This is a genomic window from Clostridium sp. 19966, assembly GCF_032335695.1.
Classification (GTDB): Bacteria; Bacillota; Clostridia; order Clostridiales; family Clostridiaceae; genus JACTOJ01.
Genome location: NZ_JACTOJ010000012.1, coordinates 57,672 through 113,874, shown reverse-complemented (window position 1 = coordinate 113,874; position 56,203 = coordinate 57,672). Strand labels below are relative to the sequence as shown.

The 56,203-nt window shown below is 32.7% G+C and carries 70 protein-coding genes and 1 pseudogene (2 of these 71 only partly in view); 45 read left to right on the top strand and 26 right to left on the bottom strand.

What is annotated here, in order from left to right:
- Both IAI10_RS13800 and IAI10_RS13795 read right to left on the bottom strand, forming a co-directional pair.
- Window positions 1–347: the beginning of a hypothetical protein gene (locus IAI10_RS13800; protein WP_315673865.1), read on the bottom strand. 490 nt of this gene lie to the left of the window's left edge; 347 of the gene's 837 nt are visible here — the first part of the coding sequence; it begins with the start codon at window positions 345–347; the stop codon falls past the left edge of the window.
- A gap of 76 nt (window positions 348–423) precedes the next feature.
- Window positions 424–882 carry a MarR family transcriptional regulator gene (locus IAI10_RS13795; protein WP_315673864.1) on the bottom strand — a complete coding sequence of 153 codons (459 nt, stop codon included), beginning with the start codon at window positions 880–882 and terminating at the stop codon, window positions 424–426.
- Window positions 883–1,095: 213 nt separating this feature from the next.
- On the opposite strand from IAI10_RS13795, the gene IAI10_RS13790 reads away from it, so the two are divergent.
- From IAI10_RS13790 to IAI10_RS13740, 11 genes are all read left to right on the top strand, one after another.
- Window positions 1,096–1,953, top strand: a complete 858-nt coding sequence (locus IAI10_RS13790) for a Spo0B domain-containing protein (protein WP_315673863.1) — start codon at window positions 1,096–1,098, stop codon at window positions 1,951–1,953.
- 93 nt (window positions 1,954–2,046) lie between these two features.
- Entirely contained in the window at window positions 2,047–2,547 is a 501-nt protein-coding gene (locus IAI10_RS13785; protein ID WP_315673862.1) for an NfeD family protein, read from the top strand.
- 36 nt (window positions 2,548–2,583) lie between these two features.
- The gene (locus IAI10_RS13780; protein ID WP_315673861.1) at window positions 2,584–3,096 is read left to right on the top strand and encodes a hypothetical protein; all 513 of its coding nucleotides are present in this window, start codon (window positions 2,584–2,586) and stop codon (window positions 3,094–3,096) included.
- A gap of 62 nt (window positions 3,097–3,158) precedes the next feature.
- Window positions 3,159–4,142 (top strand): flotillin-like protein FloA, encoded by a 984-nt coding sequence (gene floA / locus IAI10_RS13775; protein WP_315673860.1) that lies wholly within the window; start codon window positions 3,159–3,161, stop codon window positions 4,140–4,142.
- 25 nt (window positions 4,143–4,167) lie between these two features.
- Window positions 4,168–4,362 carry a hypothetical protein gene (locus IAI10_RS13770; protein ID WP_315673859.1) on the top strand — a complete coding sequence of 65 codons (195 nt, stop codon included), beginning with the start codon at window positions 4,168–4,170 and terminating at the stop codon, window positions 4,360–4,362.
- A gap of 17 nt (window positions 4,363–4,379) precedes the next feature.
- Window positions 4,380–5,123: a LytTR family DNA-binding domain-containing protein gene (locus IAI10_RS13765; RefSeq protein WP_315673858.1), complete on the top strand. Its 744-nt coding sequence runs from the start codon at window positions 4,380–4,382 to the stop codon at window positions 5,121–5,123.
- Window positions 5,124–5,407: 284 nt separating this feature from the next.
- Window positions 5,408–5,971: an alkyl hydroperoxide reductase subunit C gene (gene ahpC / locus IAI10_RS13760; protein WP_315673857.1), complete on the top strand. Its 564-nt coding sequence runs from the start codon at window positions 5,408–5,410 to the stop codon at window positions 5,969–5,971.
- 11 nt (window positions 5,972–5,982) lie between these two features.
- Window positions 5,983–7,512, top strand: a complete 1,530-nt coding sequence (gene ahpF, locus IAI10_RS13755) for an alkyl hydroperoxide reductase subunit F (RefSeq protein WP_315673856.1) — start codon at window positions 5,983–5,985, stop codon at window positions 7,510–7,512.
- A gap of 147 nt (window positions 7,513–7,659) precedes the next feature.
- Window positions 7,660–8,118, top strand: coding sequence for a MarR family transcriptional regulator (locus tag IAI10_RS13750; protein ID WP_315673855.1), 459 nt, complete (start codon window positions 7,660–7,662; stop codon window positions 8,116–8,118).
- Window positions 8,119–8,121: 3 nt separating this feature from the next.
- Window positions 8,122–8,817, top strand: a complete 696-nt coding sequence (locus IAI10_RS13745) for a DUF2461 domain-containing protein (protein WP_315673854.1) — start codon at window positions 8,122–8,124, stop codon at window positions 8,815–8,817.
- Window positions 8,818–8,837: 20 nt separating this feature from the next.
- The gene (locus IAI10_RS13740; protein WP_315673853.1) at window positions 8,838–9,263 is read left to right on the top strand and encodes a pyridoxamine 5'-phosphate oxidase family protein; all 426 of its coding nucleotides are present in this window, start codon (window positions 8,838–8,840) and stop codon (window positions 9,261–9,263) included.
- A 77-nt stretch (window positions 9,264–9,340) separates the two neighbouring features.
- On the opposite strand, the gene IAI10_RS13735 is transcribed toward IAI10_RS13740, so the two are convergent.
- Window positions 9,341–9,883, bottom strand: coding sequence for a cysteine hydrolase family protein (locus tag IAI10_RS13735; protein WP_315673852.1), 543 nt, complete (start codon window positions 9,881–9,883; stop codon window positions 9,341–9,343).
- Between the two features lie 131 nt (window positions 9,884–10,014).
- On the opposite strand from IAI10_RS13735, the gene IAI10_RS13730 reads away from it, so the two are divergent.
- A complete protein-coding gene (locus IAI10_RS13730) occupies window positions 10,015–10,866 on the top strand; it encodes a LysR family transcriptional regulator (RefSeq protein ID WP_315673851.1) in 852 nt (283 codons plus the stop codon).
- 70 nt (window positions 10,867–10,936) lie between these two features.
- Here IAI10_RS13730 and IAI10_RS13725 read toward each other — a convergent pair whose 3' ends face one another.
- The 9 genes from IAI10_RS13725 to IAI10_RS13685 all read right to left on the bottom strand — a co-directional run bounded on the left by IAI10_RS13725 (window position 10,937) and on the right by IAI10_RS13685 (window position 17,405).
- On the bottom strand, window positions 10,937–11,116 hold the full coding sequence (locus IAI10_RS13725) for a hypothetical protein (protein ID WP_315673850.1): 180 nt from the start codon (window positions 11,114–11,116) through the stop codon (window positions 10,937–10,939).
- Between the two features lie 309 nt (window positions 11,117–11,425).
- Window positions 11,426–11,992, bottom strand: a complete 567-nt coding sequence (locus IAI10_RS13720) for a TetR/AcrR family transcriptional regulator (RefSeq protein ID WP_315673849.1) — start codon at window positions 11,990–11,992, stop codon at window positions 11,426–11,428.
- 216 nt (window positions 11,993–12,208) lie between these two features.
- Entirely contained in the window at window positions 12,209–12,667 is a 459-nt protein-coding gene (locus IAI10_RS13715; protein WP_315673848.1) for a hypothetical protein, read from the bottom strand.
- Between the two features lie 13 nt (window positions 12,668–12,680).
- Window positions 12,681–14,297, bottom strand: a complete 1,617-nt coding sequence (locus IAI10_RS13710) for a thiamine pyrophosphate-binding protein (protein ID WP_315673847.1) — start codon at window positions 14,295–14,297, stop codon at window positions 12,681–12,683.
- Window positions 14,298–14,422: 125 nt separating this feature from the next.
- The gene (locus IAI10_RS13705) at window positions 14,423–14,818 is read right to left on the bottom strand and encodes a hypothetical protein (RefSeq protein ID WP_315673846.1); all 396 of its coding nucleotides are present in this window, start codon (window positions 14,816–14,818) and stop codon (window positions 14,423–14,425) included.
- A 460-nt stretch (window positions 14,819–15,278) separates the two neighbouring features.
- Window positions 15,279–15,887 carry a LysE family transporter gene (locus tag IAI10_RS13700; RefSeq protein ID WP_315673845.1) on the bottom strand — a complete coding sequence of 203 codons (609 nt, stop codon included), beginning with the start codon at window positions 15,885–15,887 and terminating at the stop codon, window positions 15,279–15,281.
- Between the two features lie 41 nt (window positions 15,888–15,928).
- Entirely contained in the window at window positions 15,929–16,408 is a 480-nt protein-coding gene (locus IAI10_RS13695) for a GNAT family N-acetyltransferase (RefSeq protein WP_315673844.1), read from the bottom strand.
- Window positions 16,409–16,570: 162 nt separating this feature from the next.
- Complete coding sequence (locus IAI10_RS13690; protein WP_315673843.1) at window positions 16,571–17,095, bottom strand: GNAT family N-acetyltransferase; 525 nt, start codon at window positions 17,093–17,095, stop codon at window positions 16,571–16,573.
- Between the two features lie 112 nt (window positions 17,096–17,207).
- Window positions 17,208–17,405, bottom strand: coding sequence for a hypothetical protein (locus IAI10_RS13685; protein WP_315673842.1), 198 nt, complete (start codon window positions 17,403–17,405; stop codon window positions 17,208–17,210).
- A 139-nt stretch (window positions 17,406–17,544) separates the two neighbouring features.
- Between IAI10_RS13685 and IAI10_RS13680 the strand changes: the two genes are divergently transcribed.
- Complete coding sequence (locus IAI10_RS13680; RefSeq protein ID WP_315673841.1) at window positions 17,545–17,913, top strand: VOC family protein; 369 nt, start codon at window positions 17,545–17,547, stop codon at window positions 17,911–17,913.
- Window positions 17,914–17,956: 43 nt separating this feature from the next.
- On the opposite strand, the gene IAI10_RS13675 is transcribed toward IAI10_RS13680, so the two are convergent.
- Window positions 17,957–18,538, bottom strand: coding sequence for a flavin reductase family protein (locus IAI10_RS13675; protein WP_315673840.1), 582 nt, complete (start codon window positions 18,536–18,538; stop codon window positions 17,957–17,959).
- Window positions 18,539–18,685: 147 nt separating this feature from the next.
- Between IAI10_RS13675 and IAI10_RS13670 the strand changes: the two genes are divergently transcribed.
- On the top strand, window positions 18,686–19,333 hold the full coding sequence (locus IAI10_RS13670) for a TetR/AcrR family transcriptional regulator (protein WP_315673839.1): 648 nt from the start codon (window positions 18,686–18,688) through the stop codon (window positions 19,331–19,333).
- Between the two features lie 15 nt (window positions 19,334–19,348).
- The gene (locus tag IAI10_RS13665) at window positions 19,349–20,539 is read left to right on the top strand and encodes an Acg family FMN-binding oxidoreductase (protein ID WP_315673838.1); all 1,191 of its coding nucleotides are present in this window, start codon (window positions 19,349–19,351) and stop codon (window positions 20,537–20,539) included.
- A gap of 105 nt (window positions 20,540–20,644) precedes the next feature.
- Here the strand turns inward: IAI10_RS13665 and IAI10_RS13660 are convergent, their stop codons facing one another.
- The 5 genes from IAI10_RS13660 to IAI10_RS13640 all read right to left on the bottom strand — a co-directional run bounded on the left by IAI10_RS13660 (window position 20,645) and on the right by IAI10_RS13640 (window position 23,996).
- Window positions 20,645–21,091, bottom strand: coding sequence for a GNAT family N-acetyltransferase (locus IAI10_RS13660; protein WP_315673837.1), 447 nt, complete (start codon window positions 21,089–21,091; stop codon window positions 20,645–20,647).
- 14 nt (window positions 21,092–21,105) lie between these two features.
- Window positions 21,106–21,588: an NUDIX hydrolase gene (locus IAI10_RS13655; RefSeq protein ID WP_315673836.1), complete on the bottom strand. Its 483-nt coding sequence runs from the start codon at window positions 21,586–21,588 to the stop codon at window positions 21,106–21,108.
- 20 nt (window positions 21,589–21,608) lie between these two features.
- Window positions 21,609–22,355 carry a WecB/TagA/CpsF family glycosyltransferase gene (locus IAI10_RS13650; RefSeq protein WP_315673835.1) on the bottom strand — a complete coding sequence of 249 codons (747 nt, stop codon included), beginning with the start codon at window positions 22,353–22,355 and terminating at the stop codon, window positions 21,609–21,611.
- A 100-nt stretch (window positions 22,356–22,455) separates the two neighbouring features.
- Entirely contained in the window at window positions 22,456–22,860 is a 405-nt protein-coding gene (locus IAI10_RS13645) for a GNAT family N-acetyltransferase (RefSeq protein ID WP_315673834.1), read from the bottom strand.
- Between the two features lie 479 nt (window positions 22,861–23,339).
- Window positions 23,340–23,996, bottom strand: coding sequence for a class I SAM-dependent methyltransferase (locus IAI10_RS13640; protein ID WP_315673833.1), 657 nt, complete (start codon window positions 23,994–23,996; stop codon window positions 23,340–23,342).
- A 543-nt stretch (window positions 23,997–24,539) separates the two neighbouring features.
- Between IAI10_RS13640 and IAI10_RS13635 the strand changes: the two genes are divergently transcribed.
- Entirely contained in the window at window positions 24,540–25,442 is a 903-nt protein-coding gene (locus IAI10_RS13635) for an ArsR family transcriptional regulator (protein ID WP_315673832.1), read from the top strand.
- A gap of 88 nt (window positions 25,443–25,530) precedes the next feature.
- On the opposite strand, the gene IAI10_RS13630 is transcribed toward IAI10_RS13635, so the two are convergent.
- The gene (locus tag IAI10_RS13630; protein ID WP_315673831.1) at window positions 25,531–25,806 is read right to left on the bottom strand and encodes a DUF6171 family protein; all 276 of its coding nucleotides are present in this window, start codon (window positions 25,804–25,806) and stop codon (window positions 25,531–25,533) included.
- A gap of 26 nt (window positions 25,807–25,832) precedes the next feature.
- Window positions 25,833–27,308 (bottom strand): alpha-N-arabinofuranosidase, encoded by a 1,476-nt coding sequence (locus IAI10_RS13625; protein WP_315673830.1) that lies wholly within the window; start codon window positions 27,306–27,308, stop codon window positions 25,833–25,835.
- Between the two features lie 255 nt (window positions 27,309–27,563).
- Here IAI10_RS13625 and IAI10_RS13620 point away from each other — a divergent pair, with 255 nt between their 5' ends.
- The 22 genes and pseudogenes from IAI10_RS13620 (at window position 27,564) to IAI10_RS13515 (ending at window position 46,212) form a co-directional block, all read left to right on the top strand.
- Window positions 27,564–28,637 carry an acyltransferase family protein gene (locus IAI10_RS13620; RefSeq protein WP_315673829.1) on the top strand — a complete coding sequence of 358 codons (1,074 nt, stop codon included), beginning with the start codon at window positions 27,564–27,566 and terminating at the stop codon, window positions 28,635–28,637.
- 23 nt (window positions 28,638–28,660) lie between these two features.
- The gene (locus IAI10_RS13615; RefSeq protein WP_315673828.1) at window positions 28,661–29,650 is read left to right on the top strand and encodes an alpha/beta hydrolase; all 990 of its coding nucleotides are present in this window, start codon (window positions 28,661–28,663) and stop codon (window positions 29,648–29,650) included.
- Between the two features lie 90 nt (window positions 29,651–29,740).
- Window positions 29,741–30,082, top strand: a complete 342-nt coding sequence (locus IAI10_RS13610; protein ID WP_315673827.1) for a DUF6054 family protein — start codon at window positions 29,741–29,743, stop codon at window positions 30,080–30,082.
- Between the two features lie 66 nt (window positions 30,083–30,148).
- Window positions 30,149–30,757 (top strand): hypothetical protein, encoded by a 609-nt coding sequence (locus tag IAI10_RS13605; protein ID WP_315673826.1) that lies wholly within the window; start codon window positions 30,149–30,151, stop codon window positions 30,755–30,757.
- 56 nt (window positions 30,758–30,813) lie between these two features.
- A complete protein-coding gene (locus tag IAI10_RS13600) occupies window positions 30,814–31,602 on the top strand; it encodes a sugar phosphate isomerase/epimerase family protein (protein ID WP_315673825.1) in 789 nt (262 codons plus the stop codon).
- A gap of 185 nt (window positions 31,603–31,787) precedes the next feature.
- Window positions 31,788–33,356, top strand: coding sequence for an amidohydrolase (locus IAI10_RS13595; protein WP_315673824.1), 1,569 nt, complete (start codon window positions 31,788–31,790; stop codon window positions 33,354–33,356).
- An 83-nt stretch (window positions 33,357–33,439) separates the two neighbouring features.
- The gene (locus tag IAI10_RS13590) at window positions 33,440–33,604 is read left to right on the top strand and encodes a hypothetical protein (protein WP_315673823.1); all 165 of its coding nucleotides are present in this window, start codon (window positions 33,440–33,442) and stop codon (window positions 33,602–33,604) included.
- Between the two features lies 1 nt (window position 33,605).
- Window positions 33,606–34,161: pseudogene (locus IAI10_RS13585) on the top strand (ATPase).
- Between the two features lie 245 nt (window positions 34,162–34,406).
- Window positions 34,407–34,889 (top strand): GNAT family N-acetyltransferase, encoded by a 483-nt coding sequence (locus IAI10_RS13580; RefSeq protein WP_315673822.1) that lies wholly within the window; start codon window positions 34,407–34,409, stop codon window positions 34,887–34,889.
- A gap of 1 nt (window position 34,890) precedes the next feature.
- Window positions 34,891–35,145, top strand: a complete 255-nt coding sequence (locus tag IAI10_RS13575) for a TIGR04076 family protein (protein ID WP_315673821.1) — start codon at window positions 34,891–34,893, stop codon at window positions 35,143–35,145.
- Window positions 35,146–35,164: 19 nt separating this feature from the next.
- Window positions 35,165–36,109, top strand: a complete 945-nt coding sequence (locus IAI10_RS13570; protein WP_315673820.1) for an aminoglycoside phosphotransferase family protein — start codon at window positions 35,165–35,167, stop codon at window positions 36,107–36,109.
- Window positions 36,110–36,157: 48 nt separating this feature from the next.
- The gene (locus IAI10_RS13565) at window positions 36,158–36,598 is read left to right on the top strand and encodes a J domain-containing protein (protein WP_315673819.1); all 441 of its coding nucleotides are present in this window, start codon (window positions 36,158–36,160) and stop codon (window positions 36,596–36,598) included.
- Window positions 36,599–36,731: 133 nt separating this feature from the next.
- Window positions 36,732–38,279 carry a spore germination protein gene (locus IAI10_RS13560; protein WP_315673818.1) on the top strand — a complete coding sequence of 516 codons (1,548 nt, stop codon included), beginning with the start codon at window positions 36,732–36,734 and terminating at the stop codon, window positions 38,277–38,279.
- A 53-nt stretch (window positions 38,280–38,332) separates the two neighbouring features.
- The gene (locus IAI10_RS13555; RefSeq protein WP_315673817.1) at window positions 38,333–39,481 is read left to right on the top strand and encodes a Ger(x)C family spore germination protein; all 1,149 of its coding nucleotides are present in this window, start codon (window positions 38,333–38,335) and stop codon (window positions 39,479–39,481) included.
- A 34-nt stretch (window positions 39,482–39,515) separates the two neighbouring features.
- The gene (locus tag IAI10_RS13550; RefSeq protein WP_315673816.1) at window positions 39,516–40,616 is read left to right on the top strand and encodes a GerAB/ArcD/ProY family transporter; all 1,101 of its coding nucleotides are present in this window, start codon (window positions 39,516–39,518) and stop codon (window positions 40,614–40,616) included.
- Window positions 40,617–40,912: 296 nt separating this feature from the next.
- On the top strand, window positions 40,913–41,668 hold the full coding sequence (locus IAI10_RS13545) for a hypothetical protein (RefSeq protein WP_315673815.1): 756 nt from the start codon (window positions 40,913–40,915) through the stop codon (window positions 41,666–41,668).
- A 47-nt stretch (window positions 41,669–41,715) separates the two neighbouring features.
- Window positions 41,716–42,438, top strand: coding sequence for a TIM barrel protein (locus IAI10_RS13540; protein ID WP_315673814.1), 723 nt, complete (start codon window positions 41,716–41,718; stop codon window positions 42,436–42,438).
- A gap of 295 nt (window positions 42,439–42,733) precedes the next feature.
- Window positions 42,734–43,069 (top strand): hypothetical protein, encoded by a 336-nt coding sequence (locus IAI10_RS13535; protein ID WP_396334392.1) that lies wholly within the window; start codon window positions 42,734–42,736, stop codon window positions 43,067–43,069.
- An 82-nt stretch (window positions 43,070–43,151) separates the two neighbouring features.
- Window positions 43,152–44,099 carry a hypothetical protein gene (locus IAI10_RS13530; RefSeq protein WP_315673813.1) on the top strand — a complete coding sequence of 316 codons (948 nt, stop codon included), beginning with the start codon at window positions 43,152–43,154 and terminating at the stop codon, window positions 44,097–44,099.
- Between the two features lie 34 nt (window positions 44,100–44,133).
- Complete coding sequence (locus IAI10_RS13525) at window positions 44,134–44,826, top strand: 5'-methylthioadenosine/adenosylhomocysteine nucleosidase (protein WP_315673812.1); 693 nt, start codon at window positions 44,134–44,136, stop codon at window positions 44,824–44,826.
- 392 nt (window positions 44,827–45,218) lie between these two features.
- Window positions 45,219–45,890 carry a hypothetical protein gene (locus IAI10_RS13520; protein ID WP_315673811.1) on the top strand — a complete coding sequence of 224 codons (672 nt, stop codon included), beginning with the start codon at window positions 45,219–45,221 and terminating at the stop codon, window positions 45,888–45,890.
- A complete protein-coding gene (locus tag IAI10_RS13515) occupies window positions 45,880–46,212 on the top strand; it encodes a hypothetical protein (protein ID WP_315673810.1) in 333 nt (110 codons plus the stop codon). Before IAI10_RS13520 ends, IAI10_RS13515 begins: the two co-directional genes overlap by 11 nt.
- Window positions 46,213–46,388: 176 nt before the next feature.
- On the opposite strand, the gene IAI10_RS13510 is transcribed toward IAI10_RS13515, so the two are convergent.
- On the bottom strand, window positions 46,389–46,718 hold the full coding sequence (locus tag IAI10_RS13510) for a hypothetical protein (protein ID WP_315673809.1): 330 nt from the start codon (window positions 46,716–46,718) through the stop codon (window positions 46,389–46,391).
- 256 nt (window positions 46,719–46,974) lie between these two features.
- On the opposite strand from IAI10_RS13510, the gene rpiA reads away from it, so the two are divergent.
- Window positions 46,975–47,649 carry a ribose-5-phosphate isomerase RpiA gene (gene rpiA, locus IAI10_RS13505; protein WP_315673808.1) on the top strand — a complete coding sequence of 225 codons (675 nt, stop codon included), beginning with the start codon at window positions 46,975–46,977 and terminating at the stop codon, window positions 47,647–47,649.
- A gap of 14 nt (window positions 47,650–47,663) precedes the next feature.
- Here rpiA and IAI10_RS13500 read toward each other — a convergent pair whose 3' ends face one another.
- Window positions 47,664–48,362 (bottom strand): hypothetical protein, encoded by a 699-nt coding sequence (locus tag IAI10_RS13500; RefSeq protein WP_315673807.1) that lies wholly within the window; start codon window positions 48,360–48,362, stop codon window positions 47,664–47,666.
- A gap of 32 nt (window positions 48,363–48,394) precedes the next feature.
- A complete protein-coding gene (locus IAI10_RS13495) occupies window positions 48,395–48,991 on the bottom strand; it encodes a hypothetical protein (protein ID WP_315673806.1) in 597 nt (198 codons plus the stop codon).
- A 242-nt stretch (window positions 48,992–49,233) separates the two neighbouring features.
- On the opposite strand from IAI10_RS13495, the gene IAI10_RS13490 reads away from it, so the two are divergent.
- Window positions 49,234–50,055 (top strand): nucleotidyltransferase domain-containing protein, encoded by an 822-nt coding sequence (locus IAI10_RS13490; protein ID WP_315673805.1) that lies wholly within the window; start codon window positions 49,234–49,236, stop codon window positions 50,053–50,055.
- Between the two features lie 93 nt (window positions 50,056–50,148).
- On the opposite strand, the gene IAI10_RS13485 is transcribed toward IAI10_RS13490, so the two are convergent.
- Complete coding sequence (locus IAI10_RS13485) at window positions 50,149–50,592, bottom strand: MarR family transcriptional regulator (RefSeq protein WP_315673804.1); 444 nt, start codon at window positions 50,590–50,592, stop codon at window positions 50,149–50,151.
- Between the two features lie 3 nt (window positions 50,593–50,595).
- Window positions 50,596–51,006, bottom strand: a complete 411-nt coding sequence (locus IAI10_RS13480; protein ID WP_315673803.1) for a polyketide cyclase — start codon at window positions 51,004–51,006, stop codon at window positions 50,596–50,598.
- Between the two features lie 209 nt (window positions 51,007–51,215).
- Here IAI10_RS13480 and IAI10_RS13475 point away from each other — a divergent pair, with 209 nt between their 5' ends.
- The 4 genes from IAI10_RS13475 (at window position 51,216) to IAI10_RS13460 (ending at window position 53,616) form a co-directional block, all read left to right on the top strand.
- A complete protein-coding gene (locus IAI10_RS13475) occupies window positions 51,216–51,770 on the top strand; it encodes a nitroreductase family protein (RefSeq protein ID WP_315673802.1) in 555 nt (184 codons plus the stop codon).
- Between the two features lie 77 nt (window positions 51,771–51,847).
- Window positions 51,848–52,348, top strand: coding sequence for a 2'-5' RNA ligase family protein (locus IAI10_RS13470; protein WP_315673801.1), 501 nt, complete (start codon window positions 51,848–51,850; stop codon window positions 52,346–52,348).
- A 26-nt stretch (window positions 52,349–52,374) separates the two neighbouring features.
- Window positions 52,375–53,163 (top strand): GNAT family N-acetyltransferase, encoded by a 789-nt coding sequence (locus tag IAI10_RS13465; RefSeq protein ID WP_315673800.1) that lies wholly within the window; start codon window positions 52,375–52,377, stop codon window positions 53,161–53,163.
- Between the two features lie 48 nt (window positions 53,164–53,211).
- Window positions 53,212–53,616 carry a VOC family protein gene (locus IAI10_RS13460; RefSeq protein WP_315673799.1) on the top strand — a complete coding sequence of 135 codons (405 nt, stop codon included), beginning with the start codon at window positions 53,212–53,214 and terminating at the stop codon, window positions 53,614–53,616.
- A gap of 103 nt (window positions 53,617–53,719) precedes the next feature.
- Here IAI10_RS13460 and IAI10_RS13455 read toward each other — a convergent pair whose 3' ends face one another.
- On the bottom strand, window positions 53,720–54,610 hold the full coding sequence (locus tag IAI10_RS13455) for an effector binding domain-containing protein (protein WP_315673798.1): 891 nt from the start codon (window positions 54,608–54,610) through the stop codon (window positions 53,720–53,722).
- A gap of 305 nt (window positions 54,611–54,915) precedes the next feature.
- Here IAI10_RS13455 and IAI10_RS13450 point away from each other — a divergent pair, with 305 nt between their 5' ends.
- On the top strand, window positions 54,916–56,203 hold the 5' end (the start) of the coding sequence (locus IAI10_RS13450; RefSeq protein ID WP_315673797.1) for a non-ribosomal peptide synthetase. Its footprint extends 9,599 nt past the window's final position; the window shows 1,288 of its 10,887 coding nt (coding positions 1–1,288); it begins with the start codon at window positions 54,916–54,918; its stop codon lies beyond the right edge, outside the window.

Here is a 56,203-nt window from a genome sequence, read left to right as displayed (position 1 = left end):
GATAATCCAAGTATTAAACAGTATACATGGAATAAAAAATTAAAGTGTAATGCAAAGCAATAAATAACATAGGAATAAATGTTAGTAAGCATGGTACCAATCCATATAATTTTGGCAGCTTTGCTTCCTTTAGAAGAGTAAAAAGCAGAAATTATAAGGATTGGGGATATAAAAAATAAATTGGAAATATCTTGTCCTACAGTTTGAGACAGCCAGTCTAAGGTCTCCTTGGAATAGATTCTTTCATGCCAGATTCCTATGCTGCTGCAAATTACTACAAGTATAACTATGGGGATTGTGAAAAGTAAATAGGTATTTTCATTCTTGAGTTTTAAATCGCTATTCATAAATTTCAATCCTCTCTTTTATTTATAGCTCTGTTTTAAATAAGTGTTGATTTTTACATTCTTTTAAAACAGAGCCTTATTTATTATCCATTTCATCAATGTTTGATAGAAGCTTTTCCATTACTCGTCTAGCAGCGGCTAAATCTTCTTTAGCTATATCTTTAAACAATTCTTTTGTGAAGGAATTGCCTTCTTTTCTGATATTATCCCAAAATTCGTAGGCATTTTCTGTAAGCTTAAGTCTAGTTGCACGAGCATCTTCTGAATCTTTTTCCAGAGAAAGCAAGCCCTTCTGTTCCAGTTTTAAAGCAATCTGCTTAACATTTTGATGGGAGCTGCCCATCTGCTTTGCCAGTTCTTTTATTGTAGGTGGCTTGTCAAATAAGTTATCAAGTATTATAGAGAGAAACCACTGCTTTGTTGTAATATCAAATTTTGCAAACTCTCTTTCCATAAGGGTATCTATCCTGTTAGAAGCTATAAAAAGAGCCCCAAATATATATTTCTTGTTTTTTAGTAGTTCTGCTTTTTTCATAATGCCTCCTTAAATAAGTAATGTATTACCTATATAGATAATATATTACCTTTTCGACAGAAGGTCAATGAATTTTACTGTTTTTTAACAAAGGCTATTTTTTCAGATAACTATTTATGCTTTATATATAAATAATTAATTGTTACAACAATTTAAAGAAAATGTATAATATGGTACAATATATTTTGAATCTATATGTGAGGTGAAATCTAAATGTCAATTAAGAAAAGAGAGTTTGACATATCTAAAATAGTGTTAGTATCCATAATATTAAATTTGGGTCAGCTGGTGTTTATGACTTTATTCATATATTACAAAAACAAAAATCCTCATATGATTCAATGGAATTATATTATTAATTTTGTTGCTATCAGCATAGCAATTAACGGTGTCATTACAGGAATTATGTTTTACAATCTTCTATTCAAAAAGGGCAGCAATAATTTAATAGATACCGTAAATTATCTTGAAGGCTTAAATAAAACCTTAAAAGCCCAAAGGCATGATTATTTGAATCATATTCAAGTTATTTATTCTTTGATGGAGCTGGAAGAATTTGAGGAGGCAAAAAAATATATAGAGCCTGTGTATAAGGATATAGTGAAAGTAAGCAAGGCACTAAAAACCTCAGAGCCAGCTGTTAATGCCCTTTTACAGGCAAAGCTGCAGGTAGCAGAGAAAAATAATATAGACATGGAATTGGAGATAAAAAGTGATTTAAAGAATCTTGCTATGGAACCCTGGGAATTTTGCAGGGTGCTGGGAAATATAATAGATAATGCCATATTTGTTTTGAGGTTTAAGACTGACAATAGGTATATGCTTGTGGAGCTTTCAGAGGATATGGAAAATATAAAAGTGAACATATCCAACAACGGGGCAAGGATACCTAAAGAAATGCTGCAAAACATATTTAAAGCTGGATTTACTACTAAGGGCGATAAGGGAGAAGGTATGGGGCTTGCTATAGTTAAAGAATTAGTTGATACTTTTTATGGTACAGTACATGTCACTTCAACGGAAGAAAAAACCTCTTTTGAAATATTAATACCGAAGGATAGTCATAAATGACATTTGAACCTTAAAAATGTATAGTTTAGAAGTTTTATATTACTGTCCTATAATATCGGTTATATTATATATACAAGGAAGGAGGTATAAAAAATGAGTGTATTTTTACCCAATATAACAATTCTGACCTTTACCCTTTTAATGATAGGTTTCGGGTTTGTGCTTTTAGAAATGCATATACCGGGCTTTGGTGTACCTGGAATTTTAGGAGCTATATGTTTAGTATTAGCGGTGGCACTTACAGCTCAAAACTTTGGTCAAGCATTGGTTATGGCATTAGGAATTTTAGCTGTACTGGGAATCATGCTAGGACTGGTGATGACCTTTTTTTCGAAGGGAAAGCTATTTAAACCATTGATACTTCCAGATGAGCAAAAAAAAGAGCATGGGTATATAAGCTCTTCAGATTTAGAATATCTTCTTGGAAAAAAAGGAATTGCAACTACAGATTTAAGACCATCTGGCTCTGTGGATATAGATGGGGTTAAATTTGATGTGATTTCTAATGGGGAGTATATTTCTAAAGGTACCGAAGTTCAGATATATGAAGTCACAGGAGTGAAATTATTAGTTAAGCCTTTAGTTGAGAAATAATTATTTGTATTGGGGATTTATTGGGAGGAAGCCGTTATGAAAAAAACAATAGTTTTTACGACAATATTATCAATTTTAATGCTTATGTTTACTGGGTGCAAAAATGATAATCTTGAGGGTGAAGCTGTCATAAAAAACTTTTTAACTGCGTATTACACTATAGACAAAAGTGCTTATGACTACTACAATAAAATGACCAAGGGCGCCACTGAGTCTGAGCTTAGTGAGAATAACGTGCTCTATGAAACAAATACTAATAAATTTCAGCAATATTTAACGGATAAGTCGTATCAAGCATTTTATACAAGCAGATTATCTTATACAAGAATAAGGAATTCTTTTCAGAATAACAATTTTCAAAAGATAAATAGTTTAAAGATTTCTAAATTTAATGAAGATAAGACTACCATAAGTTATAAATATGACATGCAACTTGAAGAAACAAACCAGGATACTAAAAAAACAACTTTAGCCAAGGAAAGCAGAACTCTTTCAGTTACGAAAGAAAATGGAAGCTGGAAGATAGCTGATATAATTTCAATGAATTAAAGGAATCATTTATTTAGATTCCTCTAAAATATATAATTAATGTATAAAAGGAGAGATTATTAATGGATGCTAGTTTACTCATAATTGTTATTGCGGTAGTTTGTTTTATTGCCTTGTTTCTTACGTTTATACCAGTAGGACTCTGGATATCATCCTTAGCAGCAAATGTTCAGGTAAGCATATTCAACTTAGTAGGTATGAGACTGAGAAGGGTTATACCATCAAGAATAGTACTTCCTCTCATAAAGTCCACAAAGGCTGGTATGGGACTTACAGTTAATCAACTGGAGGCTCACTACTTAGCTGGTGGTAATGTAGACAATGTTGTAAATGCTTTAATTGCAGCCCATAGAGCTCAAATAGATTTAAAATTTGAAAAGGCAGCTGCCATAGATCTAGCTGGAAGAGATGTTTTAGATGCAGTTAAAATGAGCGTTAACCCAAAGGTGATTGAAACACCTAATGTTTCAGCAGTGGCAAAGAACGGTATCGAGCTTTTAGTTAAGGCAAGAGTAACTGTTAGAGCTAACCTTGAAAGATTAGTTGGAGGTGCCGGTGAAGCAACAATTTTAGCAAGAGTTGGTGAAGGTATAGTAACCACTGTAGGTTCTTCTGACAGCCATAAGATAGTTCTTGAAAATCCGGATGCTATTTCCAAGACAGTGCTTAGCAAGGGCTTAGATGCAGGAACAGCTTTCGAAATTTTATCTATAGATATAGCTGATATAGATGTGGGAAGAAATATAGGAGCTCAGCTTCAAACTCTTCAGGCAGAGGCAGATAAGAATATAGCTCAGGCTAAGGCTGAAGAAAGAAGAGCTATGGCTGTAGCTAAAGAACAGGAAATGAGAGCTGCTGTTGTAGAATCTGAAGCAGAGGTTCCAAAAGCCATGGCTTATGCCCTTAGAGAAGGAAAGCTAGGAATAATGGATTATTATGATATGCAGAATGTCATTGCTGATACAAGTATGAGAAGCTCTATTTCAAATGCGGGAAATAAAAATCAAAGAACAATCAGCGGAAATAAAGAAACAGGAAATAAATAATAAGCTTCTTGGAGAGTGAAAAAATATGAAATATGTTTTGGATAATGTAGATAGCAATTCTGAAATCAGCCCACAGAAGACTTCAAAGAATAAGATGGGCATAATAGATTCTATCACAAAAGATTTAACTTCCGTGAGACTTCAGCAGGCCATCGTACTTTCAGAAATAGTAGGAAAGCCAAGAAGTAAAAATAGGAGAAGAAGAAGGAATATGCTTTAAAAGTGGGAGAATTTAAAATGAGTATAAAGGTGCTTATAGTTGATGATGAAAAGGGTATGAGAACAGTAATAAAAAAGATATTGGAAAGATCCGGAGGGTTTGAGGTCATTGGTGATACGGATAATGGAGAAGAGGCTATAAGCATATTTAGAGAGCATCGCCCTGAAGTGGTGTTCTTTGACATCGAAATGCCTGGAGGAAGCGGTATAGAATATGCAAAGGTATTAGCGGATATAGATCCTAAAACCATAATTATTTTTGCTACTGCGCACCAGGAATATATGTCAGATGCCTTTCAGCTGTACGCTTTTGATTATCTGGTGAAACCCTTCAAGGTGGAGAGAGTAATGCAGACTCTGGATAGGATAAAAAAGTTAAATAGACCTGCCTTTGGAGATGGCATAGATAAGATAATAAAGCAGGAAAAAGGCTTAGATAAACTTATGATAAAAAATAAGGAAGGGATAAGCTTTGTGGATACAAAGGAAATAGTTTTGGTGCAGAGAGAAGAAAGTTCAACTGTTATATATACAAAAACCGACAGCTTCATCACTTCTATTTCTTTATCAGATATAGAGGAAAAGTTAGATCCTTCTCAATTTTTCAGAAGCCATAAGTCCTATATAATAAATTTGTCCTTAATAACAAAAATATACCCATACGGAAGATGGACTTATATAGTTAAGCTTAAAAACACGGATAAGGATGCACTGCTTACTCATGAAAAATACGAAGAAATTAAAAAACTTTTCAGTATATAATAAAGAAAAATAATAGAGGGTAAAATAAAAGGTATCAATTTGGATATCTTTTATTTTTTGCTTTATTTTAAAACCTCTTTGATAATAGCTTAGAGCTTCAGAGCTATCAAAGCCTTTATTAACATTTTTCAGCATAGGCATTTCTTGCAAATATATTTAGAAAATTTATGTAAAACTAATTGACAAAGCATGCAATATGAGTATAATAATTATTAAACAATAATAATTATTGATTAGAAAACATAAAAATTAAATATAAAAGAATTTTAGGAGGTAATATAATTATGTCATTAGTAGGAACAGAAGTAAAACCATTTAAGGCATCCGCATTTAAAAACGGAGAATTTTTAGACGTTACAGAGGAAAGCTTCAAAGGAAAGTGGAGTGTAGTTTGCTTTTACCCAGCAGATTTCACATTCGTGTGTCCAACTGAATTAGAGGACTTACAAGATAATTATGAAGCATTAAAGGCTCTTGGAGTTGAAGTATATTCAGTTTCAACAGATACTCATTATACTCACAAGGCTTGGCATGACAGTTCAGAAACCATTAAGAAAATCACCTATACTATGATTGGAGACCCTTCACATACTTTATCCCGCAACTTCGATGTATTAATAGAAGCGGACGGTGTTGCTGATCGTGGCACCTTCATTATAGATCCAGACGGCATAATTCAAGCTTTGGAAATTAACGCTGGCGGAATAGGACGTGATGCAAGCGTTGTTGTAAACAAGATTAAGGCAGCACAATATGTTAGGAATAATCCTGGTGAAGTATGTCCAGCAAAATGGAAAGAAGGAGCTGAAACACTTAAGCCTAGCCTCGATCTAGTAGGAAAGATTTAAGTGGTAAGCCTATGATGCTAGATTCAGATATAAAGGCGCAATTATCCCAATACCTTCAACTGCTGGAGAGCGATATACTGATTAAAGTCAGTGCAGGCTCAGATGAAGCCTCCAGCAATATGGTGACTTTAGTGGAGGAATTAGCTTCAATGTCCTCCAGAATTAAGGTGGAGAAAGTACAATTGCCTAAAACGCCTAGCTTTAGTGTAAATCGTATTGGTGAGGATACTGGTATAACCTTTGCAGGTATTCCTTTGGGACATGAATTTAATTCTTTGGTGCTAGCTCTTCTGCAGGTAAGCGGAAGAGCACCAAAGGTGGATGAAAAAGTCATAGATAAGGTTAAAAGCCTTAAAGGTGAATATCATTTTGAAACCTATGTAAGCTTAACTTGTCATAACTGTCCAGAAGTAGTACAATCACTTAATCTTATGAGCCTTCTTAATCCTAATATTACTCATACCATGATTGATGGTGCTATGTTTAAAGAAGAGGTTGAAAGCAAAAACATAATGGCAGTACCAACAGTTTTTCTAAATGGTGAAGCTTTTAGCAGCGGTCGTATGACGGTGGAAGATTTCCTATCTAAGCTGGGAAGTACCTCGGATTTATCAGAATTTAATGATAAAGAGCCTTATGACATGCTTGTTGTAGGAGGAGGTCCGGCGGGAGCAAGTGCAGCGATTTATGCGGCACGTAAAGGCATACACACAGGTATTATTGCTGAACGCTTTGGAGGTCAGGTTCTAGACACTGTTGGTATTGAAAATTTCATAAGTGTGAAATACACAAAAGGTGCTAAGCTGGCAGCCAGCCTTGAGGAACATGTTAGGGAATATAATGTAGATGTGATAAGCTCACAGAGGGCTAAGAATTTAGAGAAAAAGGAATTTGTTGAGGTGGAGCTTGAAAACGGTGCTGTTTTAAGGAGCAAAGCTTTAATTATCTCAACGGGTGCTCGCTGGAGGAATGTGGGTGTACCAGGAGAAAAAGAGTTCAGAAACAAGGGAGTCACCTATTGCCCTCACTGTGATGGTCCTTTATTTAAAGGAAAGCATGTGGCGGTTATTGGCGGTGGTAATTCTGGTATTGAAGCAGCCATTGATCTTGCAGGTGTCGCAGCCCATGTAACTGTTATGGAGTTTATGCCTGAACTGAAAGCTGATGCTGTGCTTCAAAAGCGGCTTTACAGCTTAAGCAATGTAACAGTACTGAAGAATGTTCAAACCAAAGAGATTACTGGTACTGACAAGGTAGAAGGTATAAGCTATATTGAACGTGAAACTGGAGAAGTTAAGCATATTCAGCTTCAAGGAGTATTTGTTCAAATAGGACTTGTACCAAACACCGATTGGTTAGGGGAAGCAGTTGATCGTAATAAAATGGGAGAAATAATTGTTGATAGCCATGGTGCTACAAACATACCAGGAGTGTTTGCAGCAGGAGATTGCACTAATAGCCCATACAAGCAGATCATAATTTCTATGGGTTCAGGTGCAAATTCAGCCTTAGGTGCCTTTGATTATTTAATAAGAAATTAACTGAAAAGCCATTTTGCTAAGAGTTAGCAGGATGGCTTTTTTTGTGTTGACATTAACTGTATATACAACTATAATAAGCATATAAATTAGTTGCATATACAACTAGTTGAAAAACTGCATGCAGTGAATTAATTTAAGGAGAGGAATATGCCACAAAAAAGACAGGGAGGTTTCTTAATCTCTAAAATACATCAATTGGCGCAGCGGGTTTTTACTAAGAAGCTTAAGAGCTACGACCTTTACGAAATAAATTCAGCCCAGGGAAGAATAATTTTTGTTCTATGGCAAAATGATGGAATTTCCATACAGGAACTAGCAAGAAAAACTGCACTGGAGAAATCAACGCTTACTCGCATGCTTGAGAGACTTGAGAATCTAGGCTATGTACTAAGAATTCCATCAGAAGAAGACAAGCGGAAAACTATAATAAAGCTCACAGAGAAAAATGAAAAGTTAAAGGATGGCTATGAACAAGTTTCTAAGGATATGGTGGAGCTTTTTTATAGAGGTTTTTCTGAGGCCGAAATTGATGTGTTTGAGAGTTATCTAAAGAGAATCTATAACAACCTATATGAATTTGAAGATATCTTTAAGAAAGGAGAATAGCATATGAACAACGAGAAATCAAAATATTTCAAAGGTTTTTCAAAAGAAACAATAGAATTTTTGAGGGAGTTGAAGCAAAACAATAACAAAGCTTGGTTTGAGGAAAACAAGGATAATTATAAAAAGTTATTATTAACTCCACTGCAATATTTAGTTATGGATATGAGCCAGTACATATTATCTATTGATCCGCTTATGGAGGTAACCCCTTCAGCAGGTAAGACTATATCCAGAATATATCGTGACACAAGATTTTCAAAAGATAAATCCCCATATAAAGATACTATGTGGATTACCTTTAAAAGACCATCAAAGAATTGGAGCTCTAGTCCTGCTTTCTTCTTTGAAATATCACCTAATTCCTATAGATACGGCATGGGATTCTTCTCAGCCGATCCTCATACCATGGAATTGTTTAGAGGTAAAATTGACGCTTCCTTAGAAAAATTTAAAAAGGCAGTAAGTTTTTATTCCAAACAGAATACTTTTGTTCTTGAAGGCGATAGATATAAAAAGATTTTGGATAAAGGCAAGCCAGAGGATATATTGGATTGGTACCAAAGAAAAAGCTTGTATTTAGTAAATAACAAAAATATTGATGATACTTTGTTCAAGGAAGAACTAGTAACTGAATTGAAAACAAACTTTGCTTTATTAGCAGAATTTTATCATTATCTATATAGTATTAAAGAATTTTAAGATAATAGGGGTGTATTTAAATGAAAGAAGAAAATGTTATACTTAAAGCTTTAGAACTTGCAAATAGCTGTAAATTTGCTATGGTAGGCTCAAATGGAGAAGATGGATTTCCCAATATTAAATCTATGATAAAGATAGAAAATGAAGGCCTGGAAAAGGTTTGGTTTAGTACTAATACCTCAACCAAAAGGGTGGCTCAATTTAGAGAAAATCCAAAGGCATGTGTGTATTTTAGTGATTTTGATAATTGGTCAGGATTAATGCTGGTTGGAAATATAGAGGTTATAGAAGAGCCTAAAATAAAGGAAAGATTTTGGTCAGAAGGCTGCGAGGTATATTATCCTCTAGGAGTCACTGATCCAGATTATTGTATTTTATGCTTTACTCCTAAATGGGGAAATTATTATAAATCTTTGCATAATACAACCTTTGAAATTGGCTCTTAAAAGAGCCGATTTTTACCTAAACTCTTCACTCTTACTTAATAACAAATTCTAAATTTAAATGCTTAGTGTTGAAGCAGCTAAGCATTTTTTGTATCAAGTATATTAATTGCGTCTTCCATTGAGATCACATCGGCAAAGCGCTTGTGCCAAATGCTGTAATTATAAAATTCAAAAAGTTTTTCACCAGACAAATATTGATTATCGAAAGTAGAGTTTGTTTCTTTTGGCATAATTATTTTATATCCATAATCGAAAGCACTTTTACAGGTAGCATCAATGCAATATTCTGTTTGAAGTCCAACCAGCATAATGGAGTCTATTTGTTTACTCTCTAGGTAGTCTCTCAATGCTGTCTTATGAAAGGCGCTATTGTACTGCTTCTCAAAAATTGTTTCATTGTTTTTTGGTGCGATATCAGCATAAATCTGCCATCCATCTGTGCCATACTCTAGATCGCTGCCTTTTCCATCATCATGGCGTACATGTATAACTTCTTTATCATTAGCCCTTGCAGCAGAAATAAGTTTTTTAATGTTTTGAAGCACTTTCTGCTCATTATAAGGATGTTCTTGCATTAAAGCATTCTGCACATCTACCACTATTAAAGCTATATTACTCATGAAATTACTTCCCTTCTCAATATATGAGTATTTTTAAAACATAGTTTTATTATAAAAAATAATATATAATTTGTATAACAAATAATTTTGCTTAAATTAATCTATAGTATCGATAATAGGAGAAAGTGACTATGAATTATGATTTCTACAAGACCTTTGTTGTACTGGCAGAAACTAAAAACTTCTCGAAAACAGCTGAAAAGTTAAATATAGTTCAGTCCACTGTATCTAATAGAATACAGGAGCTTGAAAAATATCTTGGAGTTAATTTATTTTCAAGGAATAATAAATCTGTAGCATTGACTCAAGCTGGTACATATTTTATTAATTATGCAAAACGAATGGTAGCAATTGAAGAAGAGAGCATTACTATGCTAAACAGCTTAAGGTATAGAGATACTCTTAGAATAGGAACGGTACACTCTCTCTATTCAGGGTATATTAAAAAGGCTGCTAAGAAGTTTATGAAGCTTAATCCAGATGTATCGCTAGAAGTCATAATAAATCATACTCCTAATATATTAGAACTGCTTTCGGATAATCTCATAGATGTGGCTTTTGTGTTTACTCTTCCAAAATCAAATAAAATGACCTGTTACAAGGTATTAAAGGATGAAATTATTCTAGTTACTCAAAATTCAAAGGAGTGCAAAGACGAGATTTTTATAGAAGATTTAAAAGACATGACTCTTTTATATGCAGATACTGGAGAAAGTTTTATTAAATACGTTGAGGAACAAATTCACAACAGGCTTGACTTTCAGCTTAGCATAGATCAAATATCTGAAGTTGTGGAGTACTTATGCGAAGGCTTTGGATATTCCTTTGTGCTAAAATCAATGGTAGTAAGTTATATTGAAAGTGGAGTTTTAAAAGAAGTAAAAATAAAAAATGCTCCTATCTGGTCTGTGGAGGGATATATTGTATTTGAAAGCAGCAGCATAAAAAAGGTACTAATAGATACATTCATCAAATTACTGTAATGAAGATTTTTAAATTATAAGTAGGAAGCCGCTGCCAAATTCTTTTATAAATCATAAAACTTTTAATTTGTTACTTTTTTTTCATAAAAAGAATGATGGTTATAAGTGATAAAACTACTGAAATTATTGAAAGCTTAAAGTGAAAGTTTAAGTCGCTTCCTTCAGGATGAAATTTGATCCACAATCCGCAAATTATTGTGGATATAAGCAATACAATTGATGATATTCCCATAATTTTTAATAAGGTCATATTATTCTCTCCTTTCCTCAACCGTTAGTTACTTTTTATATGGATAACGAATTTGTGCTATTTGATTAACAAAAAGTACTAAAGCTAGGATTTTAATTAACCTATTCTTTTTGTATAATGTATAGTTGATAACTGTGGCGGCTGGGAAGTATATTCTTGAAAGTTGATCAAATATTAATCCTATTGAAATGAAAGAAAACATAGGTAGTAAACCATAACCGGGTAAATACCAATCAACTACAATTAAAGAGACTATTGCTATAAAAAAGGATAGTATTGACCAGGATCTTAATTTTTTTTGATTCATAATTAGTTTTCATCTCCTAAAAATAAATTAACCTGCATATCTATGAAGGCGTTACGCTGCTCTTCATCAAAAATATTTATACCGCTATATCTTAGAAAATCCTCTGAACGCAAAAATATCAATTGCATAAAAGAAATCATTTGATAAGCAATAATCCTGCAGTCGGCATCACTTTTTTTATCTCCAAAATGCTTTTTAATAATTGGAAGAACATCGAAAGGTTGAGTGATTTCAGCTTGAAGCAGAATGTAAGGAAGATTTATTTTTGTAAATTTACTGTAGGAAACTGTTAAATTACATAGGTCATAAAGCATTTTTCTTAATTGTTCTTTTGGAGAAAAATTTTCATAGCTCATGGACTTAAGGTTATTAGCTGAATCCGCAATAATTCTTTCTATTGCAATATTTATCAAAGTTTCTTTGGATTTAAAATGATAATTGATCATAGCTAAATTTGTGTTTGCCTCCGCAACTATTTGACGAGCAGTAATTTCAGTTACAGCTTCACTTTGGGATAAAAGCTTAACAGTTGCTAATATAAGGTTTTCCTTTGTATTATCTTTTTTCATAATATCCTCCTTAAAAATTAAACATGTTTAATACATGTTTAATTTTACTCTTGGGCATATTATATGTCAAGAAAAAATGCTTCTTTTTATAAACTGGCTATAAAGCAATAAATATAGGTAATACAATAAAAGCCTGGGAGCCAGTATTTGACTATCCATAAGCCTTTACAGATAATAAAAGCCCTGAGACTACACTCAGGGCTTTAAAACATGTATTTATTTGGTGAATTCTTCTACTGTTTTCAATATTTTTTCTTTGTAATGGTCAACTAAAGCCTGTATTTTATTTAAAACCTCTTTGTTTATTACATAGTAGGCTCCTATATAAGCGATATCTAAAAAACCTACCACTTTATTGTTTTCTATTACTGGGAACAAATATATGCTGTGTATATCTAAAACTTGAAATTCTTTTTGGGGAACTTCAAGCTTGTGAGTATTTTCTACTGCTACATATTTTTTATTCCGCACTAAATCTATAAGCACAGGAGATTTTTCTATTATAGTAGGGTAATCCTCTCTGTGGAATTTCTTCCATTCCTCAAAGCTAAATAGAGCTGAATCGCCTTTGTAAAAAGGAAAAGCTTGAACTTCATTTTTTACGGTAAGATAGGCAAGTTCATCTAATTTAATTATCTTTTTTAAATCTTCTTTTATCTCGTAAAATACTTCCATATGATACCTTCTCCTAATTAATTTTTTTTATTCTATCTGCGTCTATAAATATTTCTGTACCGTCAGTAACCACTTCTACAACTAGTGGAGAAGTCCTATTTATAAATAGATGCTTTATATTATCTATTTCATCAACAGAATTGATGGTTACTGCCTCAACCCCTATAGCTTCAGCTATAGAAGCGATATTGCTTCTTTCAAATTCTATTTTACCTTTACATAATCTTCCCATAAATACTTTTGAGCCGTTTCTAACAAGACCTAACATAGAATTGTTTATAATAAAGTATATTATAGGCATGTTGTATTCTTTGGCGGTAAATAGCTCAGAACCATTCATGTAGAAGCTTCCGTCTCCTGAAACCACTGCGCAGGGCCTATTTGTATCTGCTAGGTATGCTCCCATAACTCCAGCAATTCCTGTTCCCATGCAGGCGTAATTAATACTTGTTAAATAATCTATTCCATTAATTATAGGCATATACTTGAATATGTAATTAAAGAAATCTCCCATGTCCCCTATTATTCGAGTATCCTTTGGCAGCGCTTCTGGTAATCTTTCAAATAATAATCTTAAGGATAGTCCAGTGTGATTTTTTTCATAGGGTTTATTTGCTATAGGTTTGTTGAACTCATCTTCCTTTTCTTTCACATTTCCCTGAATAATAGGTAATGCCTTTTTTAAATCATAATATACAGATATATCTTCAGTAAATACTTTATTGAATTCTTGCTTGTCCCAGTCAATTCTTATAACTTTTTTATTTTTCACCAAACTATTATTGTAATCTCTTGTGGCTGTTTGTCCTAAGGAAGAGCCTAAAATTAATAGGCAATCTATTTCCTCTTTTTCTATATATTCCACAGCTCCATCAGTGGAACAGAAACCATAGTTTCCTATGTAGTAATGAAAATCGGAATTAATTACACCCTTTGCATTAGGAGTGGATATGATAGGCCATTTTAGCTTTGTACTCAAGCTTTTTATTTCTTCTCCCAAACCTCTAGAGCCTTTTCCAGCTAAAATAACACCATGCTTAGCTTTGTTTATTTCAATTATAGCTTCATCTAAAGCATGGACATCGCCTTCAATTGTGGAGAAAATTGTTTTTTCAGTTTTAAGTGTTCCATTAAATTCTTCAAGCTGTACATCAAAAGGTATTGATATTAATACAGGACCGCAAGGAGGAGTAGTAGCTATTTTAATGGCTTTTTCAATTTCGTATATGGCATCTTCTTCGTTCAATATATTCTTAGCATATTTTGTTATAGAGCTTACCATTTTTGCGTTATCTAATTCCTGCAAAGCTCCCTTACCTTGAAAAGCTCGTTTTACATCACCACATAATATAAGCATAGGAACCTTGTTCCTTTTAGCATCATTTATACCATTTATGGAGTTGCCCACTCCAACGCCGCCGGCTATAAGGCATACTCCTATTTTTTTAGATAAATCTGCGTACTTTGAGGCGGAGTATGAAGCTCCAGCTTCATTTTTAGTAATTATATATTCTATATCACTGTCATTTAAGGCATCGTTAATTCCTGCGAAGGTGCTTGCAGGTAAACCAAAGATATATTTAACATCATTAATTTCCAATAATTTTACTATTGCTTCAGATATTCTCAATATTTTCCTCCTTTATAACATGTTTTATATATATTTTTACTTAAACTTCTTTAAAACGACACAAAAGAACATTTTTTGCCCAAGAATAAAAAAGAATATCTCTAATTGAGATATCCTTTTTTATATTAATAACCTACAGATTTTAACCATGCATCTGCTTCTTTTTCATCTGTAAATGCATTAGGTGGTACAGGTGTATTTCTACCAGTTCTATTCATTTGCATTTTTACAATAGCACTTTCAACAATAAGAGCCGCATGAGCAAATCCATGCTCAATGCAATATTGAACATGAGCATTCATTTCATCTACATTGTTAGCTATTTGATAATCTCTCATATCACATAATTTAGCCCATTTGCTTCCCTTAAATGCAGGAATTACTTTTTCTTTATAGTCCTTGTCCATTCTTGCTAAAGCGTCGCTTGTGAACTGACCTTTAAAATGATTTTCGTAAACTATTTTTCTTTCAGCATCAACCTTTAATTCGTATAAGCCTTGAGGATCTTTAATTTCTAACATTTTTACAACCACCTTTATCTTTTAGTGTTGGTCATAAACTTGACCATGTCATAATTATACATTATTTTTTAAAAATTGACAATTAATAATGAAAATATCCATTTTTTTTGTATAATTTAATAAATGAATCAACACTAAATTAAAATAATGCAAAGGATATGTATAGTTTGCTTATATTAAGTCATAAATGGATGAATTATAATTAACATATAAAATCAAGTGCGTAAAAATAAATAGCAGATGGGTAATCCACCTGCTATCATTTAAAGTTCGTTTTTAAATATTTCTTTTATTTCATCTAAAATTTTAATTACAATATATCAAATAATTGAATATGATTAAATATTAACTGAATATTTTATAAAAAAGGGTATATAAATTAACAAAAAATACAATATTTTAGGAATGATTAAGAATATACCTTAATTAATATAAGAATTCATATTAAGAGGAGAGCATATCATAATAGTTTAATAAAGGAATAACCTAGCTTTAAACCATAGAATACTAATATAGCACCGCAAATTATGTTAATCCACTTTATTAGTTTATTGAATTTGCTTTTGAATATAGATATAAATGTAGCTAAGCTGTTAAACCATAGAAAAGAAGCTGTACATACTCCTATTATGAAATATTTGGACATTTCTTTAGGCAGTGAAGCATGGAAGCCTCCAAGCAGCAGTGAGCCGTCAATTATTGCTTGAGGATTAAGCCAAGTAACTGCAAAGCAGGAGAGAATTGTCTTGATAAGAGAACTGTCTATGTATTCACTTTCAGAGATTTCAGAAGAGGAGCGAAATAGTCCTATACCGATATAAGTGACAATAATTGCACCTAATAAAAGGATTGCTTCCTTTAGTATGAGAAATTTTTCAACTAAATAACCTATTCCAAAGAAGCAGGAAAGAGCGAGGGAAATGTCAAAGAAGACGGTTATAAGAGACACTTTGTAAGTCTCAAATTTGCTTTTTATTGCAGCGGTATTTATAACGTATAAGTTTTGAGTACCAATAGGTGCTACATATGCGAGTCCAAAAAGTAGCCCCTGTAGTAAATATTTAAACATGATTTATCACATCCTAGTAAACATTAACAATATATATATAACTATGAAAGACAGTAAACACTGACCAAGTAATCTTCTTCTGGAAAATCTCCAAGAAACTTAAAGCCTGCATTGGAGTAAAAATTTTTTAAGACTTTGTTTCCAGCCCAACAATCTAAATATAGTGATTTTTTAGAGGAATCAGAGATTCCTTTTGCATAAGCAATAGCGTCAAGTCCTATATTTTTTCCTTGATATTCAGGCAGCACAGCTATCCTGTAAAGATAAAAACCTTCTTCTTTAATGATAGAATTTAATGAAGAAATATCTATAGGCTTCAAAGAGAAAGTTCCAATTAATAGATTGCCAAAGGTAATAATATAGATATTTTCATCTTTTACATCTTTATTTATCTCCTCGGTATTCGAAGGGTATGTCCATTGATTTATATTTTTTTCATGTAAATGTAAAGTAACAGCATTAAGCAGTTCAACTAATCTATTTGTATCTTCTTCTTGTGCTAATTTAATGTTTATTTCCATGGTTAATACTCCTTTATTTTTTTTCAATTAAATAGCCTATATTATGCCTAAGCTTGTTATCCCACTTCCTGTATCTAAAACATTCATTATTTCAAGGTTAGCCATATGTGACAACAACTGAGACAAAATTGTTTTATGAGCTTATGGCATGCAAATACCTCCTTATTTTAAGTGTTTTATAAAATATAGAACTAAATCATCATCATTTCTGAATTCTCCATACTGCTCCAATTGTTTGTCATTATACCAAACGCCTGTGCCATCCGGGATGTAGCCGCGCTTTACATATATTTTTTGAGCGGAGCCATATCCATGATGAAGCCCCACGCCTAGAGATACAAATTCGCTTTTTTCTCTTGCAACAGCTTCTGCTGCATCCATAATTCTATTGCCTATGCCTCTTCTCTGATATTTAATGAGCACATTGAAATCAGCAATTTCAGGTATATTTTTATGAACAAAGGGTCCTGACTGAGCATGGGGAAGAATGGTAACATAGCCTGTCACATTATCATCCATCTCAGCAATAACTACAGATCTTTCATTATTCTCTTGCTGATGATAATATTCCATGAATAAATCATAGGGTTTGTTCCAATTTTGAAGTTGAAAACCATTGACCAGCTTTTCTATATCACTTTTTACCATAGAGCGTATAAGCAAATTTTCATTACTATAATAAATCATTTTATTACACCTTCTTAAGAATAATATTTGCTCGCTTTTTTATGTTTGCTAAAAGGGAAGGGTATGTTTTGCAGAGCAGGTAGTTTCAACAAAGTTATTTTTGTCATATAATTTAACCAATTTCTTTATCTACTTGCTGCTGCACTCTTCCAAAGGAAATATCCTTGTTTTCCCCGCCTGTAGTTAAAAAACCCTTTGCCAAATCTTCAACAGTAGCTTCTAATACATTCATAAATTGTCCATAGGCAAAATTAAATTTAGGATCCTTTTCATCTTGTCCAAAAACAGAATAAATGAGACCTTCAATCATTTGATCCACACCCCATAATTTTAAGTGATTAATACAGTATATTATACAATAAGTGCAAAGAAAATTGTTGATTTGATGTAAATTATTTCATTATGTTGTATAATAAAACCAATAAAGCTTCATTGGGAGGAGATAAAAAATGCTTCATCTTGGCTCTATATATTTAATTGTTAAGAATTTTGAAAAATCTATAGATTTTTATGAGAAACTATTAGAAATGAAGGCATCAACACAAAAAGCTGACAAGTTTGCTGAATTCATATTCGAAGGAAAATGTATTTCTATGATGAATGAAAAATATCTTAAGGGGCACAATTACAGGGATGGGGATTATAAATTTGTTATGAACTTTTGGATTGAGGATTTGAATGAAGAATATGAGAGAATAAGTGAGCTTAATATAGGTAAGATGACAGAAATTAAACAAGCTAATTCTACTTATTACTATTTTCAGCTAAGGGATCCTGACAATAACGTAATAGAGGTTACAGGAGAATATCACCTTTAATTAGCAGATAAAGTGATATTCTTCAAACTTCTTGAGACCTGATTTATGGTCTAGATTTTTTCTCATAATGATTCTGCCAATCTCCACAATTTCCAAGCTTTTTACCTAAACTAAAATAATTATAAGGAGCATAAAGTACAGGATCTAATTTTAATAAATCTATCATCTCTTTGTCCATATTCTTAAACTCTTCTGCAATTTGGATGTTTTTTATTTCGCTTACAAATATATGACTGTCGTTTAATTCAACAGTTTCGGCTACTTCACATTCGACAACCCATTTACTGCTAGCTAAAATGGGAACCTTAAGAGAACTACCATCTGTAAACTCATATTTTACTTTATCTTTTATTCCCTCATCTCCATGTGTACATCCAAAATAGTCTGCCAGCCAAAGCATGTCCGAACTTACTAGATTTGCAGAAAAAACCTTTGAGCGCTGAATGTTTTCTTTTGTTCTTTTTTTACCGCCTACACCAAGCATAATATGAGGACTGCCATTCCAATTAAAGCCTATCCAGGTTATTACGCCAAAGTTAGGGGTATAGTCCTCGTTATATGTGCCTATTACGTACATAGGCTGAGGACAAAATATCCGTTCAGGTTCAATATTAATCTTTTTCATCTTAAAACCGCCTTATAACACAATCTAAATCAATTGCTTTGTTAAAAATCCTTAATATCTATTTACTTAAGCCATTATTTGCACTACAATGTTATAAAGTAAACTAATAGTTTACAAGAATTGCTATTAGTTTTGGAGGAAGAAGCTATGGGTGCAAATGAACGAAAAGAAAAAGAAAAGGAAATCCGAAGAACGGATATAATTCAGGCGGCGGAAAGAGTATTTTTCACAAAGGGATATGACGCAGCTACTATGGATGATGTAGCTAAAGAGGCTGAATTCAGTAAAAGAACAATATATGTATATTTTAATAGCAAAGAACAGATATATTTTGAAATCATGGTGAAGGGCTACAAAATTTTAATTAGCATGTTAAAGACTGATATGGAAGATAAAAAAACAGCTAATTCTTTAGATACTTTACGGCAGATCGGCAAGACTCTTTATAGATTTAGTAAGGAATATACAGATTATTTTAAAGCTATCATGGAATATGAAAATGGAGAACTGGATTTTTCAAGAGAGGAACTTAACAAGACCAAGGAAGAGTGTTATGAGCTTGGAGAGAAACTTTTTTCTTACCTAACTTCAGCATTAGAAAAGGGAATTAAAGAAGGGGAAATTAGAAAAGATTTAGACGTGGTAAATACAGCAATAGTGTTATGGGCAAGCGTTATAGGGGTATTTAATACAGTAAATAAGAAGAAAAATTATATTATGGAATATCACAAAAGAAAACCTGAGGAACTTATACAAGCAGCTTTTGATGTTTTAGTAAGATCAATAGAAATTTAGAAAAGGAAGGATAATATGAGAATCAGGAGTGTGAGAAAATTGGGCATAACCATATTTGCAGCTATTGCAGTACTAATAGCCTTAATATTTATTATATTGCTACTAGCAAGTGGTATTTTTTCTAAGCAAAGGTATCTGGAATCGTGGAATAAAAGTTATTTTAAAAAACTTGACGATCCAAGGCTTCAACTAGCTGCTCATGGTCTTTTAGCAGCAAACGGACACAATATGCAGCCTTGGAAGATAAAACTAGATGAAAATAAAAATGTATTTTATTTATATTCGGACAGCAAAAGGCTTACAAAAGAGGTAGACCCATTTTCCAGGCAGGATATGATTACTCAGGGGACTTTTTTAGAATATGCAAGAATTGCAGGGGATAAGCTTGGGTATAAAACGGATATAGTTCTTTTCCCAGAAGGGGACTATGATGAAAATAATCTTGAAAATAGCATGGACAAGAAGCCTGTGGCTAAAATAACTCTTACGAAAACTCAGCCCAAAGACAATCCCTTATATGACTTTATGTTCCTTCCAGATACTAATAGATCTGCCTATGATAAAACAAAATTGAATTCTGAAGAAATAAAACAGCTTGAAGATGTAAATACCTATGAAAATATGGATATAAACATTTTTCAAGATGAAAAAAATGTAGCGATTCTAAAAAATTACGCCATAGAAGGCGCTAAAATTGAATCCAGCCTTCATCGAATGAATGTGGAATCTGCAAATGTTTTTCGTCCCAACGAAGCTGAAAAAAATAAATATAGATATGGTTATTCAGTAGAGGGACAAGGAACCTCTGGAATTATGAAATATATATTGCAGGGGCTTGTCACCATATTTCCTTCTTTTAATGATGAAAAAGCTTCCGCTAATACATATGTAAAATCTACTGAGATGGAGGCTGAAAACACCTCTACTTACGCCCTGATAATATCTAAGGATAATACAAGGAAGCAGCAGGTGGAGAGTGGTATGATCTATAGCAGATTTGTTTTACAGGCCCATGCATTAGGCTATGTAATGCAGCCTCTCAGCCAGGTATTGGAGGAATATCCTGAGATGAAACAGCAGTATACAGGCATTCATAGTGAGTACGCTTCAGAGGGTGGTACTATTCAGATGTTTCTTCGACTAGGTAAAACTACAAAAGAAGTACCTCAGACCATGAGAAGAGATGTGATGGATTTAGTTAAATAAGTTTATCATAATGGCATGAAGTGAAGAAAGCTTTATGCCATTATAATTTCTGAATCAAAGAATCTTTTCTGAAAATCTACCAGAGCTTTTAGTCGTTCTTTCAAGTTAGCAGGTCTTTTCAAAGCATACAGCTTTAGGGTTGTTCACGTATTTTCCGTAGTTAGATATTCGATAATACCCCCTATTTTCATAGAAAGAAACCGCTTTACGGTTTATCAATCTAGTTTCAATCTTTATGGAAGAGTAACCCATTTTCTTGGCTTCAGTTTCAAGATATACAAGAATTTTGCTACCTATACCCTTGGATTTTTCCTTAGCGAACATTCTTTTTATTTCCACTGTATTTTCATCCATAGGACGCATTCCTCCACAGCCCAAGGCTTTTCCATCTTCGTCATAGGCAATTACAAATAATGATCTTGGGACACAAACATCTTCTGGATTGAAGGAGGCTTTTCCGCTGTCTCCTGTTATAACCTCCAGACTTTGTGATAGTTCTTCCATTAACTTAAGTGCATCTTCTGAATAAGGGCTTTTCGCAATAATTTTCATTTATGTCATCCTTTCTAAATTTTACGCTTTAGCTTTAGTATGAACTCTGGCTGAGTCACATATTCCAGGTATTGTACACTTCCATCATAATCAAGATACGCTTGAAATCTTTGCCTTATGGCTGGAGTTGTAATCATGTTTAGTACTTTCTCTTTTTTTACCCAGCGAGAATCTGAAGTTTCCTCAGAGGTACACAAATTACCACCTACATAATTACAAATAAAATCCAACATAACCTTTGTAGGCACAGTTTCTACACCATTATAGCCTTTATGTGAAGCTGTATTAGAAGAAATAGCAAAGAGTTTTTCTACAGTTACCTCAAGACCGCTTTCCTCCATTATTTCTCTGATAACTGCATCAGGAATATTTTCACCAATCTCTACTTGTCCACCAGGAAAAACCCAACCACCATAATAAGTTTTAACTAATAAAATTTCATCATTAACATTTTTTACTATACCAGCAGCAGCTACTATATGAGTAGGCATTACCATTCTTGTCATCCTTTCCGCACTTAATTTACACTTTTTTTTGTAATGGCTTCAGCAAAAGCTCTATAGGCGAAAACCTTCAGCTTTTTTTGCCTTTCTTTTCTAGAAGGCTGAGTTATTCTTCTATGCAGCCATTCTAAATTCAACTTTTTCCAAATTTTAGGGGTAGTCTTCACTTTTCCAGTAATAACATCTAGGCTTCCACCTACTCCAAAAACCACTTTTGTATTAAGCTTATGCTTATATTTATAGATCCATTTATCTGCCATAGGGGAGCCTAAAGCTACTATTAAAATATCTGGAGATGAATTTTTTATAGCATTAACAATAGAAGCTTCTTCTTTTTCGTTGAAATATCCGTTATGTCTGCCAGCAATTTTTACATTGGGATGATTACTTTTTATATATTCTTCAGCCTTTTGGTTAACCTCTTCCTGAGAACCTAATATGTAAAAAGACCAGCTTTTTTCATTACCAATTTCAAGACATTTAAGAAGCAAGTCATAACCAGTTACTCGTTCAGGTACGGGTTCACCTTTTAATTTTGAGGCAAAAACTATACCTATACCATCCGGAGTAATTAAATCTGCGTCTAGAGATATCTTTTTTAATTCTTCATCCTCCTGAATCTGAACAGCTATTTCAGGATTTGCAGTTATTATATGGAATGTTTTATTGCTGCTGTCAGATATCTTGTTATCAATTAAATTCACAGTTTCCTTTAGAGTAAGCTTTGAAAAGTCTATTCCTAAAATATTTACACAGTTCATATTTCACCAACTTTCTTTGGTAGCTGTTATCATAAGCATTTGTTTTTCAATGCACACGTTAATTTTTGAGGCGTCTATAAATAGATAATAAATAAAAAACTCATATATCTTTACCTATCATGGCCATGCTATCCAAATTTAAATAATTATTTTTTAAATAGAATTTACTTGTGTTATTTCCTTTTGAAGTAAATAAAATTATGGTGGTAACTCCCATTTTCTTTAGATGGGCTTCTAACTCCCTAAGAAGTTTACTCCCAATTCCTTGACCCTGAAGCTCATTTGATATAAACAGTTCTCTCAAGTTATAGTGAATACCATTGTAGAATTGCTCATATGTACCTAAAATTGCACCTTTTATTTCGTTATTTTCAAGATATAATACTCCTTCAAAATTTGGAGAGATATAAATATCGCTTAATCTTTTATAAGCAGTTTCTAGTGTCCACTCATCATTCCAAGGCTTAGAATTGAATACTCTTATATAGAGTTCAGTACATTTCATTATATGTTCATTTGTTATATTAAAAACAGTATCCGTATTAACTCCCCCTTAAATGTTATGAAAAAAGCCTTATATGTTTCAATTGCGTGACTATACGCCGCAGCTTTTTATTTATAATACTGGTGTTATCAGGTGTAAGTTGAATGTGAGACATTGAAGCTATCTGCTCTACTACAGCTTCAATAGACATATGGTCCGTGTAAATATGATATTTAAAAGTATCGTCGGATAGACCTTTTAAGCATCTATCTATTTGGTTAGCTGGCCAAGATTTGCTTCCATCTCCTCTTCCTTTCAATCTTTTTAGCAGAGTTTATTTTGAGGCCATTAAGGTATAATGATCAACGCATATTTCAGATTTTCTTAAGGCACCATTTATCCATATAACCATGATAAAACCTCCAAAAGAATCGCATTTTTGTTATTAATACGAATATAGCAGTTTCACAGGTTTATATTAACATTCTATAAAGTTTAGATTATTTTTTATAGGCGTTTATATAATAATATTTTGAGTCCTGCTTTTGGGAATTTATATAACAATAATCAAGATGAAATATTTTTTCTATATAAAAATTATGAAATAAATTGATGATATCTTCACGATCAGCATAGAAGTGAGGTACATTACATTCTGGTCCGATCTGTTTGTTTATTACCGTATTTTCATCTAATTTCGGGAAACCAGATTTACAAAAATCCCAAGAGTCTTTAGAACACATAGAAGTAAATATTTCTCCTCCTGGTTTTAAAACTCGTTCAATTTCACTTATAATTTTTTTCATGCCCTCTGAGTCTGTATGAGAAATAGAATGGTATGCAAATAAGCAATCAAAATAATTATCAGCATAAGGAAGCTGAAGCATATCTCCAAGTGTAACATCAATAGATAAATTTTCATTTATAGCCCACTCTTTTAAATAACTTACGGAATATTGGGAAATATCTATAGCTGATACTTGAAAGCCCTGCTTTGCGAAAAATATAGAATGCCTTCCTAAGCCAGAACCTAAATCTAAAATTTTTTTAAATCCTAATTCTCGCCACTTATTAGCAAAAAAATAACTATATTCTGCGGGTTTTAGCCAGGGTGATTGATTTGCCTTTTCCCAGTCCCAACCTTTTGAATTCACCATTTATAACATCTCTCCTTTTAAATAAGAAATAAAATAAATTTCGTACCACCCAAATCATCACGCAAGATTACATTCATCTGGTAAGGTTGCAGCAATATTCTTTTAAAATATAGCCCACTAGCAGGACTTCAATATTTCTGATTAATAAACGTTTTCTATTTGTATAATGAAATTCAGCCATAAAAATAAGAATATAGTAAACAAGATAAACTTAACCGCTATTATATTGACAATTATAACATACGTAACCATAAAATCCATATATTTAAATAAAAAATAGGTTTTTAAAGATTATTTTGATAATTTTACGATTTTACTATGGATATAAATGCTATTTTAAAAAATATTCCTTGAAAATATAATATTAAAATTAATTTTTTAATGCTTTTCGTTATTTACTATAGAGCATTAATTTTTATTAATAAATATATTAATATGTAAGGATGCATATTAATGTATTTATCCTTTAAAAACTTTACAATTTTTTTTTAGTAGTTTATAATTTTATTAATTACTAATGCGTTATTGAAAAGGGGAAACTATATGCGAATAGACACAAGTGAAAAATGGCTTCCTGTATTTGAGGCTCTTGCCAGTGATGTAAGGTTAAAAATAATTCAGCTTTTATCTGTTAAATCTATGAATGTTAAAGAGATTGCTCAGGAATTAGAACTGAGCAGTGCTATAATTACTATGCACATAAATAAGCTTGAAAAAGCAGGCATCGTATCCTCAGAAAGGACTAGAAGCAAAGGCGGAGTTCAAAAGATATGCAGTTTATCAATGGATGCTATTGAAGTTGAATTTCCTAATGTTAAGGGAGAAGGAAGAAAATTTCATGAATTTATAGTCCCCATAGGTCAATATACTGATTTTCAAGCCACACCTACCTGTGGCTTAGCTACCACTGAGAAACAGATTGGATATTTTGATGATCCTAGATATTTTCTTGATCCAGAGAGAGTAAATGCAAAGATATTATGGTTTACTCAAGGGTATGTAGAATATAAAATTCCTAATTATATGCTGACAAGTGAGACACCAGAGGAGCTTGAAATATCTCTTGAAATAGGTTCTGAAGCTCCGGGGTATAAGGAAACCTGGCCTTCAGATATTTCGTTTTTTATTAATGAGGTGAAGCTTGGAGAGTGGACCAGTCCTGGGGATTTCGGCGGCGAAAAAGGCATTTATACTCCAGCTTGGTGGAGCATAAATATAAATCAATATGGTATGCTAAAGGTAATTAGAGTTACTAGCTCAGGAACCTTTATTGATGGAAAAAAAATATCAGATGTTACTATTCATGATATAGACATTAATTCTAAGCTTTGGACTTTTAGAATCGGAGTATTGGAAGATGCTGAACATGTAGGAGGGCTGACTATCTTTGGAAAAGGCTTTGGTAACTACAATCAGGATATTGCGTTAAAACTTTTTTATAAGTAGCTTTGATATGGAACCTAAATAAAAACAACCTAGAAATGCAGCAAAAAGAGTACATTTCTAGGTTGCTTTTTATTTCAAATTATTTTTGTTATTCATCCTTCTGCCACTTAGATTTTGATGGATTAGGACAATCTTTATTGGCAAGCAGGGCTCTGATTTGAACTATACATCCGCATTGTCTGCAGGTGGTATCATAGTCAAGATATGTGCAGCTGCTGCACTGCACAATCCTATCATTATAAATGTTTTGAGAAACTAAATCGAAACTATTGCTTGTCACTATTTCATCTATCATCTTTTTTATATCTTCGGAAACTATTCTCACTGATGCGCTGCAGCCTTTGCAATTTTCTATATATGCCATGATATGTTCACTCTAAAATATATAGTTTATTGAAGTTCTAAAGTTACTACAGACATAGGAGGAAGCAGAGCTTTAAGTGTATTTCCATCAATATTTGCTCCTGAAAATGCCCTTGGAGCTACTTTTTCTGGCTCTTCAAAGGTGTTATAATCAGTCATATTATCAGCAGTTAAAATTATCCCTGTAACTTTGCTTAACTTTTCGCCTCTAATCTCACAAGAAATATCTGCGCTTTCTTTAGGGTTAAGGTTACATAAAGAAACATGTATTTTTCCTTCGCTGTCAACAGAAGCAGTAGCTGTTACCTGAGGAACGGTTTCGCCCCCGAAACTATATTCCGCTGATTTAATATTTAAGTCTAGCAATTCAGCATCTTGATGCACCTTGTACATATTAAATGCATGATAGGTTGGGGTAAGAATCATCTTTGCTCCTTCAGTAAGGATAACAGCTTGGAGAACATTTACAGCTTGAGCTATATTAGCCATTTTTACTCTATCACAGTGCTTGTGGAATATATTGAAGTTGATGCCTGCTACCAATGCATCTCTTATTGTATTTTGCTGATACAAGAATCCAGGATTTGTTCCAGGTTCAACATCGAACCAAGTTCCCCATTCATCTACAATCAAGGCAACTCTCTTATCAGGATCATACTTGTCCATTATAGTAGAATGTTTTGTAAGAAGTTCGTCCATATGGAGAGTCTTTTTCATGGTGATTATCCATTCATTTTCATCAAATTGAATTGCAGAGCCTTTTTTGCTCCATTCACCAGGTACTGTATAATAATGAAGGCTCAAACCATCCATGTATGGACCTGCTTGCTTCATCAAAACATCTGTCCAATTATAATCGCTGCTGTTAGGACCGCAAGCAATTTTGTATACTTTATTGTTGCCAAAATTTCTTACATAGGTAGCATATCTTCTGTATAAATCAGCATAGTACTCAGGTCTCATGTTTCCGCCGCAGCCCCAGCTTTCGTTACCTACACCAAAGTATTTAAGCTTCCAAGGTTCTTTTCTTCCGTTTTCTGCTCTTAAATTGGACATAGGAGACTCGCCGTCGAAGGTCATGTATTCAACCCATTCTCTCATTTCCTGCACTGTGCCGCTGCCAACGTTTCCACATATATAAGGCTCTGTTTCTAGCAAATCACATAATTCAAAGAATTCATGGGTTCCGAAATGATTATTTTCAACTACACCGCCCCAATGAACATTTATCATTTTAGGTCTGGATTCAGCAGGCCCAATGCCATCTTTCCAATGATATTCATCTGCAAAACATCCGCCTGGCCATCTCAATACTGGAATTTTAAGTTCTCTAAGAGCATCTACTACATCTTTACGAATTCCGTTAATATTAGGTATTTCAGAATCCTTTCCTACCCAAAAACCACCGTATATACATCTTCCAAGATGCTCAGCAAAATTTCCATAAATATTTCTATTAATCTGACCTTTTTTTACATCTGTGTTGATAATCACATTGCTCATGATAAACCACCTTTCTGTAATACACATATAATTAATATTTTGTTTAATAACTTAATATTTTTATTAATTATATCACCTTTCAAACAATGGTTCAATAACTTTATTGAAAAAGATTTCATACAAAAGTATTGGGCAGAAAAATCAGCTTAAGCTTACTATGAAATTAATTTTATACATTCTACATAAATGGTTATTCAAGTAATACAATTATGGTATAATTTTCATATATTATTTATTTTGAAAGGAAGAAAATAATTGAGAAAGTATTATATTGATAATATACGAACTCTAGCCATACTACTTCTTTTTCCATTTCATACTTGCCGCATATTCAATTCTTTTGAAACCTTTTATGTGGTAGGAAAGCCTAATGCCATTTGTGATAATTTTATAAGGCTCACCTCTGAGTGGTTTATGCCTCTGCTGTTTACTATTGCTGGAATTAGTACCGCACTGGCATTGAATAAGCGTTCAACTAGACAATTTATAAGAGAAAGATTTTTTAAGCTTTTTGTACCATTTATTTTCGGACTTATTTTAATAGTACCTATACAAACATTTTTTGCAGAAAAGCAGCATAATGGGTACACGGGAAGTTATTTTCAGCAGTACATATTATTCTTTACCAAAATCACAGATTTAAGTGGGTATACAGGAGGCTTCACTCCTGCTCATTTGTGGTTTTTGTTGTTTTTATTCCTTATTTCATTAGTGTCTCTGCCTGTTATAGCTTTTTATAAAAAATCAGACAAGAGGATAAAAGCAAATAAATTTAATTTGCTTCTATTGATAATATTATTTGTATTTAATTTTGCATTAAGTCCACTAGAAATTGGTGGACAAAGCTTCGGAAAATATCTATCATTTTTTCTTTTAGGTTATTTGATTTTAAGCATGGATTACATCATGGAACTGCTTGAAAAAAATACTTTGATTTTACTAATTATTACCATTATTTTTTCAGCCCTTCGCATGGTTATGATTTATAAGGTGGACTCTGAAGGTATTTCAGCTGCAATTTACATATTGCTTAGCGCTTTTAACAGTTTAACTACGTGGATTATTGTTTTAACAATTTTAGCTTTAGGCAAGAGATATTTGAATTTTAGAAAAAATATCTTTAGCTATCTTTCCAGGGTATCCTTCCCAATTTATGTTTTTCATCAAACTTGGTTAGTAGTGATAGGATATTACGCTTTAAGTCATTTTGATAGTTCCATTGTACAATTTAACTTTATAATGTTTTTAACCTTTGCAGTAAGCCTATTAACTTGCGAAGTGTTAAAGAGAACGGCCATTACTAGATTCATGTTCGGAATAAAAAAGTAATAATATAAAAAGAGGTGGTAATTATGTTATTTTGGAGAAACACATCTTCTGAAAGTGACTATAAGAATGGTGTTTATGAGTTAAAATCTATTGAGATTGGTGGGATAAAACAATGGCTTTTAATACGGGGGCGAAATAAGGATAATCCAATTTTATTATTTTTACATGGAGGACCAGGTTCTGCACAGATTTCCATAGCTAAGCATTACTTTTCTAGGCTGGAAGAAAACTTCTTAGTGGTAAATTGGGATCAAAGAGGAGCGGGACTATCTTACTCAAGAGATATACCAAAAGAGACAATGAATGTTAAAAGCTTTGTAAGCGATGCTAAAGAACTCATAGATTATCTTAGAAAAACTTATAACAAAGAAAAAATATTTCTGGTTGGGCATTCTTGGGGAAGTGCCCTAGGCGTTTTAACAGCGAATAAGTATCCCGAGCTTATAGAGGCTTACATAGGTGTGGGGCAGGTAGGGGATATGGTAGAGCTTGAAAGAATAGCTTATAAATATGTTAATGACTATGCTCACAAAACTAACAACACTAAGGCTATAGAGGAATTAGAGAGAATAGGGGAGCCTCCGTATAAGGATTCTGTAAAATGCATCAAAGTAAGAAGTAAATGGACAGGCAAATTTCATGTAAGAATCTACAGAGATGATATGAAAAAATTGGTTTTGAGAATGCTTACATCATCTGAATACGCTTTTGGGGATGTATTTAAGCTTTTAAAAGGCGGTAATTATTCCGTAGATAGCATGTGGGAAGAAGTTTCAAAATTGAATCTTGAAGAGCAGGTACCAGAGCTGAAGATGCCGGTTTACTTTATTACTGGAAGACATGATTATACAGTGCCTTTTGAAACTTCCCTAAAGTACTTTGAAAAATTGAAAGCACCCTTTAAAGAAAACATATGGTTTGAGGATTCAGCTCATTGTATGCCTTTTGAGGAACCAGATAAATTCCAAGGGACTATTATAGATAAACTAAGCTCTGTTTTAAAGCAGTGTTGATTTTTACACTGATTTAAAACAGTAGATATAGAGCACATACTAAAGGAGCTCTTTGTAAAAGTAGTTCTATTAAGTAAGGGAGGATATTTCATGAATAAATGTACTTTTATTGTAAACCTTAAGCCAATAGACGCAATGAATATAATTAAGGAACAGCAAAATGCTGAACTAGTTTATGAAGAATTAAACCCCATAGGAGATGGAAAGTACTGCGGTACCCTATTATTTGAAAAGTATTTTGTGAGAGTTAGTAATAGAGCCGCATTGATGGTTACCATAAATAATTTAAATGAGAAAACTATTGTAACTTCTGTGGCCACTGGAAGCTCTACAGGCATATTTTTTAACTTTGACTGGGGGGCTTCAGAAGATTTTTCAAATAGTGTAAGAGATATATTAAAGGAATATATAATAAGTGATGTAGAGCAGTAACTTGATTTTGCACCCAGATTGATTGAAAAATATTATCTACAATAAGAATTTTGAGGAGGAATCTCCATGTTTTTATATCATTATTTTGAAAAATCTGTGGGACCTTTTAGAAATTTATCTGATTTGTCTATGGATGAGGCAAAGCTGGTTATTGAAAATATAAGGGAAAGCCGCTCAGATACCTATGCAGCTAAAAGAGATGAAAATTATATGAAAAGAAGGGCAGCTTACGAAGAGCTTGCAAGAAAATTATTTATTGAAAAAGGCGGCAAACCTGAGAGAAAAGCTCCACATTATATGGTGGTAGAGGAATGTGATTGGCTAAAGTCCTGGTATAAGCATGGTAGCTTTGTGAAGATACCAATTGAAGAGTTTGATCTTAGTAAAATTTCCTTTACCTATGGAGATATGCATCCTACCTTTAGCCCTATTGTTAATGATGGAAAAGAATATAGAAAGAAGCTATATAATTATGAAGAGATACTAAAAATAATTGAAAAGTATGGATTGCCTCAGTATTGGAATGCAGATGGAAAATTCGGTCCTGAACGCTACATAGAAGTGCAGGTTTGGAGTGATGAAGTTATTAAAAAATATTACAGGTTAAATACTATCAAAGCGGAAATATTAAAATTGGAAAATGACTTATTAGGGTCAGATACAAGAAAGTCATGAGAGTACTTTTTTAATGTACTTTAAAGCATGGATAAGCTACTTGCATAGGAGGAAAAATGAAAAACATTGATTTTGGCATGCCAACACTTATTGAGACGACCAGCCTAGAAAATTGTGCTAAGTTATGCAAAGAACTTGGTTTGAAATTTATAGAACTAAATATGAATATGCCCCAATATCAAGAGGAAAATATGGATATTAAAAAGCTAAGAAAAATTTGTGAAAATGAGGACATATATTTTACAATTCATCTTGATGAAAATCTTAATGTTTGTGATTTTAATAAAAGGGTGGCAGAGGCATATGTAATAACTGTGATGGATACTATTCGTATAGCTAAGAAACTCAATAGCCCTGTGATTAATATGCATATGGCGTCAGGAGTATATTTTACTATGCCTGATGAAAAGGTGTTTTTGTTTGATAAATATAAAGAAATTTATCTTGGAAAGCTGAAAGCATTTAGAGACTTATGCAGTGAAACTATAGCTGAAAGTAATATTAAAATATGCATTGAAAACTGCGCAGGTTATGAGAAATTTGCAGAAGAGGGCATAGGGCTTTTGCTAGAAAGCAGCATATTTCAATTGACCCTTGACATTGGTCATAATCACAGTGCAGGAGGAGTAGATGAGTCATTTATAAATAAACATATAGATAGGCTTTATCATATGCATGTACATGATGCTAAGGGCAGAAAAAATCATCTTCCTTTGGGAGTCGGAGAAATAGATATAAGAGAAAAGCTTATGCTGGCTGAAACGCATAAATGCAGAGCAGTTCTAGAAACTAAAACTATTGAGGGACTGAGACAATCGGTTAGAAATTTAGCTAATTACATTTAGCTTGTATTTTAAGGAGAAAGACATGATAATTCGTATTGGATCAAAAGATGAAATGAAAACAGATAATTGCATTTGAAAATTATTAATTTGATATTTTCACAATAATACATTTAATAGTACATTTGTTTTTAAAATGCTGTGCTATAATGACTTCATTATTTCTTTGGAATAAGGAAGTGTTAGCGGTGAAGGTTTACGAAGGCGATATAGTAAGCTGTGATTTAGAAAATAATGTATACAAATTTTTAGTAGAGGATGAGGGTAAAATTGTTTTTGTTGGAGATACTCTCCCTGATAGGTTCAAAGGAACTTTCAAGGAAAAACTAGAAGGTAAGGCATTGCTTCCAGCTTTTGCAGATACTCATATTCATTTCTCTTCTTATTCTCTTTTTGCATCTACTCTAGATGTTAGAAATGTTACCTGCCATGAGGATATATGCGAATTAATTCTTCAATATGAAAAGACACATAAGGAAAAGATTATTATAGGTTTTGGCGCCTCTGCGCACAATGTTAAAGAAAAGACCTTAATAACTCGCCCAAAATTAGACAGCGTAGTTGCAAATAAGCCACTGATGCTGGTTAAATATGATGGACATGCTTCTATAATAAATAGCTATCTTATCAATGAACTTCCTGAAAATATAAAAAAGCTTAGGGGATTTAACTATGAAACTGGTGAAATGAATCAAGAAGCTTTTTTTGCTGTTACAAACTACATAACAAATAAGCTATCACCATTAACCATAGTCAAGAACTTGTTAAAAGGCTATGACAGATTAGCAGAAAAAGGTATCGGAATGATGCATACTGTTGAAGGCGTTGGATTTCCAAGAGACTTTGATGTGGATATGGTAAGATTCTTTTCTCGTGGACAACAAAATGCTTTTTCCACTAGAATATTTTTTCAAACCATGGATGTGAAAAAAGCCCTAAAACGTAAACTGTCAAGAATAGGTGGCTGCTTTGCCACAGCACTTGATGGCTGCTTTGGTTCAGAGGATGCCGCTTTGATTTTACCATATGATAACAACTCCGCCAACAAAGGAGTTCTATATTATGATGATAAAAAGGTAACCGATTTTGCTATGGAAGCCAATAGAGCAGGCCTTCAGATAGAACTTCATGCCATAGGAGATAGGGCTTTTGTTCAAGCGGTAGATGCTCTTGAAGCAGCTTTAAAAGACTCTCCTAGAAAGGATCACCGACATACTATAATCCATGCTTGCCTTCCAACAGAAGAGGGACTTGAAAAGGTGGCAAAATATGATATAGGTATTGCTCTTCAGCCTGCTTTTCTAGATTGGGCTCTTGAGCCTTTAGAATATGTGGAAAAGCTTCTTGGAAAACGTACCTATGAAATCTCTCCGCTAAGAAAAATGCTTGACATGGGTATACATTTAAGCGGTGGTTCGGATGCTCCATGTACTTTACCAGATCCTATCGAAGGAATTTACAATGCCTGCAACCATTATGTAAGAGAGCAATCTGTCAGCATTCCTGAAGCTCTTAGAATGTTTACCTTAGAGGCGGCACGTATGATTTTTGATGAAAAGCAAAGGGGCTCCTTAGAGGTAGGTAAAATAGCAGATATGTCTATTTTAAATAAGAATCCTCTTTCGGTACGACCAAAAGAGCTCAGAAGTCTTAAGGTGGAAAAACTTATTTTGTCAGGAAAAGACTATGAGAAAAATCTCACTATTGGTAAGGCTGTGCTAAATGGAATCTTAGGAAAGAATAAAATAAGGAAGTAATGAAATAATATTTTATAGTTTATTATCATTAGATGTTAGTATATACTAATATGTAACTATTTTAAGTAAGGAGGAATTTTAGAATGGAACATAATAAAGAAAAATTATATGATATTTTCTTAAATTATTCTTATAGTGACTTAATGAATTTGTTCAGAAATGCTAAGTCAAAAGAAGAACAAGATTTTTATGTTACTTTATCTAATTTAGTACTTCAAAGAGAACAAGCAAAGGTTATAGATAAATAGAATAGCTACATATACAATTTTTGCGGGCGTTAATGGAGCAGGGAAAACATCTATATATAAATCCGTATACTATAAGCAAAACAAGAATTAATACGGATGAAATGGTAGCTAGAATTGGCTCTTGGAAGGATAATAATCTACAAATTGGATGTGCTAAAGAGGCTGTTAAGCTTGTAAAATAATATATATGAGAAGGATTATCATTTAATCAAGAAACTACTCTATCTGGCAGAGGAATAATTAATAATATAAAATTAGCAAAAGCAAATGGATTTTTTATTTCAATGAGCTATATAGGTGTTGAAAGTTTTGAAATTGCTAAACAGCGGATTGCCATAAGAGTAAGTAAGGGTGGTCATGGAATAGCTGATGATGTTGTAGAGAGAAGATATTACGATTCAATAAACAATTTGATCAATGTAATGCAATTATGTGATGAAATTAATATATACGATAATACAGACATCTTTAAATTAATAGTATCTATAAAAAGTGGGAAAACAATATGGGTAGATAAAGAGTTACCTAATTGGGCAGATAATATCTTAAGAAAGTAGCTAGTAAAACATGAAGGTTTTATTAGCTGCTTTTTATTTAGGTAATAAAAATTTGGTTTGTAAAGCATTATATGTAAGCATGTGTTATAATTGTAATTAATTATTACCGCAAGTACCCACTTTACACTATATAGGAGATCCATGATTGGATTATACTTTGTAAAAGCTATATGGAATGAATAGAGTGCGCAGAGATAAATATATAGAACGCCAGGGGAATAAATAGCTAGAAAAGAGTTGTTTTTATGAAAGTAGAATTAAAAATAAGAACTGAAAAACATGTTGAAGTATTTTGGGAAAAGACTCAGGATGAGGAGATAAAAAAATTATTTCCTTTTACCACTGAATCCTTAGAAGAAGCTCTGAAATTATTTCAAGAAACATTAAAAGAGGATGCATCTAGTTACGGAAAAGTAATCTATTTTCAGGATAGGTATGTGGGAGACATTTGGTGTTATGGTATAGATGAAAGAGAAGAAAAAATGGCCATGCTTAGTATAGTGATTTTTGAAAAGCAGCTTTGGGGAAAAGGCATAGCAACTGAAGCCACCATATCATTTTTAAGGGATATATTTACTAAGTTTAACATAGAAAAAGTAGGGGCATTTGTATATTCCTTTAATCTAGGTTCCATAGGAGTACTAAAAAAGGTTGGCTTTAAGGAAATTGAAGCATTCACTGAAGATGGAATAGAATCAAAGTATTTTGAAATCTACAAGGAGCAATAATATGGCTAAAGTAAAACTAACAATTGCGGAAAGCAGCTGCAGGGGAGGCTATCACAAGAAAAATGATTCCTATATAGTAGGAGATGTTTGCCCTCCTATATGTCATGAGTTATGGAATAGCATTTATCCAAGTGTGTATGTGCTGTTAAATGGAGGAACTCTCGACTATGGCGATGAGAAAGCAAGAAAGTTTGAGGCTAAGTGTCCCGATAATGGCAGAGTGGTTATACGTGGAGAGGTAATTCAGGAAGATTAATTTACAAAGGAGCTAACAAATGAAAGGTTCATATTTAGAAAAAATTAAAGATATTAGGGAGATAAGTGAGTTAAAAATAATTCTTAAAGCTTTCAAACCAGCACAGGAGGCAACATATATTGAACGCTTTCACGAAGATGGCGGCGGCTGTGACAGGGCTTATAATGTTTATAAAATTACAAAAGATAATGATTCATACATTTTAAAAAAATCAGAGGATAATGAGATAGAAGTCTATGAGAAATTTCTTAAAGATAAGTCCTTACCTGTACCTAAAATGATGAGTTGGACTTGCATTGAGGACACAAAGTGGATATTAATCGAATATATTCCTGGAGCAGATTTAAGGATTTTTAATAAAGCTTTAGCTGGTGAATGCGCGGACAGCTTAACTAGAATTTTTAATATATACTGGCAGGAAAATGACTTTGAAAAAAACAAGTTGGATAACCGATTTGAAAGATATTGGACAAGAATAAATAAAAGAGCAGAATGCCTTAAAAAGGAATCAAAATTAGCTGTTGCCTATAATATTTTTTTAGAGAGACAGCTGATATGTCCACGCACTTTGTGCAATGGAGATTTCCTCCAGTACAATGCAATAAAAGGTAAAGAGGGAGTTGTCCTAATAGATTGGGCTTTTGCCGGCATTATGCCTTATTCCTTAGATATTGCGCGACTGATATCACATGGTTCAGAAAAATCTTTCCCTTTCCCGTTCTATATGACGGATGAATATAGAAAGATTTTCGTAAGAGGTGTATATGATAAATTACTATATAAGCCTGACTATAAACAGTTTGTATGGGATATAATACTTTCCTGCTTAAATGAGTGCATTGAATTTATAGAAGAACAATTGAGGGATGAAACTGAAGAAAGAGATGAAGTCTTTGATTACTATTATAAAAATGCGGATATTTTAGCTGATATTATTTTAAAAGGTAAGGAAAACTTAAATTAATAGTTTGTGCATAAAATTATATAAAATTTGAATAAGGGTGATCAGTTTATGGATTATGATGAATTAAAACGTAAACTAAGGCAGCTAAAGAAGTTTGAGGCTCAGGTTAGATTTAAAAATATACAAACTGCAAAGTATCAAAATTATATATGGGATCAGTATTTTTCTACTAGAAATGAAAAGGATACTTCTGTGAAGTATGATATGATCACTCTGCTTTGTATGGAGTATGAACAGCTTAAGGAAATATTTAATGAGTTTTTTTACTGCGTATATTTTCAGTATTACAAAGAAAACGGTATGACCATTGAAGGCATGTATGACAGCAAGCTTCTATCTGTTTTGGGGCTACCTCTAGATTCCTCTATTGAAACTATTAAAAATAGATTCAGGGAGCTGGCTAAGAAGTATCATCCAGATATGGGCGGTGACAGCAGCAAATTTATTGAACTCATGGATACTTACAAGAAATTAATTGGAGATAAATAAATACAAATTAATAAAAATACTTAGGAGAGGGATCTTCTAGGTGTTTTTGTTTTCCATTATTTTCACCAATATGAATAAGAATATCAAATTGGAAAAGAATAAGCTTATACAAAAGCTTAAGGGATGACTTAGAATGAAAAAGAATTTTTTTAGCTATCTAGTGAAGCAGGATAATGTTAATGAAAATACTGAAGCTTTCAATTTACCAAAAGAAAACAACAGCATTGCTCAGCAAATTGATAAAAATATAGAAAATAACATAAAGTTTTTAAAAGATATGCTTGGGAAAAGCTATGATGTCATATTCAGGGATTTCAATATAAATGCAGGTATACCCATAAAGGCTTTTATTTGCTTCATTGAAGGGCTGACGGATAAAAAAGTATCTGCAGATAATGTTGTAAAAGCGCTCATGGTGGATATTAATTTATTAAACATAAATATCCCTGAAGGATCGGAAGAAATACTCAATATATTGGAAAAAGATATATTAAGCGTAATAGAATGCAGAGAAGCTAATTCCTTTAGTGAAATTATTGGGGGAATTTTGTCTGGGGAAGTTTGTTTACTGGTAGATGGCTGCTCAAAAGGGATTTTGATAGATTCCAGAGAAAATATTGCAAGAGCTGTTGAAAAACCAGATACAGAAGTTACTGTTAGAGGCTCAAGAGAAGGGTTCACAGAAACCTTAAGAGTGAACACAGCTTTAATAAGAAGAATAATAAAAAGTCCAAATCTGATCTTTGAAACATTGAATTTAGGCAGCGAGACTAACACCAAAATCTGTATAGCATATATACAAGGAATTGCTGATATGAAGCTTGTAGATGAAGTAAAAAGGAGATTAAATAAAATAAATACGGATTCAATTTTAGAATCTGGATATATAGAGCAGTTTATTGATAATAACCCATTTTCAGTTTTTTCAACAATAGGAAATAGTGAAAGACCGGATAAAATAGCGGCTAAACTGTTGGAAGGGAGAGCTGCTATAATTTGTGATGGTACACCCTTTGTGCTTTCTGTGCCATACCTATTTATAGAGAGTTTTCAAGTGAATGAGGATTATTATTCAAGGCCTTATTTAGTTACTCTTATAAGAGTGGCTAGGGCTTTAGCCTTTATCATAACCTTGATGCTTCCGGCTATCTATATATCATTAGAAACATTTCACCAGGAAATGATACCTACTGTACTTATTTTAACTGCAGCTGCTGCTAGAGAGGGAACCCCCTTTCCAACCTTTGTAGAGGTGACTATTACCGAAATATTGTTCTTGCTTCTTAGAGAATCAGGGATTAGAATGCCAAGACCTATAGGTCAGACTGTTAGTTTTATAGGAGCTTTAATTATAGGAGAATCCGCAGTGCAGGCAGGTATACTTAGTGCACCTATGGTTATTATAGGAGCACTAACTGCTATAGGAAGCTTTATCATTCCTTCATTATACGATTCTATACTTTTTTTTAGATATTTGCTTATTATCTTAAGTGCAATGTTTGGATTTCATGGTATTGTTTTAGGTTTACTTTTCATGCTTATACATATGTGTTCTTTAAGATCCTTTGGAACTCCTTTTTTAGAGCCTATTGCTCCAACTGTAAGCCAAGGCTTAAAAGACAGTTTTATAAGATTTCCATTATGGAATATAAGAAGAAACAGGAAAGACAATAAAAAATAACTTTGAAATATGAAATCAAGAACTTTAGAAAGGTACAGCAGGGGTGGAAACCAGTGATAAAAAAGTTCATAGCTTTGATTTTATGTGGATTTATTTTAACAGGATGCTTTGATAGGAAAGAATTGAATAAAATTGGAATAGTGCTGGCGGTAGCAATGGATAAGGACCTGCTTACTAATGAAATCATAATATCTTGTGAAGTGCTAAAGCCTACTGCATTAAAAAGTCAAAGCAATCCTGAAGAATCGGTGGAAGTAGTTAGCGCCAAAGGATTCACAGTATATGAGGCAGTAAGAAATATTTCTAAAAAACTAGATAGAAAAAGCTATTTTGCACATAATAAATTAATTATTATCAGCGAAAAATTAGCAAAAGAAAGTATAACCTCAATATTAGATGTTTTCATAAGAGACCCTGAAATTAGACTTTCAGTGTGGCTTGTAATAGCAAAGGACACAGAAGCGAGAACACTTCTTAACATAAACCACGGAGTAAATCAAATTCAAGCTTTTTATATCAATGAAATGATAAAAACGAAATGGGCTACATCTCAAATGCAAGTATATAACTTATTGGATTTTTATAAAAAGTTATTAAAAAAAGGCAATAACCCTACCACAGGGGCAATAACTGTTATAAATGAATTTGGTACTCCAGAGCTTTTAATGGCAGGCACTGCAGCTTTTAGAAAGGATAAATTAGCAGGCTATTTAGACTATAAAGAATCAAGAGGTTTAAATTGGATTACTAATTCTGTGAAAGGCGGAATCATAAATATTCCAGGAATGAAATCAAAGGATAAAGATATTGCAATAGAAATAAAAAGAGCCAGGGGAAAAATATTACCTAAATTGCAAAATGGTAAAATTACATTTCTTATAAAAGTAAATGTAATTGGAAATATATCTGAAATTAGAGATACATCTGATATTTCAGAAATAAAAACTATTGAGAAACTTGAGAGTGAAACTAAAAAAGTAATTGATAATGAAATTAAAGAGGCTGTAAATAAAGCAAAAAACCAGTTTCATTCTGATATATTTGGCTTTGGCTACGCGTTAAGCAGATATTATCCAAAAGAGTGGGATAAAATTAAAGACCAGTGGGATAAATTATTTTTTAACATCAATTATAAGACAGACATAAATGTGAAAATTAAAAGATCTGGTCAGCTGCAGAAACCTTTTGCTCCTGAGAAATAATTATATTTTACCTGAAAGGATTTTGATTCGTATTATGGTACACATTAGTAAATATCAATTATTCTGCTTGCTAGTCTTATTTGAGCTTGGAAGTACCTCCTTGTTTCTTCTTGGAGTAGAAGCAGAACAAGATGCTTGGATTGCTGTTATAGCGGGAACTATTGGAGGAGCAGCTCTTTTATGGACTTATGTTAAGCTTCAAAGCATGTTTCAAAATAAAAATATAGTCGAAATAATCATAATGCTGCTGGGCAGGTTTTGGGGAATAGCTGTAAGCGTTCTTTACGGTTTATACTTTTTTTATAAAAGCAGTATAATCCTAAGAGAGTTTAGCGAGCTTATTTTAATGTCCTATCTTCCAAGAACTCCTTTAATATATGTGATGATATCCTTGATTATTATTATAGTTTTTGGATGCTGGTCGGGGTTAGAAGTGTTAGCGAGAACAAGCGAAGTGTGCTGTCCCATAGTCTTAATTTTTATGCTTATAACTTACATACTTACTATATGCAGTAATGAAATGCACTTAAGCGAATTAACACCGATTTTATCAAAGGGAGTAATGCCTGTTGTCTACGCAGCATATCCAAGAATACTAAGTTTCCCTTACGGGGAAGCCTTTATTTTTTTCATGTTTTGGCGTCATGTTGAACCTAAGGAGAGCATCTGTAAAACATCCTTGATAGCAGTAGCTGTAGCAGGATTAATAATAACTGCTTCAGCAGTTATTATTATCTCTGTATTGAGCGTAGAATTTGCTTCGAATTCAACTATACCGCTGCTTCAAATTATTAAACTTATAAATATAGGTGATATTTTAACTAATTTAGATGCTATAGGAGTAACCATAATATTTATAGGGGGATTTTATAAAATAATCATGTTCTTTTATGGAACCATTCAGGTTATTAATACAGTATTTGAAGTAAACAGCAGTAAATTATTAATAGCTATTATGGGAGCTGTTGCAGTAGGATTTTCTTATTATTTTATACCTAGCTATGAATTTAGTCTTTGGCTTGGGAAAAAAATTCATCCATTTCTAATGAATACTCCAATGCTGGTTTTCAATCCTATTTTATTATTAGCAATAGCTTACATCAAAAACAGAAATAATGCTGTAAAGAAAGCATAGCAATTTAGGGTGGAATGTGTATGATCAACATGAAAGAAATTATTAATTTATTAAATAGAGCAGGGTTAATTCCTGCTATTTTGGTAATTGGGGGATGGGGCTGCTCTTTTATTTTAATTATTATGCTTTTATATAACATATTATTTGGAAAGAAAAAATAAAGTTTATAAACAGGAATAGAGATTGAGTGAAAATTGTACAAATTATGGTATAATTTTGATATAATATTTCATAACACTTGCGAGAGCTTTGATAAAAGATAAGAATGTAAGTTGTTTTAAGAGAGAAGGTTAACAATGAATAAAATTCAAATAGATGTCTGTCCATTTTGCAAGAGTAACAATATAGCAATTGGATATCAGTTAGGCGAGGGTCGGATTTTTGCAGATGTTTATGCTTATCATTCCACAAAAGATTGCGCTAATATTGAACATTTAATTTGTAAGGATTGCGGAAGTATTATTCATTCTAGAGTAACGAAAACAGAAATTTTTCATCAGTATGGCTTTGCAAGGCAAAATGAATTAGCAGATTATATTGATATGAATGGAATATTGTTATGCAATGACAATAAGGAATTGCCATCTTTGTGCGGTCTTGGATATAGTATGGAGAACATTATTTCACTTATTGAAGCACATCAAGTATTTTACTGTAAAGCATATAAAAAGAGATCTACATATCTATCAATAAAGGCATACCAGTTATTAAGCGGAATTAAACCAATAAAACCTTTAACCTCAGAATCACAGACTATTTATAATGAAATTAAAAAATATGATTTTGTAGATAAAGATGCTTTAAAAAATGAACTTAACATTGAAAAGAAGACCTTTGATAAAGCCTTTGATTTTTTATTAGAAAATTTATATATTACAGCTTATTCTGGGAAAAGAATCAATTCAAGCTGGTATTCCTATTTATACTGTACTAATGATAGATGGAAGAAGGAAATATCGGCATTGCACTTCAATGGAAATCCAAAGGAGGAGTTATGGAAAGTTCTTGGTAGAAATATGAACCAAAAAGATTTTAATACTTTTTGTAAATAAGAAGCAATTAGTATTTTAAATAAGTTAAAACATATGGAGAGGTAAGTATGATTAAGATAGGATGCCTGGCTAGGTTTAATAATCTTTATGAAAACGAAGTTGAGTTTGCAAGAGAAAATCGATTCGAGTTAATGCAGGTTTGGTATGATAGAAATGGAATTAGAAACCAGGAAATCCAAGAAAACAGAATTGATAAGATAGCAAAGTTTAAATTTCCAACTATAATTCATGCGGTGCTGGATATAAATGAAGTTGAGGAGCACATACCTAAATTAATAAAAATATTAACTGCCTTACAGCAAAAAGAATTAATAATTCACCCAATCTGCCATAGTGAGAAAATTAATGAAAATACAATTCAAAAGCTTTCAACTATAATTCACGGCGCTTTGATAACTTTAAAGGAGTATGATATAACACTTTTCCTTGAAAATAACAGCAAATTAGATCCTATATTTTCATCTTCAAAAGAAATCGCTTTAATGTTTTCCCAAAATCCAGAGCTGGAATTTTTGCTGGATATAGCTCACGTAGATGACTATAAGCATTTAAAAGACATGGTTTCTATAAGAATGCCTAAAAAATTACATGTAACTGATTCTCATTTCGATGTAATTCATGAGCATATTCCTTTAGGTGAGGGAGATATTGATTTTCAATATATTTTTAAAGAAATACTACCTGACTTTGATGGAGATATTATCATTGAGCTATTGGAGGACAAGGATATTATTAAAGCAAAGAAAATAATTAAAAATTGTTTAGAATAGGGATTTATAAACAACTATATACCTAGAAATATAGATATATAGTTAGTAAAAACAAGCTATATTGGGAGTGATTTAAATATGAAGTCTTTCATATAGCTTTGGATAGAGAGAAATAGGATGGAGAAAGAAATAAAAAAATAAGATATACATACTTGGTTCAGTAGCTAGCGGAAAAACCACGCTGGCAAAGAGGGTTTCAAAGGAATTAAAGTATCCTTGGTACGAATTGGACAATGTTTTTCATAAAAGGCTGCCGGGCGGGGACAGAAGAAGACCCGAAGAAGAAAGAAATTTAATGTTTAGTAAAATAATTAACTCTGATAATTGGATAATAGAAGGAGTTTTAAGGGAATGTTTCAATGATGGATTGGACAAAGCCGATACTATTATATTATTAGATACTCCACCCTTAAAAAGAAAGTACAGGATTATGAAACGTTGGATTTTCCAAAATTTAAAGCTAGAGAAATGCAGCTACAAACCTACCATAAAAATGCTATTTATGATGTATAAATGGAGCAGAAGCTTTCAAGAATCAAGAAGTGAAATTTATAAGCTGCTAGAGGCATACAGTGAAAAGCTTTTGGTGATAAAGGATAGCAGAGAATTATATAAAATAACAGAGCATTAATTTCTTATGAAGTGATATCTTATATTCTTCAGCAAGATAATAAGTAAAATAATAAATGCCTTAAAAAATATATTTGGGGGTTATGCCAGTGAAGCTATTAAATTCTAAGTCATATGAAGAGGTAAGAGTGTGGATGCATAGAAATGCCAGACCATTGGAGCTAGCTATATGGAAATATACTTTTGAAAAAGGCAGTAAGGAAGAGGTGCTTTCGGAATTAGCCTTTTACCAAAACTCAGACGGAGGCTTTGGGAATGCTCTGGAAGCGGACAATTGGAATTCAGAATCTTCTCCCTATACGACCTTATTTGCTATTAATATATTAAAACTAATTAATTTTATGGATATTAAGCATCCAATAATTCAAGGAATATTTAAATTTTTAGAAAGCGGTAAGTATTTTGGAGAGTGCGGATGGTTCTTTAGCATACCCTCAAATAATGAATATCCCCATGCTCCTTGGCGGACATACGATGGGAAGGCAAACGAAACCGAAAGTATAGGAGTTACGGCGGAGTTAGCTAGTTTTATAATGAAATTCTTTGATAAAAATACGGAATTATATAAAAGAGCTCTAGCAGTTTCACAGCGTATTATTGAAAACCTAAAAACAAGTACCAACCATGGAGATATGGGCATAGAGGGATACTGCGTACTTCTGGATACGATAAAGCAGATTAATTTAGAGAATAAGCTGGATTATGAGTTCCTGCTAGAGTTTGTAAAAAATCTTGTGTTTACTTCTATTGAAAGAGATACTTCAAAATGGTCTTTTTATGGGGTTAGACCTTCTAACTATATAACTTCTCCTGACAATATATTTTATAAGGACAATAAGGATATTGTACAAAAGGAACTTGATTACCTTATTGAAACAAGAGCTAAAAATGATGTTTGGGGTATAACCTGGAGCTGGTTTGAAAATAACGAAAAGTATGCAAAAGAATTTGCAATAAGCGAGAATTGGTGGAAAGGATTTAAGGCTATTGAAAAAATGACCTTCCTAAGGAATTTCGGAAGGCTTACCTAAAAGCAATTATGAATAAAATGTGAGGAATGATATATTGAAAATAGGTGTAATAGGACCAACAGAAAGAGAAATAATGCAATTTATAAACAGAATATCGAATAAACAAATTATTAAGCATGCTATGATTAAATTCTATTCAGGAATATATGAAGGTGCTGAAGTGGTGGCTGTAATTAGCGGCGTGTGCAAAGTCAATGCTGCCATTGCTGCTCAGCTCTTGATAGATAAATTTAGAGTTACTCATATTATATTAACAGGAGTAGCAGGAGGATTAAGTGGACAACTAAAAATTGGAGATATAGTTATTGCCAAGGAAATAGCTTATCATGATGTTGCAAGTAAAAACCTAACAAAGTATCACCCATACATGGAAGATATGTATTTTAAACCAGATAACGCACTATTAAGACTAAGTGAAGAGGCCGCCCAATCTATAAAAAATAAAAACAAATATTATACTGGAAGAATTATTACTGGTGAAGCCTTTATTACTCACAATGAAAGGGCAAGCCTAATAGAAAGGTTTAATCCTTTATGTGTCGATATGGAAAGTGCTAGCATTGCGCATACCTGCTATGTAAACAGCATTCCTTTCATAATTATCAGAGCCATATCCGACAATGCGGATGAGAAGGGCGCTGAAACTTTTGAGAATAATGTGGAGACAGCAGCATCAAATGCCATAGAATTAGCGGAAGAAATCATAAAAAAGATACAGATTATTTAATTGTTCTGGTTCTGTTTTAAATCAGTGTTGATTTTTACACTGATTTAAAACTTCCTTCAGTTCGGGAGGCTATGTTTTAAAATGTTGATATTATCGTTTGAGTTCTAGGAACTCTTAGGGATTGCGACTTATAATTGGCGTAATTTTGCCCAGGACGGGCAAAGCAATTTTAGCGCCACGGAGGGCGCATTAAAATTGGTAGTCAATTATAACAAAGTAGCCCTTAGAGTTCATCCCATGGGTTCTGAAAGAAACCATGCCATTACGAAAAATGCCTTTATCAACATTCTTTTAAAACATAGCCATCGTTTTTAATTATAGAAAAAGCAATGGAGTTTTTGCTAAATAAGTAATTTAGGAGGAATTATTTTGGTTAATGAAAGGTGGAACTCATGAGTAAGGAAGATATTAAAGGACTATTAAAAGACTACACCGTAAATATTTTAATGATAATATTCATTGTGCTTGCGATTACATTTATATTTTACGGCAGTTTTGATTTCTTTATAATTATAGGCATATTTGCTTTAATAGAGATAAGAGAACTTACATTATCAGTGAAAGCCTACAAGAAAAAAGGTATCATTTGGAGTGCGAAGGCTATTTTAACGGCTTTTATCAGGATGACATTGATAATTCTTTTATTAATGTCATGGTATGAAATATCCTTCTCAAGAAACTATAATCTAAAATATACTTATTGGATAGCATTTTTACTCATAATATTGGAGTCCATAATTTTCACGTTGCGAAACAGTATAAATAGCTATAAGGAAAGAGGAACTTCTAATAAAAAATATAACTTGATATATAGTATAGGAATATCTGTTTTATGGACTTTGTTTATTGTGTTTCAAGCTTATGGCCTTATGCAGGCATATTTTCAGCCCAAGCACCAAATTGCTTTAGATAATTTGAAAATACCGCAATCCATAAGTATTTATAGCTATGAAAAGCATGAAAAATATAATAACCCATTTGCTGATCCTGCAGCCCAAATTACTTCTCAAGAGGATATAGAAAAAATCATAAAGGAAATGGAAGTGATTTGTAATGCAATTTGAAATAGTAACGGGGATGATATTGTTAATAATACCTTTAATAATAGCACTTGTTATTTTACTTCAAATATTCTTATCAAGGCGAAAGAATAAATGGTTTGGCTTAATATTACCGGGCATTAGTGGTACCTTTTCTATCATTACCATATTAGGTGTGGCTACTTATGCTGGCGAGTCATGTGGTGAAATCATTATGCAGAGTATAATATTATTTTTAACAACTAATATTCTAACATCTATTTTTCTGGCTATTTATTTTGGCTGCAGAAAAAAATTAAAGAAAACTAAAGAAATAGAAAAAATGAATATACAGGACTTGGAGTAAATTCATATTTTAATTTGAAAGAAGGAGAGGGTTATCTCTCCTCCTATTATACGTATTTATGCCTTCTTGATGCAGGGAGTATAAAGTCTTTACAGGCTATGCCATAAAATGTTTTCCACATAGTATCTATGCCGAGCTTTATGTTGCTTGGATAATTGGGGCAAGCAATAACTAGATTAGCTTCCTTCTCCAGTTGCTAATACAACATATTCAAATTCTTTGCATAAATCTTTATATTCATAGGCAGAGTTAAAATTTATCTTAGCTTTTACCTGCTTTTCTAACTGACACTCATAGGAATTCTTATGGCGTCCTCTAATATTTGCATAATCTATAGCTTCATCAATGCTTCCAATCTGATTTTTAGAATGGATAACCAATTTTTTTATCATATCAGTAGGGGTTAAGTTTATATCATAATTTTCTTTTAAATATTGCAAATCATCTTTGATTGGCCTGTTTAGTATGCTAAATGTTGCTTCCGCATTAACAAATCTATCTCCCACTCTGCTTCGTTTTTCAAAAATAGTTGGATTTATTCCATGCTTTTCTAGAGTTATAGCACAAGACAGTCAAGATATTCCTGCTCCCATAATAGCTATTTCCATTATCAACACCTCCTATATTGTATATTTTTTGCCTTTAATACATTTCTATGCATTGAAAAATGGTATAAGTCTAAAGAATATATGTAAATACTAGATTATAAGATATAATATGCTTAAAGTATAGCTAAACAATAGGGTAAATGGAGGTGCTGGTATGATGGAAAAGAAAATTGCTGGAGTTAAAGCTGCTGAGTATATAGAAGATAATATGATATTAGGATTGGGAACTGGTTCTACAGCCTACTATGTGATTGAAAAGGCTGGAGAGTTGGCTAAACAAGGGTTAAATATAAAAGCTGTGGCAACTTCAGAAAGCACAGCTAATCTTGCTAATGAACTGGGGATACCTTTGGTTTCTATAAATGACGTTGAGAAAATAGATTTAGCTATTGATGGCGTTGATGAAATTGATGGAGAATTTAATGCAATTAAAGGAGGGGGAGGAGCTTTGTTCAGAGAGAAGCTGGTAGCAAACATAGCTGATAAGGTTATCTGGATAATGGACTCAAGCAAAGTGGTGGAGCACATAGGGACTTTTCCGCTTCCTGTGGAGATTCTTCCTTATGGATATAAGCATACACTAAAGAAACTGGAGTCACTTTCCTTAAGACCAGCTTTGAGAATGAAAAATGATGCTCCCTTTGTTACAGACAATAATAATTACATTGCTGATTTGCATATTGGAAGTGGATTTAACATTAAATATATAGATGAAAAATTAAAAGAAGTGTCTGGTGTATTAGAAACTGGATTGTTCTTAAATACTTGTGATAGGATTATTATAGGAACAAAAGATGGAGTAAAGGTGGTTGAAAATAATAGCAAGTAGCATAGTGCATAAGCCTATGCTGTCTTACTAACGCCGATAAATTTATTAATCAATTTGCTTTCTGCGTCTGGGTTCAAAGCAAGGATTTGTGTTTTGATTTTATCAACGGCTTCTTCAGCTTTAAGAGTGCAGGATAAATCTAAAATGCCTTCTCCCCAAAAATCTTCTATTTTTGAAAAGGTGGTAACAGGCCAGCCATAGGGTTTTCCCTCTTTGGATAGCTTGAATTTTTCTCCGCTGATGGTTATGAACATTTTCATCTGCAAGGTATTAAGGGCTGACTCAAATTCATATTTTTGATTTTTATCGAAGTTACCCATTATTTTAATTTCTTGCAAGGATAAATTAGGAGTATCGGAAATCAAATCGTAAACTTTTTTAGCAGTATTATTTACTAATCCCTCATAATACAGCTCATCAAAGCTTTTCTTTCCTCTGCGAACTGCCATAAAGTATGGAAGCCATTCTTTGGTGATCCAACCGCCCTTATTAAAAAAGAATTTACCGTATAGCAAATCATCACATTCAGTGACTCCTCGGATTCGCCATTTCCAGGGATCTGTTTCATTATTCCCTGTATGTGAAACTAAATTATCAGAAAAGTATGTACTTAGAGAAAATATACCTTCATCATTGCTTCCTCCCATAGAAAATCCTGCTTCTCTTAAAGCATGACAAAAGGAAGGAAAGGAATCAATTTTTTCAAAATGCATTTTTACTACCTCCTGAAAGATTAAATTACTTATTATAGCTGCATTATAATATCGTCACCTATTTTGGTATCTGCAGAAGGACGAGAGTATTCTCTGAATGTTAATTTTATTCCAGCCATATTGTCAGGCATAGCTGGGGAAACGATGAAATTATAGTTAAAATGATTATCTCCGCCTCTTCCACCAATTGTGCTACAATCATACTGCTCATTTATAAATAATTCATAATGCTTATAGTGAGGATGTTTCTCCTCCTCATCTTTAGGTATGTTGCAATCAATATTTAAATTTACAACACTACAATTAGAATACTGCCTTATATAGACTACGGAAAAAAGCCTATTAGCTACCTCAGTTGATTTTAATACTGATAAGTTTTTTTCAAATTCTTCTGGTTCAATTGAGGGCTTATATGCTTTTTCATTCCACAGGGAAGCAAATATGGATTTTAGCATATCTTCATATAAGTGAAATTTATCAGCCCAGTGAGCTATGTATTCAAAAGGTGGATAGCCTGGGTTATCAGAGAGTTTTTTGCGCTCATTTATTAATTCACAAATTTGCTCGTCTATGATTTTTATTTTTTCATCATAATGAGGGGTAGGTCTTTTAAAGGGCATACGTTTCATTTTTTATACCTCCTGAAAAAGTCTCAGTATATGCTGCTGTTATGATTAACTTAAATTTGATTATAACATATTTTACCCATAAAGCCATTATAATGTAATGAAAATTATATTTTACTAAGTTACATAAACCAGTTCAGTATTTTTTAGAAGGGTTTAAAATAAATTGCTAGAATATATCCTATAAATGACTTATGTAGTCACTGTCTCAATAAAATAAAAGTTAATGTATGGGGGAGATTCAAATGAGTTTATTTACGCCAAGTAAAAGGAATGAAGTAAAGAATGCCATCATAGATGAAGCTAAAAAAACAGAAGGCATTATAGCTATAATACTTGTGGGATCTGGAGCTATAGGCTTTACAGATGAGGTATCTGACTTAGATTTCAGCATAGTTGTAGATAGTAGTTATCCTATAAAGGAGGTTATGAAAAAAGTAAAAGAGTATATATGCAGTAAGTGGAAGTTGCTGGACAATATGGAGAACGAAAAAAGAGGATTACAGGTATACATGCTGGATAATTATCTAGAAGTTGATATAGGGTATATGACCTTTGAAAAAATTTCTGCAGTAAGAGAAAGATGGCTTGTTGTATATGATACTAGCAATAAAGTAGATGATATTATGAAGCAAAGCTGGGAGGTTAATAAAAATAATCATGGGAAAAAAGAAACAGTTAATCTTCAGCAGGTATATTCTGAAGCAGCTGAAGATATATGGCATTTTCTTATGCATGCTATCGTAGCAATTAAGAGAGAAAATTATTGGCGGGCAATAGGGGAAATGGATGTTGCAAGAAATAATTTAATTGAATTGCTTGGATACAAATATTCTTTGGAAACTAAAAGATTTAGAAATGTGGATAGGTTTCCTGAGGAAATTAAAGCTGTTTTGTGGAAAACCATACCTAAGGATTTTAGATTAGAAGCATTTAAAATCAGCATTTATTCATTGATAGATGCTATTTATGATGAAATAGAGGACTTTTTTAAAGGGAGCAGTAGTAAAATTAAAGTGACAAGAGAAGATGTTAAAGAATATTATTATGATGTTATAAAAGAGTAGTGGATTTTGAATTTATGAATATAAAGGTATAAAGTGCTGCATAAGCAGCAAGAAGTATATTAAAATACAACTTGCTGCTCTAAAGTATTTGATTTAGTCCAACTCATTGAGAAATTTACGAAAAATACTCTCATTTTCCTGTAAAATTCCGAAGAAGTCTTCATCCACTTTCTCAATAATCGGAAGAGCAGACTTTACCATTTCATGTCCCTTCGGCAGCAGAATCACTGTATTAGCTCTGCTATCGTTAGGATTTGTAGTTCTCTTTATGAATTCATTCTTTTCCAGTCCTCTAATGATTTGTGATACTGACATTACATCCATATCTGCCATTTTGGCGATACTTGCTTGAGTGATATTATCCTCAGACTGGCTGAGAAAGTTTAAAGTGGTAAGAACTACAAATTGAGGATGAGTAATTCCAAGTTTCCTAAGCTCTTGAGAAATAATTGTGTGCCATTTATTATAAACTCGAATAAAAAGAAGACCTGTAGAGGCTTCTGCGTCATCTTTAAAACGAGTAGATGGAAAGTCCAATTATTATTCAACCTCCTTCTTTATTTTCATAACTGCTGCTGGAACATCTGAAAATACACCGCTAAGAAAATTTAAGTCTTCCTCTGAAGGATTTTCCTTAGCTAGTCTTACAGTATGTTCAATAAAAGTTTTTCCATTCTCCTCTAAAATATCATGTCCAAAATAAAGACTTCCCATTTCAGGCACATCAGTTCTATCCCAATAAGAAGCATTTGGAATAATGTTAACTAGTGTAAAATTCATTTCCGGCATTTCTTTTAATTTCATTGTTCCAGTAGTTCCTGTTTTTAGTTCCCCGTTAAAGGTTATATTTTCTAAATCTTCCTCCCAAATATGACGCTTTGAAGCATCTGCATAATAAGACCAAATGCTTTCTTTTGAAGCCCTTACTTCTGCTTTAAATTTTAACTCCATTTTAATTCCTCCTTTTATGAATGTATTTATTATATATATACTTATTATAAGTATACTTATAATATAATTTTTATAATATGTCAAGGATTAATTTTCTGTATTTAAGTTTTACTCTTATACAAGGAGTAAAATATATCAATACAATCCAAAAATTGCTTAAAATATGATACAATATTTTAATAAGCGAATCGTAAGCGAGGAATTTGAGAATGGAGCTAATTTATAAAAGAAGAAGTATAAGAAGATATTTGGACAAGAAGCTTGAAAGAGATACTATTATGACTTTATTGAAAGCTGCTACAGCGGCACCAACTGCGGCAAACTGCCAGCCCTGGGAGTTCATAGTGGTGGATGATGAGAGCAAGCTTTCGGAAATAAGAGAAAAATTTAAATTTGCCAGGTATAATGCTCCTGCTGCAATTATAGTGTGTGGAAATATGAAATTAGCCTTTAAGGGGGCGGTACAAGAAATGTGGATACAGGATTGCAGTGCAGCAACAGAAAATATATTGATTGCAGCTGCAAATATGGGACTGGGTTCCGTATGGATAGGGGTATACCCAATTGAAAGCAATATAAAACCATTGAAAAAAATATTAAATATTCCTGAGCATGTTACCCCTTTAAATATTATATATGTGGGTTATCCTGCAGAAGAAAAGGAAGCTAGAAGCAGATTAGATGAAAAAAGAGTATATTGGCAGGAATACGAGCCTAGCCGAAAGCATAGAACAAAGGATAAGCCTGTTATAGGACATTATTAAGTAAGGCTATGATTTAAATCGGTGTAAAAATCAATACTGCTTTAAAATAGAATTTCCAAGATTGAGGAAGGAAAAAGATGAAGGATAAATTTTTATGTGTCATGGCACAGTACGACAAAGAAACGAATTTGAAATTGAAAGCTATAGAAAAAATTTTAATAGATAATAGCTTTGAAGGAAAGCAAACTCCCAATTTGCCTCATCATATAACATTGGGAAGCTTTGATTTATCTAGGGAAGAGGAATTAAGAGAAAAGCTAAGCTGGGTATCAGAAAATTTTAAGGGTTTTGATATAAAATTGAACAATATTGGATTATTCGGATTAGATGTGCTATTCATAGCACCAGCAGTAAACCAGGAGCTATTAAATCTGCAGCAGCATTTTAATAACGATTATGCAGATGGATTTGGGTGGACAGCCCATACAACCATACTGATGGATGAACCTCAAACAATTCAAAAGGCTCTGCCTTACGTAGCTGAAAATTTCAAGAGCTTTACTGGGAGAATAGAAGCTATTAGCTTATATGAATTTTGGCCTACCAGATTTATTTTAAAGAAAAAGCTGCAAGGATGAGATTATTTTATTAGAGGTGATAATTAATGATGAAAGAAGATATATGGAAAATTTCCATGGAACAATCAGCAATAGATTTGAATTGTACCGTAGATGATTTTGCAAATAGTGGGAATACAGTGGTGATATCTAAGTTAAAGGAGGGAAGAAAAAAATGCTATAAAAAGCCATTGTTTTGTGACTTCGTATATTATGGAAATGGACTAGTTGCCTCTGTGGATGAAAGAATAAAAGATTATATAGAAGGCTTTATAGGCAGACATTCTGGATTTAGATGCTTTGATATGCCTCAGCTCAATGTATTAAATAGAGAGTTCGAAAAGTATGGCAAATGTGTTTGCTTCATTGCAGAGTACTTTCTTCCCGATTTAAATAAACAGGTTTTCACGAATGATAATATTGAAGTTAAGGTGCTTTCAGAGTGTGAGGTAGCATCACTTTATGGAGATGCAAGATTTCATATGGCATTAGGATATAACCAAGCTGAGGATAAAAAAGATGTGCTTGCAGTGGTAGGATACATAGAGGGGAAAATAGCTGGTGTGGCAGGTGCAAGCAACGATTCCGATACAATGTGGCAGATTGGTGTTGATGTTTTACCAGAGTATAGAGAATTAGGAGTAGCTTCAAAAATTACAAAGGTTTTGACAGATGAAATAATTAAATATGGGAAAGTACCCTTCTACTGCACTGCTTGGTCTAACATTGCTTCCAAAGCTAACGCAGCTAAGTGCGGCTATAAAACTGCTTGGGTGGAAATGACTGCAATTGATATAGAAGATGCTATGAAAATGATAGGTGAGAAGTATAGTTAGCAGTGGAAATTAAGAAATGAAGATGATTTAGGAGGAAAAGCATTAATTATGAGTGTAAAGATGATTCATCACGTATGTATACAAACTGAAAAATATAGCGAATCACTTGAATTCTATACTAAAATTTTAGGCTTCGAGCTAGTTTCGGAAACAACGAATTTTCATAAACGTGATTACAACACATGGTTAAAATTAGGAAGTTTTATGATTGAGCTGCAGACTAGCAAAAAGGGAGAAAAACTGAACAATTGGAGTTCATCAAATGAAGGAATAGTGCATATGTGTTTCCTAGTAGACAATGTTCAAGAGGAATTCGATAGGATAATAAAATTAGGCTACAAAAGCTTTAAGATTAAAAGTGGAGAAATAATATATAAAGTTGAAGATGGATATTTGTTTAAAATAAAAGCACCGGAAGGTACAGAAATTGAAATAAGAGACTTATTGATATAAAACTTCCTTTGGTGGCTAAGGCTATGTTTTAAATGTTGATATTATCGTTTGAGTTCCTTTACAAAAACGTCTTTATCAACATTCTTTTAAAACATAGCTTTTTTTATAAATTAAGCCTTTTTCTTACTGGAAGCCAAATTTCGCTGACATAATCAGCTTTGCTGTTATCTCCATTGGTGTAGTATTCAAAATCAAGAGTTTGGGCAGGCTCGTAGTCAGATTGAGGGAAGAATTCACTATATATTCTTTTCCACATTGTTTGAATAGCATCAGGCATTGGTCCAATGCATTTAAAAACTGCCCAAGTAGACTCAGGTATTTCAATAAAGGTGTATCCAGCGGGGATAGCGGTTTCAGCAGTTTCTATTCCAATAGCATAATTAAAATGCTCGATATTGCTATCATCGCTGTTATCACAGATTCCAAGCAAGCCCTCACCAACAACTAAATTATTTTTCTTTCCTAGCTTCAGAAGATTTTCTAAGGAACCGTCGGTTAAAACTTCCGTCCAGAAGCTTGGAATTTCTTTTTGACCAATAGTTTCTTCATTAGAAACACTTTTAGCTTTTGCAGCTACCTTAAAGGCTGCTTTCTTTTCAATTTTATAGTCCATAATTTCTCCGCCTTCCATAATAATTTTAAGCAACAGGGGACTGAAGGATTTTAAATTTGCTCCCGGCTCTCGAGCTGCCGAGGGTGTTATACCATGAAATCTAGTAAAAGCTTTTGCAAAGCTTTCAGGACTTTCATAGCCATATTTTAAAGCTATATCAATGATTTTGGTTTTAGACATGGATAATTCTATTGCAGCTAACGATAATCTCCTGTTTCTTATATATTCACCTACTGTAATTCCAGTAAGCAAGCTAAAGGTTCTCTGAAAATGAAAATTGGAGGAATAGGCACACTTTGCTACTTCTTCGAAATCAATTTCCTTTAAAATATTTGTTTCCATATAGTTAATGGCTTTTTGAAGTCCCTTCATCCAATCCATATTTCACCCTCCTGTCATAACAATCTTATAATAAAGACAGATAATATTCCTGTTTTTCTATGCTCACATTTGTCCTATTATAGCATAGAAAAGAAAATTTTCGTTAATTAAATATTAACAAAAAAATTAATATATATTTATTTTGTTAAGCAGGATTTTTTACTTTATTACAGAATAAGTTATTAATGAAAAGTTTGTCTTAAAATACATATTGTGGTTGAATGTTGCGATTACAACACTAGTACTTCATAAGTATTAGCGAAAGCTGCTTTTCTTAATAGTAATTATAGGATGGTGAACAATAAGTGAAAAAATGTTTAGCTGAAGAAATAATTTTAGGTTATACTCTTCAAAACAACCATGACATAAGCTTTTCTAAAGGGTTCTTACAATTTTCCATCAATCCATTAACTATAAGCAAAATAAAAGCATATGTGGAACAAGATAAGAGTTCAGTAAATGCTTTTATGGCTACTGTGTTTAATATTTTATTAGCTAGATATACTGGAGAAGAAGAAATTATTATTGAAAATTTAATCAATCTTGATGGAAATAATAATTATGCTTATTCCATTATAAAAAATAATGTAATGGATACAGAAACCTTTAAGAGCACGCTTTTTAATTCACATAATAAACTTAGCAAAATTCCTGACGAGTTTAATAACCAGGATAATTATCATAATCTTATTTTTGATACTGTCACTATGCCAAATGAGAATATTAATTTAGAGAATTTTAAGTTTGGAATATGGATAAAATTTAATGAAACTTCTAATGGACAAATAAATGCTGTAATAGAATTTAATGAAAGCCTTTATGAAAAAATTGAAATTGAAAAATTTGCAAGCCATTTCTTAAAAATATTGGATGAAGTCTCCGAATTTCCTGAAATAAAGCTTTCTCAAATAGATCTGCTTTCTGAAGAAGAAACAAGACAAATATTAATAGAATTCAATGCTACAAACACCGAATATGCCAAGGATAAAACTGCATATGAGCTATTTGAAAAACAAGTGGAACTCACTCCGGACCATGTTGCAGTGGTATATAAGGATGATAAATTAACCTATAGGGAATTAAATGAAAAAGCAAACCAATTGGCAAGGTCCCTATTATCTGAAGGAGTTACTCCAGACAGCATAGTAGGTATAATGACAACTGCCTCTTTGGAAATGATCATCGGGATAATGGCAATACTAAAATCAGGAGCAGCCTATCTTCCCATAGATCCGGAATATCCAAATGATAGGGTAGAATATATGCTGGAAGATAGCCACACAAATATATTGTTAACACAGGATCGATTTGCAGATAGACTCAATTTTTCTGGAACAATATTAAATCTAGAAAATGACAGTCTATATGACGGCGAAAAAAACAATTTAGGCAGAACAAATCAACCCAATAATCTAGCTTATATAATATATACTTCCGGTTCTACTGGAAAGCCTAAAGGTGTTATGATTGAACACAGTTCCCTTATTAATTCAAGCCAATGGCATATTAAATTCTATGATGTCACTGATAAGGATAGAGGAACTAAATATGCGGGCTTTGGTTTTGATGCATCTGTACTTGAAATATTTCCAT

Coding starts and splice junctions, on each gene's coding strand:
- ahpF (WP_315673856.1), top strand. CDS start 5,983: ATGATGCTAGATTCAGATATAAAGGCGCAATTATCCCAATACCTTCAA.
- IAI10_RS13530 (WP_315673813.1), top strand. CDS start 43,152: ATGCCAGTGAAGCTATTAAATTCTAAGTCATATGAAGAGGTAAGAGTG.
- IAI10_RS13470 (WP_315673801.1), top strand. CDS start 51,848: ATGAAGGATAAATTTTTATGTGTCATGGCACAGTACGACAAAGAAACG.
- IAI10_RS13460 (WP_315673799.1), top strand. CDS start 53,212: ATGAGTGTAAAGATGATTCATCACGTATGTATACAAACTGAAAAATAT.
- IAI10_RS13780 (WP_315673861.1), top strand. CDS start 2,584: ATGAAAAAAACAATAGTTTTTACGACAATATTATCAATTTTAATGCTT.
- IAI10_RS13570 (WP_315673820.1), top strand. CDS start 35,165: ATGAAAGGTTCATATTTAGAAAAAATTAAAGATATTAGGGAGATAAGT.
- IAI10_RS13745 (WP_315673854.1), top strand. CDS start 8,122: ATGAACAACGAGAAATCAAAATATTTCAAAGGTTTTTCAAAAGAAACA.
- IAI10_RS13545 (WP_315673815.1), top strand. CDS start 40,913: ATGAATAAAATTCAAATAGATGTCTGTCCATTTTGCAAGAGTAACAAT.
- ahpC (WP_315673857.1), top strand. CDS start 5,408: ATGTCATTAGTAGGAACAGAAGTAAAACCATTTAAGGCATCCGCATTT.
- IAI10_RS13735 (WP_315673852.1), bottom strand. CDS start 9,883: ATGAGTAATATAGCTTTAATAGTGGTAGATGTGCAGAATGCTTTAATG.
- IAI10_RS13465 (WP_315673800.1), top strand. CDS start 52,375: ATGATGAAAGAAGATATATGGAAAATTTCCATGGAACAATCAGCAATA.
- IAI10_RS13770 (WP_315673859.1), top strand. CDS start 4,168: ATGAAATATGTTTTGGATAATGTAGATAGCAATTCTGAAATCAGCCCA.
- IAI10_RS13500 (WP_315673807.1), bottom strand. CDS start 48,362: ATGCATTTTGAAAAAATTGATTCCTTTCCTTCCTTTTGTCATGCTTTA.
- IAI10_RS13785 (WP_315673862.1), top strand. CDS start 2,047: ATGAGTGTATTTTTACCCAATATAACAATTCTGACCTTTACCCTTTTA.
- IAI10_RS13565 (WP_315673819.1), top strand. CDS start 36,158: ATGGATTATGATGAATTAAAACGTAAACTAAGGCAGCTAAAGAAGTTT.
- IAI10_RS13605 (WP_315673826.1), top strand. CDS start 30,149: ATGTTTTTATATCATTATTTTGAAAAATCTGTGGGACCTTTTAGAAAT.
- IAI10_RS13625 (WP_315673830.1), bottom strand. CDS start 27,308: ATGAGCAATGTGATTATCAACACAGATGTAAAAAAAGGTCAGATTAAT.
- IAI10_RS13455 (WP_315673798.1), bottom strand. CDS start 54,610: ATGGATTGGATGAAGGGACTTCAAAAAGCCATTAACTATATGGAAACA.
- IAI10_RS13520 (WP_315673811.1), top strand. CDS start 45,219: ATGAGTAAGGAAGATATTAAAGGACTATTAAAAGACTACACCGTAAAT.
- IAI10_RS13795 (WP_315673864.1), bottom strand. CDS start 882: ATGAAAAAAGCAGAACTACTAAAAAACAAGAAATATATATTTGGGGCT.
- IAI10_RS13645 (WP_315673834.1), bottom strand. CDS start 22,860: ATGAAATGTACTGAACTCTATATAAGAGTATTCAATTCTAAGCCTTGG.
- IAI10_RS13790 (WP_315673863.1), top strand. CDS start 1,096: ATGTCAATTAAGAAAAGAGAGTTTGACATATCTAAAATAGTGTTAGTA.
- IAI10_RS13715 (WP_315673848.1), bottom strand. CDS start 12,667: ATGGAAGTATTTTACGAGATAAAAGAAGATTTAAAAAAGATAATTAAA.
- IAI10_RS13610 (WP_315673827.1), top strand. CDS start 29,741: ATGAATAAATGTACTTTTATTGTAAACCTTAAGCCAATAGACGCAATG.
- IAI10_RS13535 (WP_396334392.1), top strand. CDS start 42,734: ATGTTTAGTAAAATAATTAACTCTGATAATTGGATAATAGAAGGAGTT.
- IAI10_RS13615 (WP_315673828.1), top strand. CDS start 28,661: ATGTTATTTTGGAGAAACACATCTTCTGAAAGTGACTATAAGAATGGT.
- IAI10_RS13495 (WP_315673806.1), bottom strand. CDS start 48,991: ATGAAACGTATGCCCTTTAAAAGACCTACCCCTCATTATGATGAAAAA.
- IAI10_RS13705 (WP_315673846.1), bottom strand. CDS start 14,818: ATGTTAGAAATTAAAGATCCTCAAGGCTTATACGAATTAAAGGTTGAT.
- IAI10_RS13740 (WP_315673853.1), top strand. CDS start 8,838: ATGAAAGAAGAAAATGTTATACTTAAAGCTTTAGAACTTGCAAATAGC.
- IAI10_RS13580 (WP_315673822.1), top strand. CDS start 34,407: ATGAAAGTAGAATTAAAAATAAGAACTGAAAAACATGTTGAAGTATTT.
- IAI10_RS13665 (WP_315673838.1), top strand. CDS start 19,349: ATGAGAATCAGGAGTGTGAGAAAATTGGGCATAACCATATTTGCAGCT.
- IAI10_RS13575 (WP_315673821.1), top strand. CDS start 34,891: ATGGCTAAAGTAAAACTAACAATTGCGGAAAGCAGCTGCAGGGGAGGC.
- IAI10_RS13685 (WP_315673842.1), bottom strand. CDS start 17,405: ATGATTGAAGGTCTCATTTATTCTGTTTTTGGACAAGATGAAAAGGAT.
- IAI10_RS13515 (WP_315673810.1), top strand. CDS start 45,880: ATGCAATTTGAAATAGTAACGGGGATGATATTGTTAATAATACCTTTA.
- IAI10_RS13550 (WP_315673816.1), top strand. CDS start 39,516: ATGGTACACATTAGTAAATATCAATTATTCTGCTTGCTAGTCTTATTT.
- IAI10_RS13750 (WP_315673855.1), top strand. CDS start 7,660: ATGCCACAAAAAAGACAGGGAGGTTTCTTAATCTCTAAAATACATCAA.
- rpiA (WP_315673808.1), top strand. CDS start 46,975: ATGATGGAAAAGAAAATTGCTGGAGTTAAAGCTGCTGAGTATATAGAA.
- IAI10_RS13700 (WP_315673845.1), bottom strand. CDS start 15,887: ATGTTTAAATATTTACTACAGGGGCTACTTTTTGGACTCGCATATGTA.
- IAI10_RS13475 (WP_315673802.1), top strand. CDS start 51,216: ATGGAGCTAATTTATAAAAGAAGAAGTATAAGAAGATATTTGGACAAG.
- IAI10_RS13635 (WP_315673832.1), top strand. CDS start 24,540: ATGCGAATAGACACAAGTGAAAAATGGCTTCCTGTATTTGAGGCTCTT.
- IAI10_RS13480 (WP_315673803.1), bottom strand. CDS start 51,006: ATGGAGTTAAAATTTAAAGCAGAAGTAAGGGCTTCAAAAGAAAGCATT.
- IAI10_RS13765 (WP_315673858.1), top strand. CDS start 4,380: ATGAGTATAAAGGTGCTTATAGTTGATGATGAAAAGGGTATGAGAACA.
- IAI10_RS13675 (WP_315673840.1), bottom strand. CDS start 18,538: ATGAAAAAGATTAATATTGAACCTGAACGGATATTTTGTCCTCAGCCT.
- IAI10_RS13650 (WP_315673835.1), bottom strand. CDS start 22,355: ATGAACTGTGTAAATATTTTAGGAATAGACTTTTCAAAGCTTACTCTA.
- IAI10_RS13670 (WP_315673839.1), top strand. CDS start 18,686: ATGGGTGCAAATGAACGAAAAGAAAAAGAAAAGGAAATCCGAAGAACG.
- IAI10_RS13730 (WP_315673851.1), top strand. CDS start 10,015: ATGAATTATGATTTCTACAAGACCTTTGTTGTACTGGCAGAAACTAAA.
- IAI10_RS13600 (WP_315673825.1), top strand. CDS start 30,814: ATGAAAAACATTGATTTTGGCATGCCAACACTTATTGAGACGACCAGC.
- IAI10_RS13590 (WP_315673823.1), top strand. CDS start 33,440: ATGGAACATAATAAAGAAAAATTATATGATATTTTCTTAAATTATTCT.
- IAI10_RS13540 (WP_315673814.1), top strand. CDS start 41,716: ATGATTAAGATAGGATGCCTGGCTAGGTTTAATAATCTTTATGAAAAC.
- IAI10_RS13490 (WP_315673805.1), top strand. CDS start 49,234: ATGAGTTTATTTACGCCAAGTAAAAGGAATGAAGTAAAGAATGCCATC.
- IAI10_RS13640 (WP_315673833.1), bottom strand. CDS start 23,996: ATGGTGAATTCAAAAGGTTGGGACTGGGAAAAGGCAAATCAATCACCC.
- IAI10_RS13690 (WP_315673843.1), bottom strand. CDS start 17,095: ATGATTTATTATAGTAATGAAAATTTGCTTATACGCTCTATGGTAAAA.
- IAI10_RS13655 (WP_315673836.1), bottom strand. CDS start 21,588: ATGGTAATGCCTACTCATATAGTAGCTGCTGCTGGTATAGTAAAAAAT.
- IAI10_RS13630 (WP_315673831.1), bottom strand. CDS start 25,806: ATGGCATATATAGAAAATTGCAAAGGCTGCAGCGCATCAGTGAGAATA.
- IAI10_RS13720 (WP_315673849.1), bottom strand. CDS start 11,992: ATGAAAAAAGATAATACAAAGGAAAACCTTATATTAGCAACTGTTAAG.
- floA (WP_315673860.1), top strand. CDS start 3,159: ATGGATGCTAGTTTACTCATAATTGTTATTGCGGTAGTTTGTTTTATT.
- IAI10_RS13660 (WP_315673837.1), bottom strand. CDS start 21,091: ATGAAAATTATTGCGAAAAGCCCTTATTCAGAAGATGCACTTAAGTTA.
- IAI10_RS13725 (WP_315673850.1), bottom strand. CDS start 11,116: ATGACCTTATTAAAAATTATGGGAATATCATCAATTGTATTGCTTATA.
- IAI10_RS13560 (WP_315673818.1), top strand. CDS start 36,732: ATGAAAAAGAATTTTTTTAGCTATCTAGTGAAGCAGGATAATGTTAAT.
- IAI10_RS13680 (WP_315673841.1), top strand. CDS start 17,545: ATGCTTCATCTTGGCTCTATATATTTAATTGTTAAGAATTTTGAAAAA.
- IAI10_RS13695 (WP_315673844.1), bottom strand. CDS start 16,408: ATGGAAATAAACATTAAATTAGCACAAGAAGAAGATACAAATAGATTA.